Below are 54,038 nucleotides of genomic sequence, written 5' to 3'. Positions count from 1 at the left end.
GCGCCTGCGCGCGGCCGGGGCGGTCATCGTCGGCAAGACCAACACCTGCGAGCTGGGCCAGTGGCCATTCACCAGCGGGCCGGCGTTCGGGCACACGCGCAACCCGTGGTCGAGCGAACACACGCCGGGCGGGTCATCGGGCGGCAGTGCCGCGGCCGTGGCCGCCGGCCTGGTGGCGGCGGCGATCGGCTCCGACGGGGCGGGCAGCGTCCGCATTCCCGCGGCATGGACGCATCTGGTCGGCATCAAGCCGCAACGGGGCCGGATTTCCACCTGGCCCCTGGCCGAGGCGTTCAACGGAATCACGGTCAACGGCGTCCTGGCCCGAACGGTCACCGACGCGGCGCTGGTCCTGGATGCCGCGTCCGGCAACGTGGCCGGTGACCGCCACCGGCCACCGCCGGTGCGGATGTCCGACTTCGTCGCCCGGGGCCCCGGTCCGCTGCGGATCGCCATCACCACGAAGTTCCCCTATACGGTCTTCCGGGCCAAGCTGCATCCGGAGATCCGCGAGGCGATGGACGGTATGGCAGGCCAGCTGGAGGAGCTGGGCCACACATTGGTCAGGGCGGACCCCAACTACGACCTGCGGATGTCGTGGAGCTTCCTGTCCCGCTCGACGGCGGGGCTGCTGGACTGGGCGGACCGCCTCGGCCCCGACGTGAGGCTGGACAAGCGGACCAGGGCCAACACCCGGACCGGCCGCCTGCTCTCGGAGAATGTGCTGCGCAAGGCGCGCGCACACGAGGCCGCGTCACAACGGCGAATCGGCTGGATCTTCAACCTCGCCGACGTGGTGCTGGCCCCGACCACCGCGCAACCGCCACCGGCGGTCCACGATTTCGACCACCGGGGTGGGCTGTCGACGGACCGCGCGATGATCCGCGCATGCCCGGCGACCTGGCCGTGGAACCTGCTGGGCTGGCCGTCGATCAGCGTGCCCGCCGGGTTCACCTCGGACGGCCTGCCGATCGGCGTGCAGCTGATGGGGCCGGAAAACAGCGAGCCACTGCTGATTTCGCTGGCGGCCGAGCTGGAAGCGATCAACGGCTGGGCGATGCGGCAGCCGGAAATCTGGTGGGACCCCGCCGAGATCCAAACCCTGCCTGCGCCGGAGTCCACGGCCGACGAGCCGGATTCGATCGAGAATTTTGCCGCTGAGCAGCCAATATCCGACGAGGTCGCGTAATCTGCGGCACATGACCGTCAGCCGAACCACCCGCCGGTGTGCACGCGCACTGCCCGTCCTGGCCGTGGTGTCCGGGGCGATCGCGGGCGTGCCCGCCGCCAATGCCGACAACAAGCGGCTCAACGACGGGGTCGTCGCCAACGTCTACACCATCCAGCACCAGCGCGGCTGCACCAACAACGTCACGATCAGCCCGCAGCTGCAACTGGCCGCCGAGTGGCACGCCAACGACGTGCTGAACAACCGCGCCCTCGACGGTGACCTCGGCTCGGACGGGTCGATGCCGCAGGACCGCGCCAACGCCGCCGGATTCAGAGGGGTCGTCGCCGAGACCGTCGCGATCAACCCCGCGCTCGCGATCAACGGTGTCGAGATCATGAACCAGTGGTACTACCGCCCCGACTACATGGCGATCATGTCGAACTGCGCCAACGCGAAGATGGGCGTGTGGTCGGTGAACAGCCTGGACCGCTCGGTGGTGGTCGCGATGTACGGCCAGCCGGGCTGACGCCTAGAACCCAAGCCGGCCAAGTTGTTTGGGGTCACGCTGCCAGTTTTTGGCGATCTTGACGCGCAGGTCCAGATACACCTTCGTGCCGAATAGCTTCTCGATCTGCGTGCGCGCGGCGGTGCCGACCTCACGCAGCCGCTCACCGCGCTTACCGATCACGATGCCCTTCTGACTGTCGCGTTCGACGAACAGGATCGCGTGCACGTCAATCAGATCGTCGCGACCTTCGCGCGGACTGACCTCGTCGATGACGACGGCCAGCGAGTGCGGCAGCTCGTCGCGCACACCTTCCAGGGCGGCCTCGCGGATCAGCTCGGCCATCAGCACCTCTTCGGGCTCGTCGGAGAGCTCGCCGTCGGGGTAGAACGCCGGGCCGGGCGGCAGCTGAGCGGCGAGCACGCCGGTCAGCACGTCGAGCTGCTCACCGGAGGTCGCCGACACCGGCACGACCTCCGCGTCGGGCCCGACCAGTTCGCTCACGGCAACCAATTGCGCCGCCAGCCGGTCGCGGCCCACCTTGTCGATCTTGGTGACGACGGCGACGAGCGTGGTCCTGGGCGCGACCGTGCGGATCTGCTCGTGGATCCACCGGTCGCCGGGTCCGATCTTTTCGTCGGCCGGCAGACACAGGCCGATGATGTCGACCTCCGAATAGGTGTCCTTCACCAGATCGTTGAGCCGCTGCCCGAGCAGCGTGCGGGGACGGTGCAGACCGGGGGTGTCGACGAGGATGATCTGGAAGTTCTCCCGGTGCACGATGCCGCGGATGGTATGGCGGGTGGTCTGCGGCCGGTTCGACGTGATCGCCACCTTCGTGCCGACGAGCGCATTCGTCAGCGTCGACTTTCCGGTGTTCGGCCTGCCGACGAAACAGACGAAGCCCGAACGGAATTCGTCGGTCACAGCACGTTGCCCGCCCGGTCGGTGACGATGACGGCCGCGCCCTCGGACAACTCGCGAACGGCCGCGATGCCCACGTCCTCGGCCGCGCCGCCGACCAGCACGGCGGCCTCCAAACCCGTTGCGCCGCTGGACACCGCGGCGGCGACGGCGGCCTGCAGCGCGGTCAGCTCGAGCGAATTCAGCGCGACGGGGGCGCCTGCGTAGCTACGGCCGTCGGCGTCGCGCACCGCGGCCCCGCTGCCCGCCTCGGCGCGGGCCATCGCACCCCGGGCCAGCGTCACCAGCTTGGCATCCTCGGCGTCGAGTTCGCTCATGCGTCGGCCTCCTCGGGTTCCATCTCGGTCGGGCTGACCAGCACGGTGCCGATGCGGACCCGGCCGCGATGGTCCGGGCCGCCCTCGGCGCGCAGCCGCAGCTTGTCCCAGGTCACCTCGGCGCCCGGCAACGGGACGCGACCGAGTTCGAGGGCGACCAGCCCGCCGACCGTGTCGACGTCGAGATCTTCGTCGAACTCGATGTCGTACAGCTCGCCGAGATCCTCGATGGGCAGCCGGGCCGAGACGCGATACCGCTTGTCCCCCAGCTCTTCTACCGGGGCAACCTCATCGGTGTCGTACTCGTCGGCGATCTCGCCGACGATCTCCTCGAGCACGTCTTCGATGGTGACCAGGCCCGCGATCGCGCCATATTCGTCGACCAGCAGCACCATGTGGACCCGGTCGAGCTGCATCTCGCGCAGCAGCGCATCGAGCGGTTTGGAATCCGGCACGAACACCGCGGGTCGCATCACGGCCGACACCCTGGTGTCGCGGCCGCCGTTGGTCGAGTAGTACGTCTTCTGGACGAGATCCTTGAGGTACACCACGCCGATGACGTCGTCGACGTTCTCACCGATCACCGGTATCCGGGAATGACCGCTCCGCACCGCCAATGACGTGGCTTGACCCGCGGTTTTATCAGATTCGATCCAGACCATCTCGGTGCGCGGCACCATCACCTCGCGCGCCGGGGTGTCGCCGAGTTCGAACACCGACTGGATCATCCGGCGTTCGTCGTCGGCCACCACGCCGCTCTGCTGGGCCAGGTCGACGACTTCGCGCAGCTCGATCTCGGATGCGAACGGACCGTTGCGGAATCCCCGGCCCGGTGTCAGCGCGTTGCCGATCAAGACCAGCAACCGGCTGATCGGGGTCAGCAGCACCGAAATCGCCTGCAGCGGAAGCGCAGCCACCAGCGCGATGGTGTACGCATTCTGCCGGCCAATGGTTCGCGGGCCGACACCCATCGCCACGAAGCTGACCACCACCATGATGGCGGCCGCGGCCACCAGGCCCCACTTGACGCCGAGATGGCCATCCAGGTAGGCGGCCAGCAACACCGTCGCGCTGACTTCACACGTGATGCGTAGCAGGACGACGAGGTTGATGTAGCGCGGACGCTCGGACATCACCCTGGCGAGGCGCTGCGCACCGGGCCGATCGTCGCGGACGAGTTCCTCCACGCGGGCGACCGACACGGTGCTGATTGCGGCGTCGATGGCCGCGAAAAGTCCGCCGAAACCGATCAGGACGATCGCGACGATCAGCTGCCCGAAGCCTGTCACGGTTCGTCGAAATATCGGGACTTGTCCAACAGCCGCCGGTCTTTCTCAGACTGGCGGTCCTGGTGGTACGCCTCGACCTGGTCGGCCACCCACTCCTCGAGCAGTTGGCGCTGCAGGGCGAACATCTCTTTCTCCTCGTCCGGTTCGGCGTGGTCGTAGCCGAGTAGGTGCAGCACACCGTGCACGGTCAGCAGCGCGAGCTCTTGGCCCAGGGTGTGCCCCGCGGCGGTGGCCTGGGTAGCGGCGAACTCGGGGCACAACACGATGTCGCCGAGCATGGCCATCCCCGGTTCGGGCGCGTCCGGCCGGCCGCCGGGTTCGAGCTCGTCCATCGGAAAGCTCATCACGTCGGTCGGACCGGGCAGGTCCATCCAGCGCATGTGGAGATCGGCCATCGCCGCCGTGTCGAGCAGAACCATCGAAAGTTCAGCCGACGGATGCACTTTCATCTTGCGGATGACGAATCGGGCGACGCTGATCAGTTCCTCTTCGGAAACGTCGATGCCCGACTCGTTGGACACCTCGATGCTCATGGTTGTCCCGTTACCGCCTGGACCGGCCGGCGGTACTCGACGTCGCCGACCGTCCCGTTCCGGAGGAGCGCCGCTGCGCCCGGTTCATGAGTGCGGGCTCCTCCAACTTGGCATACGCGTCCACGATCTCGGCGACCAACCGGTGCCGCACCACGTCGGCGCTCGTCAACTCGGCGAAGTGAATATCGTCGATGCCGTCGAGGATCCGCATCGCGGCACGCAGGCCCGAATTCGACCCGCCGGGGAGGTCGACCTGCGTGATATCGCCGGTCACAACGATTTTGGAGTTGAACCCCAGGCGGGTCAGGAACATCTTCATCTGCTCGCCGGTGGTGTTCTGCGCCTCGTCGAGGATGATGAACGAGTCCGACAGGGTCCTGCCGCGCATGTACCCCAGCGGGGCCACCTCGATCACTCCGGCGCTCATCAACTTCGGGATCAATTCGGGATCCATCATGTCGTGCAGCGCGTCGTACAGCGGCCGCAGATAGGGATCGATCTTCTCGCTGAGCGTGCCGGGCAGGAAGCCCAGCCGCTCCCCGGCCTCCACGGCTGGGCGGGTCAGGATGATCCTGTTGACCTGTTTGGTCTGTAATGCATTGACCGCCTTGGCCATCGCCAGATAGGTCTTGCCGGTACCCGCCGGCCCGATCCCGAACACGACGGTGTGCGCGTCGATCGCGTCGACATAGCGCTTCTGGTTGAGGGTCTTGGGCCGGATCGTCTTGCCCCGCCTCGACAGGATGTCGAGGGTGAGCACCTCGGCGGGTGACTCGTTTCCGGTACCGGTGAGCATGGCGACGCTGTGCTGCACCGCCTGCGGCGTCAGGGTCTGACCGCCGGCGACGATCGCGACGAGTTCGGAGACCACTCGCTCGGCGAGCGCGACATCGGCCGGCTCACCCGAGAGGGTGACCGCATTTCCGCGCACGTGGATGTCGGCGGCCAGAATGCGCTCGAGGGCGCGCAGATTTTCGTCGGCGGAACCGAGCAGTCCCACGACGAGGTCGGGCGGAACATCGATGCCGCTGCGAACCGGTGCGTCCGAGTCGGCGTTTGTCTCGCGGGGCGTCACGTGGGGTTTTCTGCCTACTTTCGGTGTTTCTGGCCGGGTGGTGCTGTCGAGTGGCCAGTTTACCGCCGGGCGGCGTCACCTCCCAACCGTTAACCAACGACGACCCCGGTCAGGGCCGGAACCGGCCCCCGACGGGCCGGACGCGTGCGTACCCTGACCGGCCACCGGAACCAACGCCCGAGCAAATCGCTGATCACCACCGAGACCATGGTCAGCGCCAACACCAGGCAGGCCGCGGTGACCACTGCCGGATCCGCCCATCGCACGGATGATGCCGGTTTCAGGCCTCCCGGCATCTCGTCCTCGAACCGGGACACCAGCAGCAGGTGGTAATCCGATCCGATTGAGGGAGGTGGTCACCGCCGCCATCGCGGCGTCAGGGCGCCCAATGCGCCCAGCGCCACCGCGGCGGCCGTCGAGGTTCGCAACACCGTCGGCCCCAACCGAACCGGCGAAGCCCCGGCGGCCGAGAGGGCAGCGAGTTCGTCGTCGGCGATACCGCCTTCCGGCCCGACGATCAACACCAGCGAATCCGCCTGCGCCACCGGGAGTTCGGTGATCACCACGACCGCCGACTCGTGCAGGACAAGCACGGTCGTGAAGGTGACGTCCCGGATCCGTTCGGCGAGTTCGTTGGTCGACACCACGCCGCTGACCGACGGGATGTGCGCACGGCGGGACTGCCGCGCCGCCGAGCGGGCCACCGCCCGCCAGCGGCGCAGTCCCTTGTCGACCCGGGCCTGGTCGTCCCAGCGGGCCACGCAGCGCGCGGCCTGCCAGGCCACGAACGTGTCCGCACCCGCCTCGGTGGCCAGTTCGATGGCCAACTCCGAGCGATCGGACTTGGGCAGCGCCTGCACCACCGTGACGGTCGGTGCGGCGATGGGAACGGTCCGGCGGTCCAGTGCCCGTGCCGACAGCCGCCCCTTGCCCACGTCCTCGATCACGCACCGGGCCAGCGTGCCCGCACCATCGCCGAGGTCCAGGTGCTCGCCGGGGCGGATCCGCCGCACGTTGGCCGCGTGGAAGCCCTCATCGCCATCGACCACCGCGATCTCACCGACGTCGGGCACCTTGTCGACGTAGAACAACCCTTGGGTCACGGAACTCAGCGGCCGGTGAAGGTTTCGCGTAGCCGGCTGAACAGTCCACCGCCCTGAGGCGACGCGCTCTGCGTCGAGCGCACCTCGGCGGCGTCACGCGTGCGGTTCTCCTTGAGCTTGCGCAGCAGTTCGATGTCGTCGTGGTCCAGCCGGGACGGCACCACTACCTCGATGTGCGCGTGCAGATCGCCGCGCACGCCGGAGCGCAGGTGCGGCATACCGTGTCCGCGCAGCGTGGTGACCGAACCGGGTTGGGTGCCCGCGGGAATGGTGATCTCGGTCGGCCCGTCGAGGATCGCGTCGACCGTGACCGTCGTGCCCAGCGCGGCGTCGACCATCGGCACCGAAATGGTGAAGTGCAGATCGTCGCCGTCGCGGACGAACACGTCGTGCGCCTTCTCGTGGACCTCGACATACAGGTCGCCCGCCGGTCCCCCGCCGGGACCGACCTCGCCCTGTGCAGCAAGCCTTACCCGCATGCCGTCACCCACCCCGGCAGGGATCTTCACGCTGATCTCGCGGCGCGCCCGGATGCGCCCGTCGCCGCCGCACCGGTGACAGGGATCGGGGATGACCTCGCCCACACCCCCGCAGACCGGGCACGGCCGTGACGTCATCACCTGGCCGAGCAGCGACCGCTGGACGGTCTGGATCTCGCCGCGGCCCCCGCAGGTGTCGCAGGCGACGGGGGTGGTCTTGCCGTTGGTGCCCTTGCCCTGACACAGATCGCACAGCACGGCCGTGTCGACAGTGACCTGCTTGGTCACGCCGGTGGCGCATTCGGTGAGGTCGAGACGCATCCGGAGCAGGGAATCGGAGCCCGGTCGGACGCGTCCGATCGGGCCGCGGGACGCCGCCCCGCCGCCGAAGAATGCCTCGAAAACGTCACCGAGCCCACCAAAGCCGGCGCCGAAGCCGTTACCGGCCGCGGCGACCGACTCGAGAGGATCTCCGCCCAGGTCGACGATGCGCCGTTTCTCCGGGTCGTTCAGCACCTCGTAGGCGACGCTGATCTCCTTGAACCGGGCTTGGGCTTCTTCGTCGGGGTTGACGTCCGGATGCAGTTCACGGGCCAGCTTGCGATAGGCGCGCTTGATCTCGGAATCACTCGCACCCCTGCTCACCCCGAGCATGCCGTAGTAGTCGCGTGCCACGCTTGACCTTTCCCACGCCGAAGAGCCGCCGGCCGGCGGCTATCGGCTCCCTAAGACTTCACCGATATAAAGAGCAACCGCAGCGACGTTAGCGATAGTTCCCGGATAGTCCATCCGGGTGGGCCCCAGCACGCCCATACCGCCGTACACCTTGCCAGAACTGCCGTATGCGGTGCTCACGACGGAGGTGCCGAGCATCTGCTCGGCCTCTGTCTCGTGACCGATTCGCACGGTGACTTTACCGGCTTCCTGCTGCACCGCCAGCAGCCTCAGCACCACCACCTGCTCCTCGAGCGCTTCCAGCACCGAGCGCAGCGAACCGCCGAAGTCCGCGGTGTTGCGGGTCAGGTTGGCGGTTCCGCCCAGCAGCAGGCGCTCCTCGGTGTGGTCGACCAGCGTCTCGACCAGCACCGTCGCCGACCTGCCGACTGCGTCGGCCAGGCTGCCCTGGCCGTTCAGATGCGATGCCAGGTCGGACACCGCCACGGTCGCAGCCGCCAGCGGTTTGCCGTCCAGCGCCTGGCCGAGCAGATCACGCAGCTGACCGAGCTCGTGTTCGTCGATGGCGTCGCCGAGTTCGACGATGCGCTGGTCGACGCGGCCGGAATCGGTGATCACCACGAGCAGCAGGCGCGCGGGCGTGAGCGCGACCACCTCGAGATGGCGCACCGACGACGTGGACAGCGTCGGGTACTGGACCACGGCGACCTGCCGGGTCAACTGGGCCAACAGACGCACCGCGCGGCGCAGCACGTCGTCGAGGTCGACGCCCGACTCCAGGAATCGCAGGATCGCGCGCCGCTCGGACGAGGACAGGGGCTTGACGTCGTCGAGCCGGTCGACGAATTCCCGGTAGCCCTTTTCGGTGGGCACCCGGCCGGAGCTGGTGTGCGGCTGCGCGATGTAGCCCTCGGCTTCCAGCACCGCCATGTCATTGCGGACCGTTGCGCTGGAAACCCCGAGGTTGTGGCGCTCGACAAGGGTCTTCGACCCGATCGGCTCCTTGGTGGCCACGAAGTCGGCGACGATGGCGCGAAGCACCTCGAAGCGTCGATCGTCGGCACTACCCATGGTTCACCTGCTCCTCCGGCTGAGTTCGCCTCCATTTTACGGTCATCAACAGCGGCGATACCCGGCGAGCGCCTCTTTGCGTGGCGGACGCGCAAGTTGCGACTAGCCTTTGGGTCGTGAGGCCCACCCAAGTGAAGACAGCCGGGGTTGCCCCGCGATGATCTTCAAGGGCGTTCGCGAGGGCCGACCATACCCCGATCACGGGTTGTCCTACCGACAGTGGGCACAGATCCCGCCGCGCCAGATTCGTCTCGACGAACTGGTCACCACGACGACGGTGCTGGCACTGGACCGGCTGCTCTCCGAGGATTCGACGTTCTACGGCGACCTCTTCCCGCACGCCGTGAGGTGGAAGGGCATCGTCTACTTGGAGGACGGGCTGCACCGTGCCGTGCGGGCCGCGCTGCGGAACCGCACCGTGCTGCACGCCAGGGTGTTCGATATGGACATGCCTTCCCCTGCCGGCGCGTGAGCCCATGCGTAGCAACCCTAGGCGCGGGAGCGACTCGCGGGCGCCAGCAGCACGACGCCGCTCAGAATCTGCCAGGCGATGATCGAATAAACGGCCGATCGTTCGATGACGCCGACCGGTGCGATCGGGTATGCCCAATTGCTGTAGTTCATCAGCATCACGAGGCATCCGAACCCCACCGCGGCAATCAGTAGTGACGCGGCGCGATAGAACCGTCCACCGCCCAGGGCACGCGCGACGATCGCCGACCCGGCCACGATCGCCGCGTTGCCCCCGAGGATCGCCATGAGCGCACCGGCCCCGTGCAGATACGTGCCGTTCCCGGCGGCCAGCGGTGACCCACCGTGCACCGTCGCAACGAGGAAGTTGCCGACGGCGTTGGCCGCGGTGAGCACGAGGAACAGTGCACCGCCGCGCCCGACGGCGCGGACCAACACCACGGCGCCCGTCAGGAACAAGGCACCCTGCAGGTAGAACGCACCGTTCATCAGCCAGGCCAGCGGTGACCACGCGGGTACGCCGAGCGCGCTGATGTAGTTGCCGGCATAGCTGTACGTCGGCTTGATCGCGATGGCTGCCATCGCCTCGAACACGACGTAGGCGAACCCGGCGACCAGCCAGAGCACGGCGCATATCGCCAGGCCCGACCGCTTCTTCGACACCGCGGCGTCCACCACGGCAACCAACGGTAGGGCAACGGTCCCGGTCAGTTGGACAGGGCCGCCCCGTTTCGCACCCGTCACCGCTCCCCGGGCTGCCGAGGCTCGATTCCAGCAGGTCCAGCGCGCGCCGGAGAAGACGCCGCGGTCGGTGCGCGCCATCGCGTCACACCGCTCGGACGATGGCAGACCCGACCAGCCGGTGGATCCGCTCGGCGACAAGAGGGGCTACGTAACGGGCGCCCGTCGGCTCCGATCCGTGGCGCCCGTCACGGTGACGCCTGTTACCTCAGCGTGGTGATGGCCAGCGGTTCGTCGGTCCCGGTCTCGCGGATGTCGACGGTGCGGATCTGCGATGCCGGGATGCTCGTCGCGGCCGACAGCCCCGTCGCCTCGTCGCCGGACGGCTTCCAGGAACCCACCGCCGTCTGCACGCCGTCGTGGGTCGTCACCACGATGTCGTAGCTCTTGACGTTCCTCGACCAGTCCTTGGTGTACTGGCATGCCCAGTTCAGCTCGGTGCCCCACTTCTTCTGGGTGACGGCGAGCTCGGCGGTCAGTCCGTCGCGCGGGGTCGGCTGCATCGCCTGCATCGCGACCGTCTCCGTGGCGGGCTGCGAACGCGGGAACGTGGTCGCCCCGACGATTCCGCCGGCGATCAGCAGCGCGGCCGCCGAGGAAACCACCGTCGCGATCAGGATCCGTCGAGACCGTTGCTTGCGCCTGGCCGCCGCCTGCGCCAGCGTCGGAATCGGATCGGGCACCGCCACATCGGGTGCGGCCCCCGCGAGGTCGGTCAGTGCTACCGCCTCCTCACGGCTGAGTGCCTTCAAGATGCCGGGCATCCCCGCGAGATCAGCGAGATCAGACGCCTTGGCCGGGTTCTCCTCGAGATAGCTTTCATAGATCCGTCGCTCCTCGAGGCTCAGCGCCCCGAGAATGTAGGCGGCGTCCCATTCGGCGAGGTCGTCGTTGGGCATGAAGTTGGTCACCGAACAACCCCCCTTTCCTGCAATGCGATTCGCAATGCGCGTAGCGCGTAGTGAAGGCGGGACTTGACCGTGCCCTCGGGAATCTGTTCCTGTTGTGCGATGTCGGCGACGGTCTGGCCCAAATAGTAGGCGCGGACTATCGCACTGCGGTGTTCTGGACTGAGTGACAACAACGCATCAGACAGTATCCACTTGTCGAACGCCGGGCCGATCACATCGGGCGTCGCTCGCTCGGGAACCACATCCGTACGCAGTTCCCGGACATATCTGGCGCTGCGCCGGTCGTCGATCACGAGATTGCGAGCCACCGTGAACAACCACTTGCGCACGTTCTCGGTCGGCTGCTGCAGAATCTCGGGCTTGCGCCACAGCCGCAGCAGCGATTCTTGAACCACATCCTCGGCGAACGGCATATCACCACGCGTCAGTCGTAAGCAGTAGCGCAACAGCGGCTGACTGTGCTCGTCATGCACGGCCCGCAGCAGCGCCGCCTGCTCGGAATCGTCACTCATGTCTCATGCACCGCGCATCCTTCTTCAGTTCTCGGCCTGCCTTCGATGACCACAACGATGCGATATGCGCATTTCGTTCAAAGGACTTTGAACGGATTTTTCCGCGCTCGGCGCAGGTCGACGGCGGCGCGTCGGACGGCGGCATCCGCACAGACTGGCGACTCAGCGACCTAGTCGAGCAGCGTGCGGATCACGGCGTCGGCGAGAAGGCGGCCGCGGTCGGTGAGCACCAGTCGGTCGCCATCGACGGCGAGCAGGCCGTCATCGATGACGGCCGCGGCACGGTCGTGCTCGCCGTCGCTCAGCACCGATACCGGCAGTCCGCCTCGCAGCCGAAGCCGCAGCATCACGTCCTCGAAGTGTCGGGTGTCGGGATCGAGCCGCTCGAAATCGGCCACCGGCAGTGTGCCATTGTTCAGAGCTTCGGCATAGGCGTTGGGATGCTTGACATTCCACCATCGAGTCGCGCCGACGAAGCCATGCGCGCCCGGCCCGGCACCCCACCATTCGCCGCCGTTCCAATAGCCCAGATTGTGCAGGCACTCGCCACCGGGCCTGCTCCAGTTGGACACCTCGTACCACTCGAAACCACTGTCGGAAAGCCGCGCATCCAGCAGTTCGTAGCGCCGGGCGAGTGTGTCCTCGTCCGGGGCGTCGATCTCCCCGCGCCGCACCCGGCGCGCCAACGCGGTGCCGTCCTCGACGATCAGCGAGTAACCCGATACGTGGTCGACGCCCGCCTCGACGGCTGCGTCGACCGAGCGTCGGAGATCGTCGTCGGACTCCCCCGGCGTGCCGTAGATCAGGTCGATGTTGACGTGGCCGAACCCGGCCGTGCGGGCCTGCTGGGCGGCCAAGAGCGCACGGCCCGGCGAGTGCACCCGGTCCAGCACCGCCAGCACGTGCGGCGCCACCGACTGCATGCCCAGCGACACCCGGGTGTAGCCGGCCACAAGGAGTTGGTCGAACAGCTCCGCCGAGGTGGACTCCGGGTTGGCCTCCGTGGTGATCTCGGCGCCGGGCCCAAGGGTGAAGTGATCGCGGATCGCGTCGAGTACCGCAGTCAGGCCGGATCCGCCCAGCAGGGAGGGCGTTCCGCCGCCCACGAATACGGTGTCGACCGGCGGCGCCGAACCAAGGCGGCCGACGGCCAGCCCGAGCTCGGTGCGCAGGGCCGCCAACCAACCGTCGGGGTTTGCACCGCCCAGTTCGGTGGGCGTATAGGTGTTGAAGTCGCAATAGCCGCAGCGGGTCGCACAGAACGGCACATGGACATAGATGCCGAACGCCCGCCCGGGTGTGGGCACCAGGGCGGGCAGTTCCGCAGGTGCCGTCTGGACGGTCATGCAGCCAGTCTCCCAGAGGCGACTTTCGCTCATCCTGAGCGCAAATCTCGCCCGGTTAGGGCCATGGCGGGGATCCGTGGCAGAATTAAGAACGTGATCGCCGCCCATTTACTTCACCGCGTCTCGCTGGTGGCTCGGCGGCATGTCGATTTCAAGCGCGTTTGTACCTGTTGTTGTCTGCCCTAACGCGCTGACCTGCCCACCTGTACTTTCAGCTGGCCGCCGGATCTGCGCCGCCGGACAGCTCCCGGTGATACGCGCGATCCGGCTCCATGAAGGAGCCCAATCACATGACCACAGCCAAACCCGTCAAGCGTCCGCGTGGCGAGGGACAGTGGAAGCTCGGCTACCGCGAGCCCCTCAACCCCAACGAACAGTCCAAGAAGGACGACAACCCGCTCAACGTACGCGCCCGCATCGAAAACATCTATGCCCAGGGCGGCTTCGAGTCCATCGACAAGGGCGATCTGCGCGGTCGTTTCCGCTGGTGGGGCCTGTATACACAGCGCAAGCCCGGCTACGACGGCACGTGGACCGGTGACGAGAACACGGACATGCTCGAGGACTCTTACTTCATGTTGCGGGTCCGCTGCGACGGGGGCGCGCTGACGACGGCCGCGCTGCGCACACTCGGCGAAATCTCGACGGAGTTCGCCCGCGACACCGCCGACATCTCCGACCGCCAGAACGTGCAGTGCCACTGGATCCAGGTCGAGGACATGCCGGAGATCTGGAAGCGCCTCGACGCCGTCGGGCTGCAGACCACCGAGGCCTGCGGTGACTGCCCACGCGTGGTGCTGGGCTCGCCGCTGGCCGGCGAGTCGCTCGACGAGGTGCTCGACGCCACGCCGGCCATCGATGAAATCGTGCGCCGCTACATCGGCAAGCCGGAGTACTCGAACCTGCCGCGCAAGTTCAAGACCGCGATCTCGGGTCTGCAGGATGTGGTCCATGAGGTCAACGACGTCGCGTTCGTCGGAGTTAACCACCCCGAGTATGGCCCGGGGCTCGACCTCTGGGTGGGCGGCGGCCTGTCGACCAACCCGATGCTGGGGCAGCGCGTCGGCGCCTGGGTGCCCCTGGACGAAGTGCCGGACGTCTGGGAGGCCGTGGTGTCGGTGTTCCGCGACTACGGTTATCGGCGGTTGCGCGCGAAGGCTCGGCTGAAGTTCCTGATCAAGGACTGGGGCATCGAGAAATTCAGGGAGGTTCTCGAAAAGGAGTACCTGAAGCGGCCACTCATCGACGGCCCTGCGCCAGAACCGGTGGTGCGCCCGATCGATCACGTCGGCGTGCAGAAGCTCAAGAACGGCCTCAACGCCGTCGGCGCCGCGCCGATCGCGGGCCGGGTGTCGGGCACCATTCTGAGCAAGGTCGCCGACCTTGCCGAGGCGGCCGGCAGTGACCGCATCCGGTTCACGCCGTACCAGAAATTGATCATCCTCGATGTTCCCGACGACAAACTCGACGAGCTGCGCGAGGGCCTCGACGCGCTCGGGTTGCCATCGCAGCCGTCGCATTGGCGTCGCAATCTGATGGCCTGCACCGGCATCGAGTTCTGCAAGCTGTCTTTTGCCGAGACCCGCAAACGCTCTCAGGTTCTCGTCCCGGAGTTGGAGAAGCGGCTGGAGGACATCAACGCCCAGCTCGATGTCCCGGTGACGATCAACATCAACGGTTGCCCGAACTCGTGCGCCCGGATCCAGGTCGCTGACATCGGATTCAAGGGGCAGATGGTCGACGACGGCGATGGACCCGAAGAGGGTTTCCAGGTGCACCTGGGCGGCAGCCTAGGCCTGGACAGCGGTTTCGGCCGCAAATTACGCCAGCACAAGGTGTTGTCCAGCGAGCTGGGTGACTACATCGACCGAATCGTTCGTAATTTCGTGAAACAACGCGAGCATGGTGAGCGTTTCGCCACCTGGGCGCTGAGAGCAGACGAGGCGGACTTGCGATGAGCGCTTGCGCGAAGAGCGGACAACGGCGATGAGCGCTTGCGCGAAGAGCGGACAACGGCGATGAGTGGAGGACAGATGACGAGTTCGTTGACGGAGGCCGACCTACGCGAGCTAGCCGAGCGCGGTGCCGCCGAACTCGACGGTGCCGACGCGACGGACCTGCTGCGCTGGACCGACGAGAACTTCGGCGGAAACTACGTGGTCGCCTCCAACATGCAGGATGCGGTGCTCGTCGACCTGGCCACGAAGGTCCATCCCGGGGTGGACGTGCTGTTCCTCGACACCGGCTATCACTTCGTCGAGACCATCGGCACCCGTGACGCCGTCGAGGCGGTCTACGACATCAACATCGTCAACGTCACGCCCGAGAACTCGGTGGCCGAACAGGACGAGCTGCTCGGCAAGGACCTGTTCGCCCGCGAGCCGAACGAGTGCTGCCGCGTGCGCAAGGTCGAGCCGCTGGGCAAGGCGCTGCGCGGGTACACGGCATGGGTGACCGGCATCCGCCGTGTCGAGGCGCCAACGCGGGCCAATGCGCCGTTCATCAGCTGGGACAACGCTTTCGGCCTGGTGAAGATCAATCCGCTGGCGGCGTGGTCCGACGAAGACATGCAGGACTACATCGACAACAACGGAGTGCTGGTCAATCCCCTTGTCTTCGAGGGTTTTCCGTCGATCGGTTGCGCCCCCTGCACGGCCAAGCCGGCCGAGGGTGCCGATCCGCGCAGCGGCCGCTGGGCGGGCCTGTCGAAAACGGAATGCGGGCTTCACGCTTCGTGAAAACTCTCGTCCTGACCGCTCACGGCAGCGCCGATCCGCGCTCGGCGGCGTCGGCGCATGCGGTTGCGGACACCATCCGGAGAGTGCGGCGCGATATCGACGTCACGGTGGCGTTCTGCGAGCAGAACTCCCCGAATCTCCGTGACGTACTGTCCGCAACCGGCCGCGATGCCGTCGTGGTGCCGCTGCTGCTGGCCGACGCGTACCACGCCCGCGTCGACATCCCCGCGATGATCGGCGCATCCGGGGAGGCCGCCCGGCAGGCCGACGTTCTCGGCGAGGACGACCGGCTGGTCGCGGTGCTTCGGCAACGCCTGGCACACGCCGGCGTCTCCCAACTCGACCCCGACGTAGGAGTGCTTGTCACCGCGGTGGGCTCTTCGAGCCCCCAAGCCAATGCGCGCACCGCCCTGGTCGCCGACCATCTCGTGGCGCACACGAGGTGGACGGCCACCGTCGCGTTCGCCACCGGGCCGCACCCCACCCTCGCCGAGGCCGCCGATGTCCTGCGTGGCCGCGGCGCGACCCGATTGGTCATCGCGCCGTGGTTCCTGGCCCACGGCCGGATCACCGACCGGGTCGCCGGATACGCACGGACACAACAGCTTCTGATGGCCCAGCCATTAGGCCCGCACCGACTGGTGGCCGAGACGGTGCTGGATCGCTTCGACGAAGCGGTCGCCGGACGCGCCGCGGCTTAGCTGTCGTGACCTGAGGCCACGTCGGCTGACGTGGCAGACAGTCAAGCCTTCGTCAGCGCGTCGCTTTGGTCGGCTTTGTCGGCCCGTGGGATCTCGGTGCCGCCCGGCAGCGGTGGAACCCGGGTGGCACGCACGTAGACCGTGTCACCCTCCTTCAGTCCGAGCGCCTCAGCGTCGCCGCGGGTGATCTGCGCGGTGAACGGCGTGTGATCGGCCGCACTGGTGAGCTCGACGCGAACCTCGAAGCCCAGCATGACAATTCGATCGATCGTCGCCCGCAGCACGCCCGTGGACTGAACGGAATCGTCGGTGGACGCGATCGCCATCTCAGGGTTGCGCCCGACTCGAATATCGTGCGGGCGGACCAACGTGCCGTTGAGCGCGGACACCGCACCGAGAAACGACATCACAAATGCGTTGGCGGGCGCGTCGTAGACGTCGGTCGGTGAGCCGACCTGCTCGATGCGGCCCTTGTTGAGCACCGCGATCCGGTCGGCGACGTCGAGGGCCTCTGCCTGATCGTGGGTGACCAGCACCGTGGTGACATGGACCTCGTCGTGCAGTCGGCGCAGCCACGCCCGCAGGTCCTCACGGACCTTCGCATCCAACGCGCCGAACGGCTCGTCGAGCAGCAGCACCTGGGGATCGACCGCAAGTGCGCGGGCCAGCGCCATCCGCTGACGCTGGCCACCCGAGAGCTGATTGGGATAGCGGCCCTGAAACCCGGCGAGCCCCACCACTTCCAGGAGGTTGTCGACCTTCTCCTTGATCTCGGCCTTGGGCCGCCTGCGGATCTTGAGGCCGAAGGCCACATTGTCGCGAACGGTCAGGTGCTTGAAGGCCGCGTAGTGCTGGAACACGAAGCCGATGCCACGCCGCTGCGGCGGCACACCCGTCACGTCGCGGCCGTTGATCGTGACGGTGCCCGTGTCGGGCTGGTCCAATCCGGCGATCGCCCGCAAGAGGGTGGACTTTCCCGAACCGCTGGGTCCGAGCAGCGCGGTCAGCGAGCCGGACGGCACTTCGAAGTCGACGTTGTCCAGGGCCGCGAAGTCCCCGTAGTGCTTGTTCGCGCCCCGTACGACGATTGCGTCGGTCATTTCTGTCGTCTCCTCATACCTGCCTGCTCGCACGCGAGCGCCGGGCGTCGAGAACCACCTGAACGATCAGTACGATCACCGCCACCGTCATCAGCAGCGTGGACACCGCGTATGCCCCGTATTCATCGCCCCGGCTGTACCTGTCCTGCACCAACAGTGTGAGCGTTTGTGAAGTTCCCGGCAGGTTCGAGGAAACCATGATCACCGCGCCGAACTCGCCGAGTGTCCGTGCGATCGTCAGGACGATCCCGTACGTCAGACCCCACCGGATCGACGGGAGGGTGACCCGCCAGAACGTCTGCCACCATTGCGATCCCAGAGTGGCCGCCGCCTCCTCCTGGTCGGTGCCGATCTCGTGCAGCACCGGTTCGACCTCGCGGATGACGAACGGCACCGTGACGAAGATGCTGGCGAGCACAATGCCGGGGAAGCCGAAGATGATCTTGAAGCCGAGGTTGTTCTCAACGAAACCGAACAAACCGGCCGACCCCCACAGCAGGATCAGCGCCACGCCGACCACCACCGGCGAGACGGCGAACGGCAGGTCGATCACGGCCTGCAGCGCGCTCTTGCCGCGGAACCTGTTGCGCGCCAGCACCAATGCGGTCGGGACGCCGAACAGCACGTTGAGCGGCACCACGATCGCCACCACCAGCAGCGACAGCTGCAGCGCCGAGATTGCCGCCGGGGTGGTGATCGAGGCGATGAAGGCGCCGACGCCCGGTGCGAACGTGCGCCACAGGATCAGCCCGACGGGCACGATGACCAGGATGGTGATGTAGGCCAGCGCGAGGTAGCGGAGCAGATGCCGCACGGCCGGTGACAGTGTCATCGCGCAAGCTCCTTACGCTTGGCGGCGCGCGAGCCGACGGCGCGCAGGACGAACAGCACCACGAACGAGATCATCAGCAGCACAATGGAAATAGCTGCTGCGCCGGTGGGGTCGTCGTTCTCGATGAGGGTCCGGATCCACTGTGATGACACCTCGGTCTCGCCGGGCACCGCGCCACCGATCAGCACGACTGAACCGAATTCACCTATGGCGCGGGAAAACGCCAGTCCCGCACCCGACAGCAGCGACGGCAGCAGCGCGGGCACGATCACCGCGGTGAAGATCGTCGCGCTGTTGGCGCCGAGCGAGGCGGCGGCCTCCTCTGTTTCACGGTCGAGCTCGAGCAACACCGGCTGCACCGAACGCACCACGAACGGCAACGTGACGAAAAGCAGCGCGATGCCGACACCCCATTTGGTGTGTTGCAGATGCAGGTCGACCGGGCTGTTCGGCCCGTACAGGGCCAGCATCACCAGGCTCGCGACGATGGTCGGCAGCGCGAACGGGAGATCGATCACGGCGTCGACCAGCCTCTTACCGGGGAAGTCGTCGCGGGTGAGCACCCAGGCCACCAGCAGGCCGAAGACCAGGTTCACCACCGTGACCCCGAACGAGATGGTCAGCGTCACCCGGAAGGACTCGATGGCGGAATTCGACGTGACCGCTTGCCAGAACGCGTGCCACCCTCCGCCCGCCGCCTGCCACAGGATGGCCGCCAGTGGCAGCAGCACGATGACGCTCAGCCAGATGGAAGCCGCGCCGACCCGCAGCGACGTCGTCCCGTGCCGCCCGCGTAGCAACCTCGGCGCCCGGCCGTCCTCACTGTCGGTGAGTTCGGGCCGGGTGGTTTCGGGATCGGGGTCGACGCTAACCGTCATCCAGTGGCCTGCTTGTAGATCTTCGTGATGCTTCCGTTGTCCTTATCGAACAATGCCGGGTCCACAGAATTCCAGCCGCCGAGGTCATCGATGGTCCACAGCTTGGTCGGCGTCGGGAAATCGGTGGCGAAGTCCTGCGCGATGGAGGGATCGACGGGACGGAAGCCGGCCTGCGCCCAGATCTTCTGACCCTCCTTGGTGTACAGGAAGTTCTTCAGCGCGGTGGCCTGGTCCAGGCGTGTGCTGGAGGTCACGACGGCGACCGGGTTCTCGATCTTGAAGGTTTGCGGCGGGTTGATGTGCTCGACCGGCTTACCCTGCCGCTCGACGTTGATGGCCTCGTTCTCGTAGCTGATCAACACGTCGCCGGTGCCCTGGAGGAATACGTCGGTGGCCTCACGGCCGGAGCCGGGACGGGTCTTGATGTGCTCGGTGACCAGTTTGTTGACGAAGTCCAGGCCTGCCTGCTGGTCCTTGCCGCCGTTGCTCTTCGCGGCGTAGGGCGCCAGCAGATTCCACTTCGCCGAGCCGGAACTGAGCGGGCTTGGGCTGACCACTTCGAGCCCGGGTTGCAGCAGGTCATCCCAGTCCTTGATGCTCTTCGGGTTGCCCTTGCGCACCACCAGCGAAACCACGGAACCGAAGGGGACGCCCTTGGTGGCGTCGGCATTCCAGTCCTTGGCCACCTTGTCGGCCTTGACGAGGCGGCTGACATCCGGCTCGACCGAGAAGTTGACGATGTCGGCGGGCTTACCGTCCACGACGGCGCGCGACTGGTCGCCGGATGCGCCATAGGACGTCGTCACACCCACACCTTTGCCTTCCGGGGTGGCCGCGAACGCGGGGATGATCTTGCTCCAGCCCGGTTCGGGTACCGCATACGCGACGAGCGTCAACGTGGTCGCGGCGGCCGGCTGGTCGCCACCTCCGGCGACATCGCTCGCTCCTCCGCCGCACGCCGCGAGCAGTGCGGCGGTGGCGGTCAGCGCCGCGGCGGTGCGCCAGGACTTACCGGATTTCGACATTGAGGACCTTTCCTTGCAGTGGACTGGGGGTACGGCCCGTCACGTCAGCAAGGCGAGGAATCAGTCGGAGGTCGGCTCGACAGCCGTTACCGACACCAGACCGCGGACGGGCATGGAGTCAGCGACAACAACAGACATCAGCGACAGCGGTGAATCCCACGGCAATGAGGGCCAGGATGTGGCCGCTCTTGTTGCCGGACGCTGTCTGCATGGCGCGAAGGATAACAGAGTTCGAGGCCGCGCTCAGTACGGGCTTAGCTTGTTTAACGAGTTAACAGCCACGTGACGACGACCAGCACGATCAAGATCACGAATATCAGCGTCACCCGTGACCGCGGCATGCCGCTCATCGGTCGTCCTCGTCTTGGTGGCGCACCCGCCGCAGCAGGCGAATCCCGTTTCCCAGGGCTCCGTCGAGGAGGACGGCCACCCCATACGCGAGCGCGAGTACCACCGGCATCACCACCGCGGTCTGAGCGACGAACGGCAGACCCGAGAGCCACAGTTCGACGCCGTCCCACCAACTGAGGATGCCGCCCACCCAGCCAGCGTATTCGAACTGAGGATGGCCCGTTTCCGCCTGCCACCGCCGCCGACGGGCAAACCGCAGGACACGCACGTCGACGAGTGGACGGCGGGTAGGTCCGCAGTCGATGATGTCGGGATGGTTTTGCAACACACCGAGCCTTCCGACGGGGCGCCGGTCACCCAGGCCGAACCGGGCCGGGACACACCGTTCAGCGAGACGGCCCCGATGCCGTACACCTCCGCCGGATCGTTGCGGAATCCCTTTCCGCCCATCGCCGACTACGCCTTCCTGTCGGACTGCGAGAACACCTGCTTGATCTCGTCGGCCGGCTCGGTCGAATGGCTGTGCGTGCCCCGCCCGGACTCCCCCAGCGTGTTCGGCGCCATCTTGGACCGCGGTGCCGGCCACTTCCGGCTCGGCCCCTACGGGGTGTCGGTGCCCGCGGCGCGGCGCTATCTGCCGGGCAGCCTGATCCTCGAAACCACCTGGCAGACCCACACCGGCTGGCTGATCGTGCGCGACGCGCTGGTGATGGGACCCTGGCACGACATCGAGACCCGGTCGCACACCCATCGCCGTACCCCGATGGACTGGGACGCCGAGCACATCCTGCTGCGCACCGTGCGGTGCGTGAGCGGCACCGTCGAACTGGTGATGAACTGCGAACCGGCGTTCGACTACCACCGCGTCAGCGCCAACTGGGAGTACAGCGCCCAGGCCTACGGAGAGGCGATCGCCCGGGCCAGCAAGAACCCGGACTCGCACCCGACCATGCGGCTGACCACCAATCTGCGCATAGGGTTGGAGGGGCGCGAGGCCCGGGCGCGGACGCGTCTGACCGAGGGCGACAACGTGTTCGTCGCGTTGTCCTGGTCCAGGCATCCGGCGCCGCAGACGTACGAAGAAGCTGCCGACAAGATGTGGAAGACCAGCGAGTCCTGGCGGCAGTGGATCAACATCGGTGATTTCCCCGACCATCCGTGGCGCGCATACCTGCAGCGCAGCGCGCTCACCCTGAAGGGCCTGACGTATTCGCCCACCGGCGCCCTGCTGGCCGCTCCCACCACGTCGCTGCCGGAAACGCCGCAAGGCGCCCGCAACTGGGACTACCGCTACGCCTGGGTGCGCGATTCGACGTTCGCGCTGTGGGGCCTCTACACCCTGGGCCTCGACCGCGAGGCGGACGACTTCTTCGCGTTCATCGCCGACGTGTCCGGCGCCAACAACGGTGAACGCCATCCGCTTCAGGTGATGTATGCCGTCGGCGGCGAACGCAGCCTCGTCGAAGAGGAACTGAATCATCTGTCGGGCTACGACAACGCCCGGCCCGTGCGGATCGGCAACGGCGCGTACAACCAGATGCAGCACGATATCTGGGGCACCATGCTCGACTCAGTGTACCTGCATGCGAAGTCGCGCGAGCAGATCTCCGACTCGCTGTGGCCGGTGTTGAAGAACCAGGTCGAGGAGGCCATCAAACACTGGAAGGAACCAGACCGCGGCATCTGGGAAGTGCGTGGCGAGCCGCAGCATTTCACCTCGTCGAAAATCATGTGCTGGGTGGCGCTGGACCGGGGGTCCAAGCTCGCCGAGTTGGAGGGCGAGAAGAGCTACGCCCAGCAGTGGCGGGCCATCGCCGAGGAGATCAAGGCCGACATCCTCAAGAACGGCGTCGACTCCCGCGGGGTGCTGACCCAGCGCTACGGCGACGACGCACTGGACGCCTCACTTCTGTTGGCTGTGCTGACCCGCTTCCTGCCCGCCGACGATCCGCGGGTCCGGGCGACCGTGCTGGCGATCGCCGACGAGCTGACCGAGGACGGGCTGGTGCTGCGGTACCGCGTCGAGGAGACCGACGACGGTCTGTCCGGCGAGGAGGGCACCTTTACGATCTGCTCGTTCTGGCTGGTGTCCGCGCTGGTCGAGATCGGCGAGATCCACCGGGCCAAGCGACTCTGTGAGCGCCTGCTGTCGTTCGCCAGCCCGCTGCATCTGTACGCCGAGGAGATCGAGCCGCGCACCGGACGTCATCTGGGTAACTTCCCGCAGGCGTTCACCCATCTGGCATTGATCAACGCGGTCGTGCATGTGATCCGCGCCGAGGACGAGGCCGACAGCTCCGGCGTGTTCGTGCCCGCGAATGCGCCGATGTAGGTCACCGTTTTGCCTGCCAGTCACCCTGCGAGCAGTATCCCGCCGACGGCGATGACGACGGCAGCGAGCGCGAGCAGCGCCCACGGCCAGCTGCCGCCGGCGGGAAAAGTGACCACCACCTGGCCGTCCGGCGCGGCCAGATCCCGGTCTTCGAGCGCGAAGGACACCACGCGAGGGTAGGCGTCGACACGCTGGAGCCGCGGCGACGATGATCGACGGTGAGGCGCGCCGGAATGAAGATCGCAGCGCGCCGACAGCTGAACTGCCTTGTGCTCATGCGGTTTTGAAGAGTCCGGTCGGCGACGCAGGCCGGAGCGGACGTTTGGATCAGAATGGTTGCAATGTCGCCGGCTACTTCTTCGCGGCGTTGGTCACCATCTCGTCGGCGATCGTCGCCGCCTCGTCCTTGATGTCGTAGCCGCACGCCCACGCCTCGACGGTGACGTTCGAAACCGCCGAGAGCGCATGCTGACACGCCCATCCGCCGGCGTCTTCCTGCGTCGTCATCTGGGTGAGCATGGTGTCCGCGGCGGCAAGCTCGTCGATCTCCCACAGATACGACGCATCGACGTCACTAACCGAGACCGAATAGCCGGAGCACTTCTGCCAGATCGACTGCGCGTCGTCGAAGAACTTCTGCGCCTTGTCCGGCGACGGGTACAACACCACGGTCTGTTCCACCCAATGGTCGTTGTCCTCCCCCGGTTCGCGGGCCACCTGATCGCGGATCGCCGTCCACCCGCTGCCGTCGTACACCGGTTCCTCCGCGCCGTAGATCGCGCCGAGGCAGTCGGGATCGGAGACATCGGCGGAGTGGTCGGTCATCTGCTCGAGTTCGCTGGTGACCTTCATCTGGGTCGACCCCATGATTCCGTTGAGCTCACCGATGGACAGCAGCACCCTGTCGAGCTTGGATCCACTGAGTTCCGGCACGTCGACCGGTCCGGCGTTCTGCGCGCGTACCGCAGAGCCTGAAACGGTGCTCACGCAACCCGAGAGCAGGACAGCTGCCGCAACGACGACCCCCACGGCGAATGCTCGGCCGGCGATGCCGAATATGGTCACCGCGTTATTGTGACTGACCTTTGCCGAACACGGGGGTCACCGGCAAACTTCGCGGCGCGCCGCCAGCTCCTAGGAAACGCCGACCTTGCTCAGCATGAGATTTGCGACCTCCACCGCATCGTGGGCCCCACCCACATCGGCAGCGCCACCCACATCCGTAACTTCCACGTCCACAACGCAATCCGAGGCCAATCCGAGGGCGCGCTGGATCGGGGGTGACGCGGATCCTCCCGACTCCTGCATCACGACGGCCGACACCACGTGGGCGTCGACATCGACATCGGTGATCCGGCTTGCCCCGTCGGCGCCGTGCTGGGATTGATGGATCACCAGTGTCTGGCCGTTGCACCGCTGCCACTTCTGGGCGGAGGAGGCGAAGAAGGCCTGCGCGTCGTCAGAGGTCGCGAACTTCACCGCACCGAAGAATCCTGACGTGGTCGGGCCGTTGGCATCCCCGCCTGCCCACGACTCGCTGGCCACCGCACGCACCGGACTGGACTGGTAGACGACCTTCTGCAACCGGAACGTCGCGCTGACGCATTCGACCGGCGTCGCCTCGGACTCGCCGACGCCCGCCAGCAACATGTCGGGACCGCCCTCGACCCGCTGGCCCATGAACCCGGCGCCGCCCAATGTCGAGGTGAGCTCGTCGGCGGTCGGCAGCACTTGATTCAGGGGTCGCGACGGGGACGGCTGGGCGGCCTCGACGATGTGGACCACGGGCGCGCCGTCCACCGGAGCCGCGCAGCCCACCAAGGCAGCCACACATGCGCTCACCACAGCGACCCTCGATGCCGGTGAACGCATGGATACCTACTTCTTGGCCTTGTCGGCTGCCGCCGCGTCCGTCGACAGGGCAGCGACGAAGGCCTCCTGAGGCACCTCGACGCGCCCGATCGTCTTCATCCGCTTCTTGCCTTCCTTCTGCTTCTCCAGCAGCTTGCGCTTACGCGTGATGTCACCGCCGTAGCACTTCGATAGCACGTCTTTGCGCATCGCGCGGATGTTTTCGCGAGCAATGATCTTCGAACCGATGGCCGCCTGCACCGGCACCTCGAACTGCTGGCGCGGGATCAGCTCCTTGAGTTTGGTCGTCATCTTGTTGCCGTAGGCGTACGCCGAGTCCTTGTGCACGATCGCGCTGAACGCGTCGACGGGCTCCCCCTGCAGCAGGACGTCGACCTTCACCAGATCGGATTCCTGCTCGCCGGCCTCCTCATAGTCGAGGCTGGCATAACCACGGGTGCGCGACTTCAGCATGTCGAAGAAGTCGAAGATGATCTCGCCCAACGGCATCGTGTAGCGCAACTCGACGCGCTCCGGTGACAGGTAGTCCATGCCGCCGAGCTCGCCGCGCCGGGACTGGCACAGCTCCATGATCGTGCCGATGAACTCGCTCGGCGAGATGATGGTGGTCTTGACGACGGGCTCGTAGACGGTGCGGACCTTGCCGTCCGGCCAGTCCGCGGGATTGGTCACGACGAGCCCTGGATCACCGGGCGGTGTCTCTTCTTTCATGACCCGATAGACCACGTTCGGTGACGTCGAAATGAGATCGAGGTCGAACTCGCGCTCCAGGCGCTCGCGGGTGATCTCCATGTGTAGCAGCCCCAGGAAGCCGCAGCGGAAGCCGAAGCCCAGCGCCACCGAAGTCTCCGGCTCGTAGGTCAGCGCAGCGTCGTTGAGCTGCAGTTTGTCCAGCGCATCGCGCAGATCCGGATAGTCCGAGCCGTCGACCGGGTAGAGCCCCGAGTACACCATCGGTCTCGGCTCGCGATAACCGGTGAGCGCATCGGTGGCCCCGTGCCGCGCCGAGGTCACGGTGTCGCCGACCTTGGACTGGCGCACATCCTTGACACCGGTGATCAGGTAGCCGACCTCCCCCACGCCCAGGCCGACGGACGGCTTCGGGTCCGGGGAGACGATGCCGACCTCCAAAAGCTCATGGGTGGCGCCGGTGGACATCATCTTGATGCGCTCGCGCGGCACGATCTTGCCGTCGACCACGCGGACGTAGGTGACCACGCCCCGATAGGTGTCGTAGACCGAGTCGAAGATCATCGCCCGGGTCGGGGCGTCGGCGTCCCCCGTCGGCGCCGGGACCTGGCGGACCACCTCGTCGAGCAGCGCGGACACCCCTTCACCGGTCTTGCCGGACACCCGCAACACGTCGGTGGGTTCACAGCCGATGATGTGGGCGATCTCACCGGCGTAGCGGTCGGGGTCGGCGGCGGGCAGGTCGATCTTGTTGAGCACCGGGATGATCGCCAGATCGCGGTCGAGCGCCAGGTAGAGGTTGGCCAGCGTCTGCGCCTCGATGCCCTGGGCCGCGTCGACGAGCAGAACCGCCCCCTCGCAGGCTTCCAGCGCGCGGGACACCTCGTAGGTGAAGTCGACGTGGCCCGGGGTGTCGATCAGATGGAGCACAAACTTCTCGTCACCCACACTCCAAGGGAGCCGGACGTTTTGGGCCTTGATGGTAATGCCGCGTTCCCGCTCGATGTCCATCCGGTCGAGGTACTGGGCGCGCATGTCGCGGTCCGCGACGACACCGGTGAGTTGCAGCATCCGGTCGGCCAGCGTCGACTTGCCGTGGTCGATATGGGCGATGATGCAGAAGTTCCGGATCTGCGCCGGCGCCGTGAAGGTCTGGTCGGCGAAACTGCTGATGGGAATCTCCTGCTACCGGTGTGTGGATGGTGCTTCCAGCGTATCGAGGGACGGCCCTTCGGGCACAATCACGCTCGATCGGGCTTCACATATGCTCGGGAATATGGCTCCGCCGTGGAAGACGTTTCAACGGTTTCTGGGCGTCACCGAGAACCTGGTGTTCAACGAGGCGCCCAAGTTCATCCGTCAACTGCAGCAGTCCGACACCGTGGCGCGCGGCATCCAGCTGGGCATCAAGCTCGGCCTGGAGGCGATCTCGGGCAATGCCGGCGCCGAGACCCCGGCGCTGGCGGCGGGGCGGCCGGTCACCGACAACAGCGTCCCGACCGCACACCGGGCCCGCAAACTCGTCTACGCCCCCGACCTGGACGGACGCGCCGATCCGGGCGAGATCGTCTGGACCTGGGTGGTCTATGAGGACGACCCCACCCGAGGCAAGGACCGGCCGGTGCTGGTCGTCGGGCGTGACCGCAGCACATTGCTCGGTCTGATGCTGTCCAGCCAGGAATATCACCGAACCGACCGCGACTGGGTCAGCATCGGCAGCGGGAGCTGGGACTACGAGGGCAGGACGAGCTGGGTGCGGCTGGACCGCGTGCTCGACGTACCCGAGGAAGGCATCCGGCGCGAAGGCGCAATCCTCGACCGCGACGTCTTCGAGGTGGTCGCCGCCCGGTTACGGGCCGAATACGCCTGGAGCTAGTCCGCTATCGCGGCTGCCGCCACATCGGCCACAGGCTGGGTCCGCCGTCGGGCAGCTTCAGTTCCCCGGTGACCTCGAATCCGAACCGCTCGTAATACGGCACGTTTTCCGGGTTGCTGGACTCTAGGTACGCCGGCGCGTACTCGGCATCGCACCGGTCCAGCCGCGAGCGCATCAATGCCTGGCCAAAACCCTTGCCCCGCACCGCCGGATCGCTCCCGATCATCGCGAGATACCAGTGCGGCTCCTCGGGGTGCGTCTTCTGCATCAGCTCGGCGGCGCCGAGACCCCTCCGCAGAGCGCCGCCCAAGGCGAGCAACAAACCCGGCATCGCCCGTAACTCCTGGACCCGCGTGTGCCGCCACTTGCCCGGGGGATCCCACAGCGCCGCACCGACGACGTGCCCGCCGTCGGAGGCGACCTCGCACGCACCGTTGGCCAGATGGTGGTGGCGGATCACCGCATCGAACAGCCGAGGTAATCTCCGCCCGCGCAGGTCGTCGTCCGGCAACATCCAGCCCATCACCGGATCGTCGTAGAACGCACGGGCCAGCACCTGTGATCCCGCGCGTACATCTGTTCTCTGTGTGCGCCGCACAGAGATGTCCGACACCACGGTCAGCCCTGGGTGATGTAGGCCTGAAGCTGCTGCTGCTCGCGCTCGAGTTCTTCCATACGGATTTTAACGACATCACCGATGCTGACGATCCCAGCCAGCCGTCCGTCCTCCACCACCGGAACGTGCCGGACCCGGTTGGTGGTCATCAGCACGCTGAGGCTGTCGAGGGTGTCGCTGGGCGCGCACGTCGCGACCAGCGTCGTCATGATCTCCGACACCGGCCGGGTCAGCAGGTCGGCGCCCACTTCATGCAGCTTGCGCACGACGTCGCGCTCCGAGACGATTCCCGCGACACCGTCGGGCGACACGACGACCATGGCGCCGATGTTGTGCACCGAGAGTTCGGTCAGCAGGCCCGAGACCGAGGTCTCGGGCGTGATGGTGGCCACCGACGCGCCCTTGTTCCGCAATACGTCCGAGATCCGCATCGTGCCTCCGCTCGTGATGTACTTCACACCAGGCTAGGTGCGCCGCGTCTTCCGCGGAAGGGCACGTGAGATTGCAACCCAGTCACGGGCGGGCCGCCACGACTTACCTCTTGAGCAGGTTCGCTGTCTCGGGATAGAACCCTGGCCGCCGCACGACCGGCGTAGCGTTGCCCCCGGAAGAGGCCGCCACATCCAGGTCTGAGGCCGACGATATCCGCCGATTGAAAGAGGGATCCGCGATGACGAGTGCCGACTCTGTGCCCACAGTCCAACTGGGAGACGAATTGACCGTCAGCGCAATCGGGTTCGGAGCGATGGCGCTGACACCGGTCTACGGCGAGGTCGATGACAGCGAGTCGCTGGCCACCCTGCACCGGTGCCTGGACGTCGGCGTGACGTTCATCGACACCGCGAACGTCTACGGCGGGGGGAACAACGAGCGGCTGATCGCCAAGCTTCTCGACGACCGCCGCGACGAAGTCACGTTGGCCACCAAGTTCGGCATCGTCGGCAATCCCGCCGAGCGCGGATCCGGCGGCCAGCTCAACGCCCGAGGTGACGCCGCCTACGTTCGGCAGAGCATCGACGAGAGCCTGCAACGATTGCAGACCGACGTCGTAGACCTCTACTACATGCACCGACGGGACGTGAACGTGCCGATCGAGGAAACCGTCGGCGCGATGGCCGAGTTGGTGACCGCAGGCAAGGTCCGCCACCTCGGGCTGTCGGAGGTGACCGCGGAGGAGTTGCGGGCCGCCGTCGCGGTGCATCCGATTGCGGCGGTACAAAGCGAATGGTCGATTTGGAGCCGCGACGTCGAAGCCAGCGTCGTACCCGCCGCGGCCGAACTCCGCGTCGGCTTCGTGCCGTATTCGCCGCTGGGCCGCGGCTTCCTCACCGGCACCGTCCGTTCGGCCGCCGACCTGTCGTCGACCGACTTCCGCCGGACCATGCCGCGGTTCAGCGAAGGTGCGCTGGACGCCAACCTCGCCGTCGTCGAGGTGGTCAAGGCCGTCGCCGAACAGCAGGGGGCCACGCCGGCCCAGGTGGCGCTCGCCTGGCTGCGGCACCGGGCCGAACAGTTCGGCGTCGGGTCGGCACCTATCCCGGGCACCCGGCGCGCCTCGCGCGTCGAGGAGAACCTCGGGTCGCTGTCGGTGGAGCTGACGCCCGAGCAGCTCGACACGCTGGACGCCGCCGCGGCGGCCGTGACGGGCCAACGCTTCACCGATCTCACCTGGGTGTCGGCGGGACGCGAATAGCAGGGACTTCTCATGATCGAGGTGACCTTGCTCGGCACCGGCAGTCCGATTCCCGACGCCCGGCGTGCGGGGCCGTCCACGCTGACGCGCGCCGGCGGCCAGACGTTTCTGATCGACTGCGGACGGGGTGTGCAGCAGCGGATGACCGCCATCGGCGTCGGCGCCAACGGCCTGAGCGCGCTGCTACTCACCCACCTGCACAGCGATCACATCGCCGATCTGGGCGACTTGATCATCACGCGCTGGGTGACGACGTTCACCCCTGACCCGCCGCCGCTGCAGATCATCGGTCCCCCCGGTACGGCCGAGGTGGTCGACGCCACCCTCGGGGCGTTCCGCTTCGACATCGGCTATCGGATGGCACATCATGCCGATCTGACCGAACCGCCGCCCGTCGAGGTGCACGAGTACACCGACGGGGTGGGGTGGGACCGCGACGGCGTCCGGATCACGGTGGCGCCCACTGACCACCGGCCGGTCACCCCGACAATTGCCTTCCGGATCGAGCATGCCGGCGCTTCGGTGGTGCTGGCCGGGGATTCGGTTCCGTGTGACAGCCTCGACTCGCTTGCCTCGGGAGCGGGGGCGTTGGTGCACACGGTGATTCGCAAGGATCTGGTCGACGAGATGCCGATGCAACGCATCCGCGACATCTGCGACTACCACTCCTCCGTCGAGCAGGCCGCCGCCACCGCGACGCGGGCCGGCGTCGGCATTCTCATCCTCACGCACTATGTGCCGGCGATGGAGTCCGGCACGGAGGACGATTGGCGAGCGCTGGCTGCCTCGGCGTTCGACCGCCAGATCGAACTGGGCGATGACCTCCATCGAGTCGAAGTCCACCCCGGGGTGTGCACCAGACTCGACAGCTGACCGGTCCGGGCGATGCGCCTTCGTAACAACGATGGCGCGCGGGGCGACATAACAGTCGCAGCGGCCGCGCCATGCGGCGGTGCTCCCAACCGGCAGATGTGAAGCAGCGGCATCTACTCCGGCAGCCGCTCGCGAGCGGCGATCTATAGGTCAAATCGGACAGACCGCACGGGCTGCGGCCTGTCCTGAAAGATGTGCGAGAAACGTATGACATTCATCAAGTCCCTGACGCGCCGGCTGATGGCCGCCGTCTTGGTTGCCCTGGTGTTGCCGGGGCTGTTTTCGGTAGTGGGCGGCTCGGCAAGGGCCGCGGCGTATTCGCGGCCCGGTCTTCCGGTCGAAACTCTCATGGTGCCGTCCGCGGCGATGGGGCGTGACATTCCGGTCAAATTCCAGGGCGGCGGATCTCATGCGGTGTATCTGCTCGACGGGCTACGGGCTCGCGACGACAACAGCGGCTGGGACATCGAGACCGCGGCGTTCGAGAACTATTTCGAGTCAGGCCTGTCGGTGGTCATGCCGGTCGGCGGCATGTCGAGCTTCTACACCAACTGGCAGGGTCCGGCCGTCGGAAACGGCGGCACCTATAACTACCAATGGGAAACCTTCCTGACCTCCGAGCTGCCCGCGTACCTGTCCGCCAACAAGGGCGTGTCGCCGAGCGGCAACGCCGTGGTGGGGCTGTCGATGTCCGGCAGCGCCGCGCTGATCCTGGCCGCTTACCATCCCGGCCAGTTCCGTTACGCGGGGTCACTTTCCGGCTTCCTCAACCTGTCCGAAGGCATCTGGCCGACGCTCGTCGGGTTCGCGATGCGCGACGCCGGCGGCTTCGATGCCACCGCGATGTGGGGTCCCGGCGGTGGGGCGGCGTGGCGGCGCAATGATCCAACGGTCAACGTCGGCCAGCTGGTGAGCAACGGCACGCGGATCTGGGTCTATTGCGGCAACGGAACTCCCGGCGAATTGGGCGGCGCGGACGTTCCCGCTCAGCTGCTGGAGGGCATCACACTGGACAGCAACAAGAACTTCCAGGCGCGGTATCTGGCGGCGGGCGGCCGCAACGGCACGTTCAATTTCCCCACCAACGGCACACACGGTTGGGGGTACTGGGGCTCCCAACTGAACGCGATGAAGGGCGATATCCAGCGCACGCTCGGGGCGTGAGCCGGCGCCTCCACCGTCACGCCGCCACGACCGCGGCGCCCTGCCTGTTGCGCCTGCGCAGCGGCAACAGCGCGCCCGCCACGATCAGCCAGGTCAGACCGGTGAACCGGGCCACCGGCAACATCGGTGCCAGGCCGGGCCAGATCAACACCAGGGTGGTGAGTTGGGCGAGCAACGCGATCGCCAGACCGGTCCATCCCAGCGCCGCCCTGGGCAGCAGTCCGAGAATCAGGCCGGGTACGGCGATACCGGCGATCAGCAGACCCAGCGCGACGACGTGCCACGGCCCGCCCGTCAGAAAGGTCAGGTAGTACAGCGCGCGCAGCAGTGGCACATCGGAGGTGACCTCCGGTCGCGACAATATCCACGCCGACAAGCCCGACAACCCGAGGCTCGCCGAGGCCAGTAGGCCGCCGGCGAGGGCGATCGTCGCGCCGGGGGCGGTCACGCCGAGCTGTCGCAGCCGCGCGCTCGCGGTCGCAGCGTAGATGGCCAGCGGGATCGACGACGCGAACGCGCCGACACCGGCGGCCAGAGCTGCGGCCGGATGCTGCCAGACGTAATCCCGCACCACCGTCGCGGAGGCGTACGGAAGCGGCATGACCCCGCCGAGCGCGACGGCCACGGCCAGGCCGGCGGTCAGCAACAGCAGTGAGATCACGGCGAGGAGGACAAGCGGTGGTCCGCCCTGACCGCGCCGACCGGTGCCATGATTTCGATCAGCAGTTGAATCGTTCATAGTTTGAACGATATGCCGGATCGCGTCCGCGAGCAAGGGAATGCATAATTCAACAAAAAAACCGTTCACAAGTGATACGATTTCAAGCCGTGCCTTCCCCGTCGGACACCGGCGACCCCAGCGACAGCGCGGCATTCCTGCTCGCCCAGATCGGCCATCACGCCACCGCGATGTTCGCGCAGTTGATGGACGACGTCGATCTGACCCCGCCGCACGCCGGGATACTGCGGGCAATCGCGTCGGAGCCGGGGCGCAGCCAACAAGCGCTCAGCGCGCAACTGGGCCTGCTGCCGAGCAGGGTTGTCGCCTACGTCGACGAGTTGGAGGACCGCGGGTACGTCGAGCGGCGCCGCAACCCCGACGACCGCCGCCTGCATGCGCTGCACCTGACGGCGTCGGGTAAACGGCTGATCACCAAGATCTCTGAGTTCGGGCGGCTCCACGAGCGGCGCATCACAGCCGGGCTCGAGGCCGAGGAACGGGAGACGCTTCGCCGGCTGCTCACCACGATCGCCGAACACCAGGGGCTGACGCCGCACGTCCATCCGGGATTCGGCACGCTGGGTCGGACCTCGACCCGCACTAAGCCAGCCGGGTGATCTCCACGACGACGTCGAGGTCCGTCGAGCCCTCGCCAGAGTAAATCCCTTTCAGGGGTGTGACATCCGAGTAGTCACGGCCCACTCCCACGCTCACGTACTGCTCGTTGATGTCGGCGTGGTTTGTCGGGTCGTAGTTCCACCAGCCGCCGGTCCAGGCCTGCACCCAGGCGTGGCTCTGCCCGTCGATGGTGTCACCGATTGACGCCTGCCGATGGGGATGAAGATAGCCCGAGACGTATCGGGCCGGAACCCCCATGCTGCGCAACAGGATCAACGTCAGGTGCGCGAAGTCTTGGCAGACGCCCTTGCCCTCACGATGCGCATCCAGGCCCGACGAGTGCACACCCGTCGTGCCGGGTACATACTCCAGTTCGCTGTGCACCCAGTTCGCGGCGGCGATGACGGCCTCCTGCGGGTCATGCTCCTTGGCGATCTTCTGACCTACCCGGGCGATGCGTCGGCTGGCGGGCGTGTAGTGCGTGCCGGTCAGCATTTCGTCGAATCTGTCGATGACGGCCTCGGATTGAAGGTCCTCCCAGGAGACCGCCTGTTCCGGCATGTCTCCCTTGTCCGTCTCGACCACCGACGACGACGTCACCTCCAGTTCGGTGTGCGGGGCGTGCAGATCGAACGACGTCACTGCGGTACCCCAGTAGTCGACATAGCGGTAGGACCTGGTGGCCGGCACTGTTTCGACGCGGTTCAGGATGACGTTCTGCCGGGAATCCGAGCGCGGCGTCAGACGCGCTTCGTTGAATGACGCCGTCACAGGTGACTTGTAGGCGTATCCCGTGGCGTGGATGACTCGCATGCGCCACATGTCAGACCTCGCCCTCCTCGATCACCAGCGAGCCGTTTCTTCCCGCGTCCGTCCACGCCACCCACGGTGCGGAGTGGAAGTACTCCACCGCCAAGGCTTCTCCGATGTCGGCGCACGTCTTCTGCAGACCGGCCAGACGCTGTTCGAGCGATTCGAGGAGGACGCCGGGACGCAGGAACTCCAATTCGCTGCGGGCGCGGCCGAGCAGGCGTTGCGTCTCGGCGGTGGCACCGACCCGATTGAGCGCGCGGTGCCGCAGTTCGTCGAGACTGTGCTCGGCCAGCCTCAGCGAATACATGACCGACCGCGGAAACAGTCGGTCCAGCAACATGAACTCGACGACACGGCCGGCGTCCAGCACGCCTCGATAGGTGCGTAGATAGGTGTCGTGGGCGCCAGCCGAGCGCAGCACCGTCACCCACGCCGGCGAGGACGCGCTGTCCCCGACCCGGGACAGCAGCAGTCGCACGGTCATGTCGACGCGTTCGATGGCGCGGCCCAACACCATGAACCGGTAGCCGTCGTCACGGGACAACGTCGAGTCCGCCAAACCCGCGAACATCGCGGCACGACCCTCGACGAACGAGAGGAATTCGTACGGCCCAAGGCGTTTGGCCGCGCGTTCCCGTTCGGCCAGTGCGTTGTAGGTGGTGTTGAGGCACTCCCAGATCTCGGTGGAGGTGACTTCGCGTGCGCCGCGGGCGTTTTCGCGCGCCGCCGAGATCGCCTCCACGATCGAGCAGCCGCCCTCGGTATCGCGGCTGAAGGCGACGAGGTCGGTCAGCGACCACACGTCCAGCTGCTCCTTCGGCGGTTGGATACCCAGCACCCGCAGCAGCGTCCGCGATGCCTGATCGGGGTCGACGCTGGAATCCTCGAGAAGCTGGTGCACCGTGACGTCGAGGATGCGGGCCGTGTCGTCGGCCCTCTCGACGTAGCGCCCGATCCAGTAGAGCGATTCGGCGTTGCGCGCCAACATCAGTGCTTCACCGCCTGCTGTTGCTGCTGCTGTTGCTGCCTCGACGACGAGCCGTCGCCGTTCTTGTCGCTCCTCGACCCCTTGGCCGTCTTCGGCAGCGCGCGGACGAGCTCGGCCGCCGCGAGTTCGCGGTCGGCGACCGACGCCCGGGATGCGAGCACCCAGGTGTCCTTCGAGCCGCCTCCCTGGCTCGAGTTGACCACCAGCGACCCTTCCGGCAGCGCAACTCGGGTCAGCCCGCCCGGCAGCACCCAGACGTCATCGCCGTCGTTGACCGCGAACGGCCGCAGGTCGACATGCCGCGGTGCGAGCTCGTCGTCGATCTGGGTCGGCACGGTCGACAACTGGACGACGGGTTGGGCGATCCATCCGCGGGGATCGCTGCGGATCTTCTTGCTGATCGTCGCCAGCTCTTTCGCGGAGGCGTCGGGGCCGAAAACGATCCCGTATCCGCCGGAGCCTTCGACCGGTTTGATGACGAGCTCGTCGACCCGATCGAGCACTTCCTCGCGCTCGTCGTCGAGCCAGCACCGGTAGGTGTCGACATTGGCGACCAGCGGCTTCTCGCCGAGGTAGTACTCGATGATCGTCGGCACGTAGGTGTAGACCAGCTTGTCGTCGCCGACGCCGTTGCCGATCGCGCTGGAGATGACCACGTTGCCCGCGCGGGCGGCGTTGAGGATCCCCGCCACGCCGAGCACCGAGTCGGGCTTGAAATGCATCGGATCCAGGAACTCGTCATCGATGCGCCGGTAGATGACGTCGACCTGGCGCTCGCCTTCGGTGGTGCGCATATAGACGGTGTTGTCGCGGCAGAACAGGTCGCGACCCTCGACCAACTCCACCCCCATCTGGCGGGCCAGCAGCGAGTGCTCGAAGTAGGCGGAGTTGTAGACGCCGGGCGTGAGCACGACCACCGTCGGATCGGCCTCGTTGGAGGCGGCGGCGTTGCGCAGGGCGCGCAGCAGATGAGAGGAGTAGTCACCGACCGCCCGCACCCGGTGCGTGGCGAACAAATTCGGAAAGACCCGCGCCATCGTGCGGCGGTTTTCCATCACGTAGGAGACACCGGACGGCGAGCGCAGGTTGTCCTCGAGCACGCGGAACACGCCCTGTGCATCGCGAACGAGGTCGATGCCCGCGACGTGAATGCGCACACCGTTCGGCGGCATGATGCCTGCGGCTTCGCGGTGGAAGTGCTCGCACGACGTGATCAACCGGCGCGGAATGACCCCATCACGCAGAATCTCCTGCTCGCCGTAGATGTCGGTCAGGTACATCTCGAGGGCCTTGACCCGTTGCCGGATGCCGCGCTCCAGCCGCGTCCACTCCGCCGCCGAGATCACGCGCGGCACCAGATCCAGCGGAAACGGGCGTTCCTGGCCGGAGAGGGAGAACGTGATGCCCTGGTCGATGAAGGCTCGGCCGAGCGCGTCTGAGCGGGCTTCGAGCTCAGCGGCATCGGACGGGGCCAGCTCTGCGTAGATGCCCTTGTACGGCCCGCGGACGTTGCCCTGGCCGTCGAACATTTCGTCGAATGCCTTCGAGTACCTGCCCAGATTGTTGTACCCGCCGAAGATGGGATCGTGCCGTTTGGCGCGCTTGCCGTCGCTGCGGGACGTCCGAGCGGGCGTGGTCGGCAAAGTTCGAAGGCTCACCCATGCCATGCTGCATCACTTCCGGGGTTTCGGCAGGCCAGTAGGTCTCACTTTGGGAGATTTGTGCGCTCGCTGGTAGCCTGAACAGTCGCTGCCCGTCGACGGGCGCGCTGAAAAGACTTAAGCAACCCAGACGAGATTTGCGAAGGAATACACGCGTGGCCAACATCAAGTCGCAGCAGAAGCGGATCCTCACCAACGAGCGCCGCCGGCTGCGCAACAAGTCCGTGAAGTCATCGCTCCACACGGCCGTGCGCGGATTCCGTGCGGCCGTCGAGTCCGGTGACAAGGACAAGGCCACCGAGCTGCTGGTGGAGACCAGCCGCAAACTGGACAAAGCCGCCAGCAAGGGCGTGATCCACAAGAACCAGGCCGCCAACCGCAAGTCGGCGCTGTCCCGGGCCCTCAACAGCATCTGAGCGCGCGCCACCCCGGCGATCGACTGACCGCCGTCAGTCGTCGGCGGCCAGCTCAGCCACCTTTCGAACCGCCGCTTCCAGCGCGTAGTCGGCGTCGGCCGCGGCACCCTTCACGTCGGCGTTCAGCGCCGCAACCAGCCGCATCGCCTCGGCCACTGATGCGCGCGACCACCGACGCGCCTGCTTCTGCGCCTTCTGCACCCGCCACGGCGGCATGCCCACGTCGGAGGCCAGCCGATACGGATCGCCGGATAACGGACCCACCCTGGCGATGGTGTGGACGGCTTCGGCCAGCGCATCGGCCAGCACCACCTGCGGCTCGCCGCTCATCATCGCCCAACGCAGCGCTTCGGCGGCGCCCGCGACGTCGCCCGTGACGGCCTTGTCGGCGATGTCAAAGCCCTTCACCTCGGCCTTACCCGAGTGGTAGCGGCGCACCGCCGCGGCGTCGACCTTGCCATCGGTATCGGCGACGAGCTGCGAGCAAGCCGCCGCCAGTTCGCGGATGTCGGAACCGACCGCGTCGAGCACGGCGGTCACGGTGTCGTCGCTGACCTTGACCCGCAGTCCGCGGAATTCGCGTCGCACAAAGTCGGCACGCTCCGCGGCTTTGGTAATGCGGGCACACGGATGTTCTTCTGCGCCAACCTTTTTGAGCTGATCTGCGAGCGCCTTTGCCCGGCCGCCGCCCGAGTGCACCACGACCAGCGTGGTGCCCGCGGGCAGGTCGGCCGCCGCGGCGGCGATCAGGGCGACCGCATCCTTGCCCGCTTCGGCCGCCGCCTCCAGCACCACGACACGCTCGTCTGCGAACAACGACGGGCTGAGCAACTCGGCGAGCTCGCTGGTGCTGACCTCTCCGGCGCGAAGTCGATCCACCGGTACGTCGTCGGTGCCGGCCCGCTTGCGCACCTGACGCAGGACCGTCCCGACGGCGCGCTCGACCAACAGCTCCTCGTCCCCCAGCACCAGGTGCAGGTCGACACTCTCTTGGCTCACCCCACGATCGTGTCATGGCCGCCCGACAGTCCCGACATCGTCCACGCGAGTAAGCAGACCGCCGCACCACCCGCCGAGACCCGCACCCACCGCCAGCGCCATGCGAGGACAGCCGAGAGACCCGTGGCCGCGACGACGATGACACCGAGCAGCCCGGAGGGCACCGGCACCGACGCCGCGGGAACGGCCGCGGCCCAGCGCGCGACCCGCAGCAACCACCACAGCTCGGGGCCGGTGAACCGGATCAGCATCTCGGCACCGAAGGGCCAGAGCGGACCCAACGCCGCGGCGGCGGTGCCGAAGACCGTGATCGGCGGAATGACGACCGCAACGGCCAGATTGGCGACGACCGACACCACGCTGAACGTTCCCGAGATCCCCGCCACCAGCGGCGCGGTGACGAGTTGCGCCGCGACAGCAACACTGACGGCATCGGCGAGCGGCTTCGGCCAGCCACCCGCCACCAAGCGCCGCGACCAGGCCGGCGCGATCACCACCAGAGCGGCCGTCGCCGACACCGACAGCGCGAAACCGACATCGACAGCGAGTTCCGGCGCGCCGATCATCAGCACGATCACGCTGGCCGAGAGCACCGGAATGGCCTGCCGGCGACGATGCGAGAGCACCGCCAGCAGGGTGATGCCACCCATCACGGCGGCACGCAGAACGCTCGCCGAGGGCTGTACCACGATGACGAACGCCAGGAGCGCGGCCGCGGCGAGAGCCACCGCGATCCGCGGCCCCACCAGTGCGGCAGCGAGCAACACGGTGCCGCACACGATGGTGACGTTGGCGCCCGACACGGCGGTCAGATGGGTCAGGCCCGATGTCTTGAATTCCCGGGTGGTCTGCCCGGTGACTGCCGCAGTGTCACCGAGTACCAACGCGGGGAGCACGGCTGCCTGGTCAGCGGGCAGGGCAGCGCGCGCCGCGGCGCCGAATCCGCTGCGGACGTGCTGCGCCACTCGCTGGATCGGCGCCGACTCCCCGAAGGTCGGCTTGCCCGACGCCGACAACACCGCGATCGTCAGATCGCGTCGGGCGGGGCGGCCGATGCGCGCCTGAAACCTTACCGGGCGGCCGGCGGTCAGCTCGGCGAAGTCACCGGCCGAGGTGAAAGCCACCACCCGGCCCGATGTTTCGCTTCCGTCGAGAGACCGGAGGGAGCCTCGGAACATGATTCGGCCGCCACCCAGCGCGCGCGGACTCTCGGTCGGCGTCACCACGACTGAGGTGGTCGAACCATAGTGATGGGTGATCGGATGGTGCCGCACTTCGTCGACACGTAGCCCGACGGCGATCGTGAACCCGACCCCGGCGACCGCGACGGCGCCGACGCCGCGCAGGACCGCTCGGCCCTCGGCCGCGGACTCGTGCACGCGATTCGTCCACCACCCCGCGCCCGCGGTGATCGTCATCGCCACCGCAGTCACGGCGATGGAACCACCGACGTGCCAGAGGATCCCGGAGGCGGTGACCGCCCATCCGGTCAGGGCGGCCGGGACCAAGCGGATGTCGAGCGGGGTATCGCCGGCCATCGACGTCATACGTGGACGAGGTCGCGCAGCTTCTCCAGCCGTGCGGGACCGATTCCGTCCACGTCACCGAGTTGATCGACGCTGGTGAATCGCCCATTGGCGTCACGCCACGCGATGATCGCCGCCGCCGTGACCGGGCCGATGCCGGGGAGCCCGTCCAGTTGTTCCACGGTCGCGCCGTTCAGGTCGATCGGACCCTCGGGCGCCGCGGGGCTTCCGGGTGCCGCCGGGCCCGCCGGCCTCGCGGCCGGACTCGGCCCTGAGGCGACCGAACTGCCCATCGCGGTCGGCTGCCCCGGCGCCGCGCCGATACCCACGATGATCTGTTCACCGTCGGCGACCCGCCGGGCCATGTTCAGCCCGATCAGATCCGCGCCGTCCAGGGTGCCGCCCGCGGCGGTCAGGGCGTCCGCGATCCGCGCCCCCGGCTTCAACATGACCAGGCCCGGCTTGTGCACCAGCCCGACCACGCTCACCACGACATCCTGATCCTCCGCAGGAGGAGAAGCGGCCGGGGACGGACTGGCTGACGAAACCATCTGCACCGGTGGTAATTTGGCCGATGAGATGGCCGGCGGCTTGTCCCGAATCAAGGCAAAGACGGTCACCAGCACCGCGATGACCCCGACGACGCCGAGCGCGAAGACGCCGGCCCGTCCCGGATCGGCACGAACGGCCGCGGCCCAACCGGTCTCGGCCGACTTGGCTTCCGGTAACCAACGCGACAACGAGGTGTCCGGCTGATCGTCGTCGGCGGACTCCGAATCGTCTTCTGCGTCGAGTCGACGGTGCAGCCGATCGACGGGCAGTTCGGTTCGCATGCGTTGACGGTAGATGCGGCTTCGGACCCCACCACCTCAGCGCGATGACGCGCCGAGGAGCCTGTGGATGAAATCACGTCTGTGGATAGATGCTTGGACTACCTTGCTACCGTTCCCTCTGGGGGTGAAACGTGGATCACCGTCGTATCCCGATGGTCGCGGGCATCGGTTTCGCGATGCTGTACACCGCTGCGCTACTTGGAATTCCGACATTGCCCGGCATAGACAAGTCGGGTTCTGACATCGTCTCGTTCGTCAGCCGGCACGCGGGGGTCATACGTGTTCAGACGTTGCTCGTCGCGTTCGGCTCGCTGGCGCTTGTCGTGGTCCTCGGCTATGCCCGCGAGCGTCTGACCGGCCCGTCTGCCTACATCTTCACCATCGGCTCGGCGGTCTTGCTGGTTCAGACGGGGATCGCCATGTGGTTCAGCGCCGGGCTGGCCCTGCATCCTGAAGAACTGGGATCGGCAACCGCGCGCACCATCGCCGACATCGCGTCGATGTGGGGTCCCGTTCTGACCATCGCCGACATCATGATTGCCGCACCGATCCTCTTGGCGGCCAACGAAGATCGGTTTCCGAGATGGATGGGCGTCCTGGCGGCGGTGTTCGCTGTCGAGCAGCTCATCGAGACGATCACGATCATCGGACCGGCGGGTAGCTTCATCTCACCCGGCGGACCGATGAACCTCTATCTCGGGGGATCTCTCTTCATCATCTTTTTTCTTGCGCTCGGTGTCGCGTTGTCCATCGATCGGCCCGCGCCCGATCACCTGGTTGCGGCCGACGAACCCCGCGCCGAATGATCGACGGCGCGGGCAGATGGCTCCGTGCCGGTGCCGGCCTTCTTGTGTTCACCGTGTCCTTCTCCGGCGCCCGCCGAATCGGTGCGCTGCCGTCGATGTGTGGGTCCGGGGATCTTCTTGGCGACCGAGTCGTCGGAGGTAGCCCGCGAATCGCCGCGCTCCGAACGTTTTGCGCCGTCACTCGTCGCACCCTTCGACCCGTCACTGATCGAACTCGTGGAGGGACTCAGGTTTTCGGTCGTACGTGCGGCGGGATTCGCATCGCGTGGGCGGTCGCCTTGCGCCGCAAGCTCGGCCGACGGCGTGGGCGGCAACTGGGCCGGCGTCCGCGCTGACGGGAAGGGATCGGCAAGCGAAGCGCGAATGTTGGTCACCGCGGTGTCGACCGCCGAGGTGACGATCCCGGCGGCATCGTCGATCACCTTGCCCGCCTGCGCGCCACCTGCAGCCAGGGCCGCCACCGGGTTGCCGGATCGGGCAAGTTCCTGTGCGCCGGCATCCGCAGCCTGTACGACGCCGAGCAGAAGTAGCTCACCGGCCTGGAACGCCACCGCCGTCACGACATTGACCGTCTCCGCGGAAGCGACCTGCAGGATGTTTCTGGCGCCCGTCGGAGTCGTCGGCGGGCCCACCGGCTGATCGAGGGCGCCGAGAATGTTGGTACGCCCGTTCTGGACCGTCTGCAGGAACTGACCGGGCGTGAAGACCGCGGCACCGACGTTGAACGCCTCCACGATGGCGACGTCGAGCGCGTGAAACGCCTTCGGTACCACCAGGAAGACATCGTTGTTCAACAGCGGTGTGGCCGCGGCGTTCGCCGGCCCGGTGATCGATGCCAGCGCGTCGCCGACCGCCCTGAGCGGCGCACCCGTCGTCAGAACTGAACCCAGGAACGTCACCGGGGCCTGGGCCGTGGCGGCCGGCACGGTGATCGCGGCCTCCACGGCGAACGGGCAGATCAGGCTGCAGTACTGGAACTGGTTGCGAATGAAGGCCAGCGGAATGGCACCGAGTGCCGGTGCGACCGACTGGGCTGCGGGGCCGACGGCCTGAGTGGGAGGTGGTTCGGCCGCACCGGCCACCGGTGCGACGGCCAGTGCGCTGATCCCGGCGATGGCGATACCGGTCGTGACGGACGAACGGATACCCGCGCGCATGTCGGCCCCCAGGTGGTTGTGTTCGCTGATGCACCCACTCATTGACACGTTGCGCATGGCGCGGAAGTTCGATCACGGCGAACACGATCGTCGTAACATGCTGGAGGTGGACGGTGTGCACGATATGGGTGGTGTCGACGGCTTCGGGCCGGTCGTGCACGATGATTCCGCCGCCTTCTTCGCCGAGGACTGGGAGCGTCGCGTCTTCCGGATACTCATGGGCACCACGGATGTGCTGGGTAGCCCCGGCGGGAAGTTCCGCCACTCGATCGAGCGCATGGACCCGGTGCATTACCTGTCGTCTCCCTACTACGAACGCTGGTTGACGGGTCTGACCACGCAATTCGTCGAAGCGGGCATCACCACGGCGGATGAACTCGACCGCCGTGCGGGGGGACACTTTCCGCTGTCCCGGCCCGACCGGGGTGCGTTGCCCGACGACCTCACCCCGCGCACCGAACCGCGCTATTCCGTCGGAGAGGACGTCCGCGTCCGCCAGTGGCATCCCCACGGACACACCCGAGCTCCGCGCTACGTGCAGGGCAAAAGGGGCACGATCGTGCGCGTCGACGGCGCCGCCGACATCGACGATGTCCAGGCCCACGGCGGTGGTTCCGTCAGCGACCCGCTCTATTCCGTCCGCTTCACGTCCGGAGAGCTGTGGGGCGATGGTGGCACCGACGGCGAAATCATTCACGTCGACCTCTTCGAGCGCTACCTGCAGGACCCCGATGAGCGTTGACCATCACCACCCGACCGACCTGGCACCGGTCGAGGCGCGGGTCGCCGCGATCGAGGCGGTGCTCGTCGAAAAAGGCATCCTCGACGTCGATGCGGTCGACTCGATGGTCCGAACCTTCGAGGAAACCCTCGGCCCGATGAACGGCGCCAAGGTGGTCGCCCGCGCATGGACGGATCCCGCGTTCAAACAGCGACTCCTCACCGACGGCACCGCAACAATCAAGGCGCTCGGGTTCACCGGCCCCGAGGGCGACCACATGGTCGTGGTCGAAAACACCCCCGAGGTCCACAACCTCGTGGTGTGCACGCTCTGCTCCTGCTATCCGTGGCCGGTACTCGGGCTGCCGCCCAGTTGGTACAAGTCCCCGGCCTACCGGTCACGGGCAGTTCGCGAACCGCGCAAGCTCCTCGCGGAGATGGGCACGGTCATCGAAGACCACGTCGAGATCCGGGTATGGGACTCCAGCGCCGAGGCGCGATACCTGGTGCTCCCGATGCGTCCGACCGGCACCGGGGAGATGACCGAGGACCAGCTGGCGGCCGTCGTCACACGCGATTCGATGATCGGGGTCCGTCGGCTGTGACCGGATCGCCGCTCGACGACGAGTCGATCCCCCGCGACAACGGCGAGCTCGTCTTCGAAGCGCCGTGGCAGGCCCGCGCGCTGGCCGTCGCGGTCGCGCTCGTCGAGAAACTCGGCCTGCCCTGGGATGTCTTCCGGCATCGACTGATCGACGCGATCGCCGAGGACCCACAACGTCCCTACTACGAGAGCTGGGGCAGCGCACTGGAGTCGATGGTCGTCGAATTGGAATTGACCACGCCATCGGACCTGGATGCTGCGGCCCCGACCGAACGCACGCCGCTCTAAGCGATTGTCGGCCAATAGCTCTCGCCGCCATCGATCGCGCTAGGTGACCTGCCCGGAGTGCCCGCCCGTGACCGGTTCGTCGAGTGTGATGGCTCGGGCGTCATCGGGCACGGCGCCGGCCGCCCCCTCAGGCGTCGAGCGCTCCAGGAACCGCAGCAGCTCGACGGGAAAGGGCAGCACGAGGGTCGAATTCTTCTCCGCGGCGACCTCGACGACCGTCTGCAGCAGGCGCAGTTGCAGCGCCGCCGGCTGTTCTGCCATCACCTCCGCGGCCTGCGCGAGTTTCTCGGACGCCTGCAATTCCCCGTCTGCGGTGATGATCCGGGCGCGCCGCTCACGCTCGGCCTCGGCCTGGCGCGCGATCGACCGCTTCATGGAATCGGGCAGCACGACGTCCTTGATCTCGACGCGGTCGATGTGGATGCCCCAGCCCAAGGCGGGGTTGTCGATCAACAGCTCGAGGCCCTGGTTCAGCCGCTCCCGGTTGGACAGGAGGTCGTCGAGGTTGCTCTTGCCGATGATGGACCGCAGCGAGGTCTGCGCAACCTGGCCGATCGCCGACATGTAATCCTGCACGTCGACGGCAGCGCGCACCGGGTCGCAGACCTTGAAGTAGATCACCGCGTCGACCCGGACCGTCACGTTGTCGCGGGTTATCCCGTCCTGGGCGGGCACCGGCAAGGTGATGATCTGCATGTTCACCTTCTGCAGGCGGTCGGCGATCGGGATCAGCACGGCCAGCCCGGGCTGCCGGACGCGGGGTTGCACCCGGCCGAACCGGAAGACGACGCCCTTTTCGAACTGCTTGACGACCCGGATGTTGGCCAGACCCAGCCAGATCACCCCGATGCCTGCGGCGCCGACCGGTGCGAGCGTGTAGAGGATGCTCATGGTGTCCTCCTCGACGGAATGACCCGCGGAACACCGACTGCGCCCCGCGGGCGCGACCTCATGATCCGATTGTCGCTCCCCAGCCGTCGCTTCGCCAGCAGACCCAATCGATCTCGACCAGAGCACCGGCGGCCAGCCCGGTGACGCCGACGCACGTTCGTGACGGCTGGCGCTCGGGAAACCAGGTCTCGTAGGCCGCGTTGAACGCGCCGTAGTCGGTCCAGTCCATCAGGAACGCGCGGACGGACACGACGTCGGCCAGCTGTCCGCCACACAATTCGGTGACCCGTAGCAGGTTCCGCAGCACCTGATCGGTCTGGATCGCGACGTAGTCACCGACCACGGCGCCGGTGACATCGGTAGGCATCTGCCCCGTCACATACAGCGTTTGCCCGGCGGCGGTTGCGTGTGCGAACGGCGCTACCGCGGGCGGCACCCCCTCGGCAGGAGTGAATTTGAATGCGCGAATTGTGTTGTCGCTCACCCCGATACTGTAGACCAACATGTCTAGACCATTGGTGACGGGCGTCACCGAAGTCCCTTTGGTGCTGGTCGATGGCATCGGCGGCGGCTAACTCGGCGCCGGCGGTTGTGATGCGGACAACTACCACTGGCGATTGTGAAGAGATCTGTTGCCGCGCGCGGATGTTCGCTTTCCGCCGACGGAATCAAGCCTCGATCTTGATGGTTGAACATTGAGACGCGCGTCCGAAAATCGATCGAAAAATGAGAAGTCGAGAAGAAGGCATCAGCATGCACAAGTTCGGAATTGCCACTCTAGTTTCCGGCGGATTGGCCGCCGCCGTGATCGGACTGGCCGCACCCGCCGCCGCAGCCCCCAGCGGCCCGGGTAATGCCCAGCAGACCATCAGCCAGCTGCAGTCCGAGGGCTACAACGTGATCGTCAACCGCGTGGGCACCACGCCCCTGGATCAGGCCACCGTGGTGGCTGTGCGCCCCGGCCAGACATTCAGCCGCACCGACTCGGGAGCTCCTGGTGACACATTCGGCACCACGGTTACCGATAAGACGATCTACGTCGACGTGAAGTAAACGCAGGGCAGAAGACAAGGGGCCGTCTCATCGGGGCGGCCCCTTGTCGTGTGTAACGATGCAATTCCGAGCACATCGATGCGCTCAAGTGACGGGATCGCTAATGGCAGAAGAATTGACGCACGACGCTACCCTTCGCGAGGTCTCGACCTCCGCGGGAATGCTCCGCTATCACGAAGCGGGCCAGGGCGCTCCGCTCTTGATGCTGCACAGTTCGGGACCCGGTGTGACGGGCTGGCGAAATTTCCGCGGAATTCTCGGCACGTTTTCTCGACATTCCGTTGCCCCGCCCTGGTGACCGAGAAGTCATCGGGGAGCGCTGGGCGCTGGCGACGGACGCACCGACTTTGGCGAGCGCCCGCCGGATGTACAGCACGGCCGCGTTCCGTCAGATGTCGGAGGCGATGCACGCCTCCGACAGCTGATGCCGTGGGCGGTGATGCACAGGGTGACGGCCCCGACGTTGCTGACGTGGGGACGCGACGACCGGGTGAGTCCGCTCGACATGGCACTCATCCCGATGCGCATCATCCCCCATGCCGAACTTACGTGTTCCCCAACTGCGGGCACTGGGCGATGATCGAAGCGAAGCCGGCGTTCGAGGCCTCCGTGCTGGCGTTTCTGGGCCGTGACGACTGGCCCCGCGAGTCCGGTTCCGCTGATCGGGACGGCGGGACATGATGGCGTCCGGCGGAGTCCACCATCTCTTGGACAGACAGACAGACAGACAGACAGGACACACCAAGGCCGACCCGGTGATCGACAGGGTGATGGGGATCGCCGACCAGTTACGCGATGGGGCGGCCGAGGCCGAGCGGCTCGGGCAGCTGCCCGACCAGACGGTGAAGAGCCTCAAGTCGGTCGGGGCGATCAGACTGCTGCAGCCGAAGCGGTACAACGGGTTCGAGGGGCATCCCCGCGAGTTCGCCGAGACGGTGATGGCGGTCGCCGCCCTGGATCCCGCGTCCGGCTGGAGATGCGGTGTGGTGGGTGTGCACCCCTACCAACTCGCGTACGCCGATCCGAGAGTGGCCGACGAGATCTGGGGTGCCGATACCGACACCTGGGTCGCGTCGCCCTATGCACCGCAGGGCGTCGCGCAGCCGGTGGACGGCGGTTATCTCTTCAACGGCCGCTGGCAGTTCAGTTCTGGAACCGACGCCTGCGAGTGGATTTCCTGGGCGCCATGATCGGTGACGCCGACGGCAAGCCGCTGATGCCAGTAGATGCTACACATGATTCTGCCGCGCACGGATTACGAGATCGTCGAAGACTCCTGGAATGCGGTGGGCCTGCGGGGAACAGGTTCCAAGGACATCATCGTCTGTGACGCGTTCGTTCCCGAGTACCGGACGATGAACGCGACCGAAGTGATGGACGGCACCGCACAGCGCAGCGCCGGGATGACGGAGACGCTCTACCTGATGCCGTGGTCGACGATGTTCCCGCTGGGCATCACCGCGGCGGTCATCGGTATCGCCGAAGGTGCGTTGGCCGCATACCTGGACTATCAGCGTGACCGCGTCGGCGCCGCAGGCACGGCGATCAAGGACGACCCGTACGTGATGTTCGCGATCGGCGAGGCGGCCGCCGACATCAACGCGGCGCGCCAGGAACTGCTGGCGAACGCCGACCGGATCTACGACATCGTCGACGGGGGCGCGGAGGTGTCGTTCGCCGACCGGGCCGCAGGCCGCCGCACGCAGGTGCGGTCGGCCTGGCGCGCGGTGACGGCGGTCGACCAGATCTTCGCGCGCTCGGGAGGCAACGCGCTGCGGATGGACAAACCGCTGCAGCGGTACTGGCGCGATGCACACGCCGGACTCGCGCACGCAATTCATGTGCCCGGCACCACCTTCCACGCTTCAGCGCTCAGCTCGCTGGGCATCGACGCGCAGGGCCCGCTGGCGGCCATGATCTGAAACGGCGACGAGGACAACCACGTGACGGACATCAAGAGCCTCGGCTACATCCGGGTTCAGACCAACGACATCGACCGCTGGCGCACGTTCGCATTCGGCCTCGTTCGGCCTGTCCGATCTCGGCATCAAGGGTGGACTCGTCACTGATAGGCATGCGCGCGTGCTCGACGCCGTGGCAATTCCATCAATGGGCTGTACGCCGCGGGTAACACGATGGCGGCCGTCACCGGCCTGGCCTATCCGGGCGGTGGGAGGCCGATCGGGGCGTCGATGTTGTTCAGCCATCTCGCCGCCAAGAACATGGCCGCACGGGTGAATGGACACCGTCGGGGTTAGTGTCCACTCCACCCTGCAGGCTCATCGAGGAGACGCATGACTGACCGGCCGCTTCGTGTCATCCAGTGGACCACCGGCAACATCGGGCGGCGTTCGCTGCACGCGATCATCGGCCGCGACGACATGGAACTCGTCGGCGTGTACGCCCACGGCAAGGACAAGCTCGGCCTCGGCGCCGCCGAACTGGCGGGCCGCCCGAACCCACCGGCGTCACCGCAACGAACGTCATCGACGCGCTGATCGCGCTGAAGCCCGACGCGTGCTGCTACAACCCGCTGCGGCCGGACATCGACGAGTTGGCCCGGCATCTCGAGGCGGGCGTCAACGTCTGCTCGAGCGCGGCCTGGATCACCGGCCGCAAGCAGACGCCGGCAGATCTGGAGCGCATCCGAAAGGCATGAGAGAAGGGCAAATCGACGATCTTCGGCAGCGGCGCGCATCCGGGCATGACGCGCATGGTCGGCATGGTGCTCAGCGGTTCTTGTGAACGTGTGGACGAGATCCGCATCACGGAGTCGGTGGACTGCTCGACCTACGAATCGGCGGCAACCCAGACCGCGATGGGGTTCTCGCAGGACCCCGACGCCCCGGGCCCGGCCGAGAACGTCCGGCGTGAGAGTGAGGTGTTCGCCGAATCGGCGGCGATGATGGCTGATGCGATCGGCGCCAAGCTGGACAAGATGACGTTCGACGTGACATCCACGGCCGCGACCGGCGACAGCGACCTCGGATTCATGCAGATCCCGAAGGGCACCGTGGCCGGGGTCTACGGTTACCACCGCGGCTGGGTCGCTGAGAAGAACGTTGTCAGTGTGGGTTTCAACTGGATCATGGGCGAACACGTCAAACCGCGGAAGCCGCTGGAGCACCGCCATGTCATCCAGGTCTTCGGCATGCCCAACATGCGCACCGTCGTGCACTGTCTGCCGCCCAGGGACTGGACCGAGCCGGGCTTCATGGGCCTGGGCATGATTTACACGGCGCTGCCGGTGACCAACGCGGTGCCCGCCGTCGTGGCCGCCGGGCCGGGCATCGTGACGGCGGCCGACCTGCCGCCGGTCACCGGGCGCGCGGCGGTATAGCCGCGGTCGGCGGCATCGATCCTGTGACGCCTGCCGAGGGCTCCTTCTCGACCTCGGTGTGCAGGAAGCGGCCGTGGGTTTCGGGCAGAAACGCCAAGCCGATGAACGCGATGACCATCAGGGCCGAGATCACCGTGGCCGCCATCGCGATGTCGCCGTCGAACCATCCCGTCGCGATGGCGCCGGCCACGAGTGGGCCTGCGGCCGTGCACAACCGGCCGATGCTGTTGGTGACGGCCATCGCCGACGCCCGCACCGACGGGCCGAACAACTCGGGAAAGTACACCGCGGTCCCGGCGAGTACGCCGAAGACGCCGAACCCGACCACGGGAAGCAGCCACATGTACATGGCGTAGGTGTCGGCGAACGGATACAGGATGCACACCGCGCCGAGGCCGATCACCAGGCTCATCACGAACGTGTTCTTCCTGCCGATCCTGTCGGCGATGAAACCCCAACTCGCATAACCGACTGCGCCACCGATATTGAGCATCGCGGTACCCCAGGCGACGGCCGTCACCACGTCGCCGCCTGCCGTGTCATGGCCGACGACGGCGCGGATGCTCTGCGGGGTCCAGGTGGTGACGCCCCAGAACGCGAACAGCGCACCGACACAGATGACCGTGCACGCCATCGTGGTCCGCAGCATCGGCGGGGTGAACAACTGGGCCAGCACGAAGCGGTCGCTGCTCACTTTGGCCGACCCGGCGGCGCGTTCGGCCTTGCGCCTGGCCCTGGCCGCCTTGACGTCGGCCATGCTCTCGGGCTCGTGCACGTTGCGCCGGATGAACAGCACCAGCAGCGCCGGAATGAGACCGAAGGCCATGGTCCACCGCCAGCCGAGGTGCCCGACGAAGTTGTAGACCGCCGCGGCCACCAACGCGCCCAGCGCCAGCCCGGACATCATGACACCGCTCGCCTTGCCGCGGTGCTTGCTGCTGGCCCACGCCTCGGCGACCAGTGCCGCACCGATCGGCAGTTCCACACCAGAGCCGATGCCGGCGATGAAGCGGAACGTGACGAACTCGGCGTAGTTGACCACGATCACCGAGAGCGCGGTGAATACCGAGAAGAGCAGGACGCCGGTGATCAGCACCCGCACCCGGCCGACATAGTCGGCGACGACACCGAAAAAGATCGCCCCGACTGCCCAGCCCGTCAGGAACACCGTGACGGCAAGCCCACTGTGGAAAGTGGAGGGATGGCCCAGCAGTTCGGTGGTCGCGGGCCCGGCGACCTGGGTGAACAGGCTGTAGTCGAACCCGTCGAGCGCCCATCCGAGCGTGGTGGCGACCAGCACGGACCACTGATAGCGGCTGATCCCGCCGTGCCAGGTGGATGCGGCGCCGGGGTTGGCAGTGCTCATCGTTGGCTCCTTTGCCAAATGCTTTCTTGCTCAGAGAGTTTCAGTGCGCAGCGATACTTCAGTTTGTCGCTGCGGATTCGCCGCGGCGAAGCGCGCCGACCACGAGCCGGTCGACGCTCAGTTCCAGCGCCTGGTCCTCGTCGAGGTCGCGGCAGGCGCGCAGCATGTCCTTGATCTCGGCGTGAATCCGCGGATTGCGGGACCGCAGCGCGTCCACCCGGGTCCGCACCTCCTCGGCGAGCGCCTCGGCGGAGTCGACCACTTCGGTGACCAGACCCAACTCGAGGGCACGGGTCGCGCTGATCCGCTCACCGGTGGCGGTCAGCCAGAACGCCTGCCGCTCCCCCACCAGGCGCGGTAGCCACGCGAGCACGAGCGCGGGCGCGAGGTCGATGCCGACTTCCGGGAACCACAGCGATGCACCCGAAACCGCCACCGCTACATCGCAAGCCGCCAGCAGGCCGACACCGAAGCCCGCGGCGTCGCCGTGTACCTCGGCGATGGTGACCAGCGGCGTCGCGCGCAGCGCGCGGTGCAGGCGCACCAACGTCTGGGTTTCGGAACGCAGATCGCCCGGCGTGCTGCCCGCCCGTTCCCTGCCGAGGCAGAACACGTCGCCGGTGCTGCGCAGGCGCAGCACGTGCGTACCGGCCGGCGGGGACAACAGCAGCTCGGTCAGCTCGGCGCACAGTTCGACGGTCAGCAGATTGTCGGGTGGCCGGTTGACGAGCACCTCGAGGACGCCGTCGGTGGAGGTCGCGTCCAGTTCGCCCATGTCAGTTCAGCCGATCCGTCGCGACGCCGCCGTACCAGTCGACGTCGTCGGGTGCGGTGCGGATGGTCACTGCCCGGACATTGGTGAAGTCGTTGAACGACTCCCAGCCGCCTTCTCTGCCGACACCGCTGTCGCGAACGCCGCCCCACGGCGAGGACGGGTCGAGCCGGTGATGATCGTTGACCCACACCATGCCGGTCTCCAATTGAGCCGCGACGCGATGGGCCCGCGCCACGTCGCGGGTCCAGATGGACGAGCCGAGCCCGAAGGCCGAGTCGTTGGCCAGTTCGACGGCCTGCGCCTCGTCCTCGAACGGGATGGCGACGACCACGGGACCGAAGATCTCTTCGCGGGCGACGCGCATCTGGTTGGTGACGTCGGCAAGCACCGTCGGCTCGATGAAGAACCCCCCGGGCAGCCCGGGGACCTGCGCCGCGTGTCCGCCCGCCGCGATCCGCGCACCGTCACCGGTGGCGCTGTCGATGTAGCCGAGGATCCTGTCCTGGGCCCGCCTGGAGATGACCGGCCCGAGTTGCGTCGTCGGATCCGCCGGATCACCTATCCGGATGGTGGCCGCCACCTTGCAGAGTTCGTCGACCACGTCGTCGTAGATGGTGCGCTGAATCAGCAGCCTGCTGCCTGCGATGCAGGTTTGGCCGGCTCCGACGAATCCGCCGAACGCCGCGCCGCGCGCGGCGACGTCGATCGGGGTGTCGTCGAAGATCAGCACCGGTGACTTGCCGCCCAGTTCCAGGGTGGCCTTGGCGAACCGCTGCGCCGTGGCAATCGCGATGGCCCGACCAGGCTCGGTGCCGCCGGTGAAGACGGCCTTCTTGACCAACCGATGGCCGGTCAGCGCGGCGCCGGCGGTCGGCCCGAGTCCCGGGGTCACGTTCAGCACACCGGCCGGGATACCGGCCTCGAGCGCGATCTGGCCGAGCATCAGCGCGGTCAGCGGGGTTTGCTCAGAAGGCTTGAGCACCACGGTGTTTCCCGTCGCCAGGGCAGGCGCGAGGCTCTTCGAGGCGATCATCATGGGATGGTTGAACGACGACAGGATGCCGACGACGCCGAGCGGGAACCGGGTGGTGTAGGAGTGGTAGTCGCCGCGCATCGGCACCACCGACGTCCGGTCGGCGAGCAGCAACGCGGCGTTGTACCGGTACCACTCCGACAGGCGCGTGATCTGAGCCTTGGTCTCGGTGATCGGGCGGCCGTTGTTCATCGTCTCGAGGTGGTAGAGCTCGGCCATCCGCGAATCGATCCCGTCGGCGAACCGGTTGATCAAACGCGCGCGGTCGTGGATCGGCATCGTGCGCCACGTCCCGTTGCGGAATGCGTCGTGTGCATTGCGGACCGCATCGTCGATGTCCGCTTCGCTGGCGCCCGATACTTCGGTGAACACTTCACCCGTCGCGGGGTTGGTCACGGGGATCGGCGCCGCACGTCCCTGCACGATGCGCCCGCCGATGAGTAAACCGGTGGGCAGCGGTGCACGCTGGTCTTCGCCGCCGACGAACGACGCGGTCACAGTCATTAGTTAGATCCTCTATCTGTATACCAATTATCACTACCGTACACAGAAGACGCTAAACCGATGCAGTTCGGATCGCAAGGGATACGAAACGGCCGGGATAGACTTCGATGTGCCCGGGACAACCCGCCAATGTGGGCCAACCGGCGTCCGGACGCGGGCTGGCTAACGGCATGAAAGAGGACAGATGGTCAACGAATCGGCGGCCGCCCGGGTCGCGCGTGACCTGCGCCAGCGGATGCTGAGCGGGGAACTGCCGCCAGGCGCGCGACTGTCTCAGCAGAAGATCGCGGGGGAATACGGCGTGAGCCGGATGCCCGCCCGCGACGCGTTGCAGGCACTGGCCAGCGAGGGGCTGGTCGACACCCACGCGGCCACGGCGGTGGTGCGCAGGCTGTCCGTCACGGAGCTCCAGGAGCTCTACGAGTTGCGCGAAGCGGTCGAACCCCTGCTCACCCGCATCGCCGTGCCCAACGTGGGGAGGGCGGAACTGACCCGGATGTCGGCGTTACTCGACCGGATGGAGGCGGACCCGGCGCCCGCGGAGTGGATGGAATGCAACACCGCATTCCACGCGCTCGTATACCTGCAGGGCAATCGCCCCAGGATGATCCAGATCACCGAGCAACTGCGGCGGCTGACCGACCGCTATCTCTACCTGCACGTCGGGGTGTTCGGCGACAAGGCACACCTGCACGAGGAACACCGGCGCATCTACGACGCCGTGAGCCGGGGCGACGCCAATGCCGCCGCCGACCTGACCCGAGCGCACCTGGCCACCTCGCACGAATTCATTCTGCGATTCCTGCTCGACAGCGAACACGAAGGCGAATTCACCGCTCCCGAGTCCGAAAAGACCCGCGCCGAAACGTCTTTCGGCATCGTCGGCGGGGGTCTGACCGGTTAGAGAATGCGGCGCGTCAGTACCTGAGGCGGTCGCCCACCACACGCACCTCCGACAGCCGTCCGGGGTGATGTGCGGCATAGATCGGGTGCATCAGCACCGGATGGCGGCAATGGGCGCAGGAATGCCGGGCCTCCTTGGCCGACGAGAACGCCAGGTGG

General features: G+C 67.0%; 60 protein-coding genes and 4 pseudogenes (2 of these 64 only partly in view). 25 read left to right on the top strand and 39 right to left on the bottom strand.

All coding sequences use genetic code 11. The features are described from left to right. A protein-coding gene (locus ACVWWN_RS18215; protein WP_457145109.1) for an amidase crosses the window boundary here: on the top strand, positions 1–1,189 show its 3' portion. The gene continues 359 nt to the left of window position 1, outside the view; 1,189 of the gene's 1,548 nt are visible here — the last part of the coding sequence; the start codon falls outside the window, past its left edge; the stop codon is at positions 1,187–1,189. Positions 1,190–1,199: 10 nt separating this feature from the next. Then, positions 1,200–1,697 carry a CAP domain-containing protein gene (locus tag ACVWWN_RS18210; RefSeq protein ID WP_457145108.1) on the top strand — a complete coding sequence of 166 codons (498 nt, stop codon included), beginning with the start codon at positions 1,200–1,202 and terminating at the stop codon, positions 1,695–1,697. 3 nt (positions 1,698–1,700) lie between these two features. Here ACVWWN_RS18210 and era read toward each other — a convergent pair whose 3' ends face one another. The 9 genes from era to hrcA all read right to left on the bottom strand — a co-directional run bounded on the left by era (position 1,701) and on the right by hrcA (position 9,142). Further along, positions 1,701–2,603, bottom strand: a complete 903-nt coding sequence (era, locus tag ACVWWN_RS18205; protein WP_457145107.1) for a GTPase Era — start codon at positions 2,601–2,603, stop codon at positions 1,701–1,703. Next, positions 2,600–2,917 carry a cytidine deaminase gene (locus ACVWWN_RS18200; protein WP_457145106.1) on the bottom strand — a complete coding sequence of 106 codons (318 nt, stop codon included), beginning with the start codon at positions 2,915–2,917 and terminating at the stop codon, positions 2,600–2,602. Before ACVWWN_RS18200 ends, era begins: the two co-directional genes overlap by 4 nt. Further along, positions 2,914–4,206 carry a hemolysin family protein gene (locus ACVWWN_RS18195; protein ID WP_457145105.1) on the bottom strand — a complete coding sequence of 431 codons (1,293 nt, stop codon included), beginning with the start codon at positions 4,204–4,206 and terminating at the stop codon, positions 2,914–2,916. The genes ACVWWN_RS18200 and ACVWWN_RS18195 overlap by 4 nt, the downstream gene beginning before the upstream one ends. Continuing rightward, entirely contained in the window at positions 4,203–4,739 is a 537-nt protein-coding gene (gene ybeY / locus ACVWWN_RS18190; RefSeq protein WP_457145104.1) for an rRNA maturation RNase YbeY, read from the bottom strand. Before ybeY ends, ACVWWN_RS18195 begins: the two co-directional genes overlap by 4 nt. Before the next feature lie 10 nt (positions 4,740–4,749). After that, positions 4,750–5,814: a PhoH family protein gene (locus tag ACVWWN_RS18185; RefSeq protein ID WP_457145103.1), complete on the bottom strand. Its 1,065-nt coding sequence runs from the start codon at positions 5,812–5,814 to the stop codon at positions 4,750–4,752. Between the two features lie 89 nt (positions 5,815–5,903). After that, positions 5,904–6,158, bottom strand: coding sequence for an MMPL family transporter (locus tag ACVWWN_RS18180; RefSeq protein ID WP_457149177.1), 255 nt, complete (start codon positions 6,156–6,158; stop codon positions 5,904–5,906). Positions 6,159–6,170: 12 nt separating this feature from the next. Further along, positions 6,171–6,917 carry a 16S rRNA (uracil(1498)-N(3))-methyltransferase gene (locus tag ACVWWN_RS18175; protein WP_457145102.1) on the bottom strand — a complete coding sequence of 249 codons (747 nt, stop codon included), beginning with the start codon at positions 6,915–6,917 and terminating at the stop codon, positions 6,171–6,173. A 5-nt stretch (positions 6,918–6,922) separates the two neighbouring features. Then, positions 6,923–8,071 carry a molecular chaperone DnaJ gene (gene dnaJ, locus ACVWWN_RS18170; RefSeq protein ID WP_457145101.1) on the bottom strand — a complete coding sequence of 383 codons (1,149 nt, stop codon included), beginning with the start codon at positions 8,069–8,071 and terminating at the stop codon, positions 6,923–6,925. Between the two features lie 39 nt (positions 8,072–8,110). Beyond that, a complete protein-coding gene (gene hrcA, locus ACVWWN_RS18165) occupies positions 8,111–9,142 on the bottom strand; it encodes a heat-inducible transcriptional repressor HrcA (RefSeq protein ID WP_457145100.1) in 1,032 nt (343 codons plus the stop codon). Positions 9,143–9,299: 157 nt separating this feature from the next. On the opposite strand from hrcA, the gene ACVWWN_RS18160 reads away from it, so the two are divergent. After that, positions 9,300–9,614 (top strand): type II toxin-antitoxin system VapB family antitoxin, encoded by a 315-nt coding sequence (locus ACVWWN_RS18160; protein ID WP_457145099.1) that lies wholly within the window; start codon positions 9,300–9,302, stop codon positions 9,612–9,614. A 17-nt stretch (positions 9,615–9,631) separates the two neighbouring features. Here ACVWWN_RS18160 and ACVWWN_RS18155 read toward each other — a convergent pair whose 3' ends face one another. The 4 genes from ACVWWN_RS18155 to hemW form a co-directional block, all read right to left on the bottom strand. Continuing rightward, positions 9,632–10,435 (bottom strand): DUF998 domain-containing protein, encoded by an 804-nt coding sequence (locus ACVWWN_RS18155; RefSeq protein WP_457145098.1) that lies wholly within the window; start codon positions 10,433–10,435, stop codon positions 9,632–9,634. Positions 10,436–10,557: 122 nt separating this feature from the next. Further along, positions 10,558–11,265 carry an anti-sigma factor family protein gene (locus ACVWWN_RS18150; protein WP_457145097.1) on the bottom strand — a complete coding sequence of 236 codons (708 nt, stop codon included), beginning with the start codon at positions 11,263–11,265 and terminating at the stop codon, positions 10,558–10,560. After that, positions 11,262–11,777, bottom strand: coding sequence for a sigma-70 family RNA polymerase sigma factor (locus ACVWWN_RS18145; RefSeq protein ID WP_457145096.1), 516 nt, complete (start codon positions 11,775–11,777; stop codon positions 11,262–11,264). The genes ACVWWN_RS18150 and ACVWWN_RS18145 overlap by 4 nt, the downstream gene beginning before the upstream one ends. Before the next feature lie 170 nt (positions 11,778–11,947). Then, a complete protein-coding gene (gene hemW / locus ACVWWN_RS18140) occupies positions 11,948–13,123 on the bottom strand; it encodes a radical SAM family heme chaperone HemW (RefSeq protein WP_457145095.1) in 1,176 nt (391 codons plus the stop codon). On the opposite strand from hemW, the gene ACVWWN_RS18135 reads away from it, so the two are divergent. The 4 genes from ACVWWN_RS18135 to ACVWWN_RS18120 all read left to right on the top strand — a co-directional run bounded on the left by ACVWWN_RS18135 (position 13,046) and on the right by ACVWWN_RS18120 (position 16,562). Further along, positions 13,046–13,309 (top strand): Ms4527A family Cys-rich leader peptide, encoded by a 264-nt coding sequence (locus ACVWWN_RS18135; protein WP_457145094.1) that lies wholly within the window; start codon positions 13,046–13,048, stop codon positions 13,307–13,309. The two genes, hemW and ACVWWN_RS18135, sit on opposite strands and share 78 nt — an antisense overlap. 104 nt (positions 13,310–13,413) lie before the next feature. Continuing rightward, positions 13,414–15,081 carry a nitrite/sulfite reductase gene (locus ACVWWN_RS18130; RefSeq protein ID WP_457145093.1) on the top strand — a complete coding sequence of 556 codons (1,668 nt, stop codon included), beginning with the start codon at positions 13,414–13,416 and terminating at the stop codon, positions 15,079–15,081. A 75-nt stretch (positions 15,082–15,156) separates the two neighbouring features. Then, complete coding sequence (locus ACVWWN_RS18125; protein ID WP_457145092.1) at positions 15,157–15,861, top strand: phosphoadenylyl-sulfate reductase; 705 nt, start codon at positions 15,157–15,159, stop codon at positions 15,859–15,861. Then, positions 15,840–16,562: a sirohydrochlorin chelatase gene (locus ACVWWN_RS18120; protein WP_457145091.1), complete on the top strand. Its 723-nt coding sequence runs from the start codon at positions 15,840–15,842 to the stop codon at positions 16,560–16,562. The genes ACVWWN_RS18125 and ACVWWN_RS18120 overlap by 22 nt, the downstream gene beginning before the upstream one ends. A 41-nt stretch (positions 16,563–16,603) precedes the next feature. Here the strand turns inward: ACVWWN_RS18120 and ACVWWN_RS18115 are convergent, their stop codons facing one another. The 6 genes from ACVWWN_RS18115 to ACVWWN_RS18090 all read right to left on the bottom strand — a co-directional run bounded on the left by ACVWWN_RS18115 (position 16,604) and on the right by ACVWWN_RS18090 (position 20,938). Continuing rightward, the gene (locus tag ACVWWN_RS18115; protein ID WP_457145090.1) at positions 16,604–17,662 is read right to left on the bottom strand and encodes a sulfate/molybdate ABC transporter ATP-binding protein; all 1,059 of its coding nucleotides are present in this window, start codon (positions 17,660–17,662) and stop codon (positions 16,604–16,606) included. Between the two features lie 13 nt (positions 17,663–17,675). Further along, entirely contained in the window at positions 17,676–18,494 is an 819-nt protein-coding gene (gene cysW, locus ACVWWN_RS18110) for a sulfate ABC transporter permease subunit CysW (protein WP_457145089.1), read from the bottom strand. Then, on the bottom strand, positions 18,491–19,372 hold the full coding sequence (cysT, locus tag ACVWWN_RS18105; protein WP_457145088.1) for a sulfate ABC transporter permease subunit CysT: 882 nt from the start codon (positions 19,370–19,372) through the stop codon (positions 18,491–18,493). The genes cysW and cysT overlap by 4 nt, the downstream gene beginning before the upstream one ends. Then, complete coding sequence (locus ACVWWN_RS18100; protein ID WP_457145087.1) at positions 19,369–20,397, bottom strand: sulfate ABC transporter substrate-binding protein; 1,029 nt, start codon at positions 20,395–20,397, stop codon at positions 19,369–19,371. Before ACVWWN_RS18100 ends, cysT begins: the two co-directional genes overlap by 4 nt. A gap of 118 nt (positions 20,398–20,515) precedes the next feature. Continuing rightward, on the bottom strand, positions 20,516–20,608 hold the full coding sequence (locus ACVWWN_RS18095) for an Ms4533A family Cys-rich leader peptide (protein ID WP_457145086.1): 93 nt from the start codon (positions 20,606–20,608) through the stop codon (positions 20,516–20,518). A 135-nt stretch (positions 20,609–20,743) separates the two neighbouring features. Next, on the bottom strand, positions 20,744–20,938 hold the full coding sequence (locus ACVWWN_RS18090; RefSeq protein ID WP_457145085.1) for a hypothetical protein: 195 nt from the start codon (positions 20,936–20,938) through the stop codon (positions 20,744–20,746). A 123-nt stretch (positions 20,939–21,061) separates the two neighbouring features. Between ACVWWN_RS18090 and ACVWWN_RS18085 the strand changes: the two genes are divergently transcribed. Continuing rightward, entirely contained in the window at positions 21,062–23,080 is a 2,019-nt protein-coding gene (locus tag ACVWWN_RS18085) for a glycoside hydrolase family 15 protein (RefSeq protein ID WP_457145084.1), read from the top strand. A gap of 20 nt (positions 23,081–23,100) precedes the next feature. On the opposite strand, the gene ACVWWN_RS18080 is transcribed toward ACVWWN_RS18085, so the two are convergent. The 4 genes from ACVWWN_RS18080 to lepA form a co-directional block, all read right to left on the bottom strand. Continuing rightward, positions 23,101–23,247: a hypothetical protein gene (locus tag ACVWWN_RS18080; protein WP_457145083.1), complete on the bottom strand. Its 147-nt coding sequence runs from the start codon at positions 23,245–23,247 to the stop codon at positions 23,101–23,103. A gap of 184 nt (positions 23,248–23,431) precedes the next feature. Then, the gene (locus ACVWWN_RS18075) at positions 23,432–24,145 is read right to left on the bottom strand and encodes a sensor domain-containing protein (RefSeq protein ID WP_457145082.1); all 714 of its coding nucleotides are present in this window, start codon (positions 24,143–24,145) and stop codon (positions 23,432–23,434) included. A gap of 69 nt (positions 24,146–24,214) precedes the next feature. Continuing rightward, positions 24,215–24,910: a sensor domain-containing protein gene (locus ACVWWN_RS18070; protein ID WP_457145081.1), complete on the bottom strand. Its 696-nt coding sequence runs from the start codon at positions 24,908–24,910 to the stop codon at positions 24,215–24,217. 48 nt (positions 24,911–24,958) lie between these two features. After that, on the bottom strand, positions 24,959–26,821 hold the full coding sequence (gene lepA / locus ACVWWN_RS18065) for a translation elongation factor 4 (protein ID WP_457149176.1): 1,863 nt from the start codon (positions 26,819–26,821) through the stop codon (positions 24,959–24,961). Positions 26,822–26,918: 97 nt separating this feature from the next. Here lepA and ACVWWN_RS18060 point away from each other — a divergent pair, with 97 nt between their 5' ends. Next, positions 26,919–27,518, top strand: a complete 600-nt coding sequence (locus ACVWWN_RS18060; RefSeq protein ID WP_457145080.1) for a type II toxin-antitoxin system PemK/MazF family toxin — start codon at positions 26,919–26,921, stop codon at positions 27,516–27,518. Positions 27,519–27,522: 4 nt separating this feature from the next. Here ACVWWN_RS18060 and ACVWWN_RS18055 read toward each other — a convergent pair whose 3' ends face one another. Both ACVWWN_RS18055 and ACVWWN_RS18050 read right to left on the bottom strand, forming a co-directional pair. Next, on the bottom strand, positions 27,523–28,131 hold the full coding sequence (locus tag ACVWWN_RS18055; RefSeq protein ID WP_457145079.1) for a GNAT family N-acetyltransferase: 609 nt from the start codon (positions 28,129–28,131) through the stop codon (positions 27,523–27,525). Positions 28,132–28,136: 5 nt separating this feature from the next. Next, positions 28,137–28,565: a CBS domain-containing protein gene (locus ACVWWN_RS18050; RefSeq protein ID WP_457145078.1), complete on the bottom strand. Its 429-nt coding sequence runs from the start codon at positions 28,563–28,565 to the stop codon at positions 28,137–28,139. Between the two features lie 239 nt (positions 28,566–28,804). Between ACVWWN_RS18050 and ACVWWN_RS18045 the strand changes: the two genes are divergently transcribed. From ACVWWN_RS18045 to ACVWWN_RS18035, 3 genes are all read left to right on the top strand, one after another. Continuing rightward, positions 28,805–29,827 carry an aldo/keto reductase gene (locus ACVWWN_RS18045; protein ID WP_457145077.1) on the top strand — a complete coding sequence of 341 codons (1,023 nt, stop codon included), beginning with the start codon at positions 28,805–28,807 and terminating at the stop codon, positions 29,825–29,827. 12 nt (positions 29,828–29,839) lie between these two features. Then, a complete protein-coding gene (locus tag ACVWWN_RS18040; protein ID WP_457145076.1) occupies positions 29,840–30,700 on the top strand; it encodes a ribonuclease Z in 861 nt (286 codons plus the stop codon). A gap of 207 nt (positions 30,701–30,907) precedes the next feature. Beyond that, positions 30,908–31,864 carry an esterase family protein gene (locus tag ACVWWN_RS18035; RefSeq protein WP_457145075.1) on the top strand — a complete coding sequence of 319 codons (957 nt, stop codon included), beginning with the start codon at positions 30,908–30,910 and terminating at the stop codon, positions 31,862–31,864. 16 nt (positions 31,865–31,880) lie between these two features. On the opposite strand, the gene ACVWWN_RS18030 is transcribed toward ACVWWN_RS18035, so the two are convergent. After that, entirely contained in the window at positions 31,881–32,603 is a 723-nt protein-coding gene (locus tag ACVWWN_RS18030; protein WP_457145074.1) for a hypothetical protein, read from the bottom strand. Between the two features lie 89 nt (positions 32,604–32,692). On the opposite strand from ACVWWN_RS18030, the gene ACVWWN_RS18025 reads away from it, so the two are divergent. Then, on the top strand, positions 32,693–33,202 hold the full coding sequence (locus ACVWWN_RS18025) for a MarR family winged helix-turn-helix transcriptional regulator (RefSeq protein WP_457145073.1): 510 nt from the start codon (positions 32,693–32,695) through the stop codon (positions 33,200–33,202). On the opposite strand, the gene ACVWWN_RS18020 is transcribed toward ACVWWN_RS18025, so the two are convergent. The 3 genes from ACVWWN_RS18020 to ACVWWN_RS18010 are packed head-to-tail and all read right to left on the bottom strand — an operon-like array spanning position 33,186 to position 36,533. Further along, complete coding sequence (locus tag ACVWWN_RS18020; RefSeq protein ID WP_457145072.1) at positions 33,186–34,025, bottom strand: transglutaminase family protein; 840 nt, start codon at positions 34,023–34,025, stop codon at positions 33,186–33,188. The two genes, ACVWWN_RS18025 and ACVWWN_RS18020, sit on opposite strands and share 17 nt — an antisense overlap. A 1-nt stretch (position 34,026) precedes the next feature. Next, positions 34,027–35,004 (bottom strand): alpha-E domain-containing protein, encoded by a 978-nt coding sequence (locus tag ACVWWN_RS18015; protein WP_457145071.1) that lies wholly within the window; start codon positions 35,002–35,004, stop codon positions 34,027–34,029. Further along, positions 35,004–36,533, bottom strand: a complete 1,530-nt coding sequence (locus ACVWWN_RS18010; RefSeq protein WP_457149175.1) for a circularly permuted type 2 ATP-grasp protein — start codon at positions 36,531–36,533, stop codon at positions 35,004–35,006. The genes ACVWWN_RS18015 and ACVWWN_RS18010 overlap by 1 nt, the downstream gene beginning before the upstream one ends. A gap of 287 nt (positions 36,534–36,820) precedes the next feature. Here ACVWWN_RS18010 and rpsT point away from each other — a divergent pair, with 287 nt between their 5' ends. Further along, a complete protein-coding gene (rpsT, locus tag ACVWWN_RS18005; protein WP_457145070.1) occupies positions 36,821–37,081 on the top strand; it encodes a 30S ribosomal protein S20 in 261 nt (86 codons plus the stop codon). Between the two features lie 33 nt (positions 37,082–37,114). On the opposite strand, the gene holA is transcribed toward rpsT, so the two are convergent. Genes holA through ACVWWN_RS17990 form a run of 3 tightly spaced genes read right to left on the bottom strand, consistent with a single transcriptional unit; the run spans position 37,115 to position 40,439 of the window. Continuing rightward, positions 37,115–38,080, bottom strand: coding sequence for a DNA polymerase III subunit delta (gene holA / locus ACVWWN_RS18000; protein WP_457145069.1), 966 nt, complete (start codon positions 38,078–38,080; stop codon positions 37,115–37,117). Further along, entirely contained in the window at positions 38,077–39,618 is a 1,542-nt protein-coding gene (locus tag ACVWWN_RS17995; RefSeq protein WP_457149174.1) for a ComEC/Rec2 family competence protein, read from the bottom strand. Before ACVWWN_RS17995 ends, holA begins: the two co-directional genes overlap by 4 nt. Before the next feature lie 5 nt (positions 39,619–39,623). Further along, positions 39,624–40,439 (bottom strand): ComEA family DNA-binding protein, encoded by an 816-nt coding sequence (locus ACVWWN_RS17990; RefSeq protein ID WP_457145068.1) that lies wholly within the window; start codon positions 40,437–40,439, stop codon positions 39,624–39,626. Positions 40,440–40,591: 152 nt separating this feature from the next. Here ACVWWN_RS17990 and ACVWWN_RS17985 point away from each other — a divergent pair, with 152 nt between their 5' ends. Beyond that, positions 40,592–41,245, top strand: a complete 654-nt coding sequence (locus ACVWWN_RS17985; protein WP_457149173.1) for a hypothetical protein — start codon at positions 40,592–40,594, stop codon at positions 41,243–41,245. Here the strand turns inward: ACVWWN_RS17985 and ACVWWN_RS17980 are convergent. After that, on the bottom strand, positions 41,209–42,459 hold the full coding sequence (locus ACVWWN_RS17980; RefSeq protein WP_457145067.1) for a hypothetical protein: 1,251 nt from the start codon (positions 42,457–42,459) through the stop codon (positions 41,209–41,211). The two genes, ACVWWN_RS17985 and ACVWWN_RS17980, sit on opposite strands and share 37 nt — an antisense overlap. A gap of 40 nt (positions 42,460–42,499) precedes the next feature. On the opposite strand from ACVWWN_RS17980, the gene nthB reads away from it, so the two are divergent. Genes nthB through ACVWWN_RS17965 form a run of 3 tightly spaced genes read left to right on the top strand, consistent with a single transcriptional unit; the run spans position 42,500 to position 44,014 of the window. Continuing rightward, the gene (gene nthB / locus ACVWWN_RS17975) at positions 42,500–43,144 is read left to right on the top strand and encodes a nitrile hydratase subunit beta (RefSeq protein ID WP_457145066.1); all 645 of its coding nucleotides are present in this window, start codon (positions 42,500–42,502) and stop codon (positions 43,142–43,144) included. Beyond that, positions 43,134–43,727, top strand: a complete 594-nt coding sequence (nthA, locus tag ACVWWN_RS17970) for a nitrile hydratase subunit alpha (RefSeq protein ID WP_457145065.1) — start codon at positions 43,134–43,136, stop codon at positions 43,725–43,727. Before nthB ends, nthA begins: the two co-directional genes overlap by 11 nt. Continuing rightward, positions 43,724–44,014, top strand: coding sequence for a nitrile hydratase accessory protein (locus ACVWWN_RS17965; RefSeq protein ID WP_457145064.1), 291 nt, complete (start codon positions 43,724–43,726; stop codon positions 44,012–44,014). The genes nthA and ACVWWN_RS17965 overlap by 4 nt, the downstream gene beginning before the upstream one ends. Before the next feature lie 39 nt (positions 44,015–44,053). On the opposite strand, the gene ACVWWN_RS17960 is transcribed toward ACVWWN_RS17965, so the two are convergent. Beyond that, a complete protein-coding gene (locus ACVWWN_RS17960; RefSeq protein WP_457145063.1) occupies positions 44,054–44,905 on the bottom strand; it encodes an SPFH domain-containing protein in 852 nt (283 codons plus the stop codon). Positions 44,906–44,963: 58 nt separating this feature from the next. Further along, positions 44,964–45,410 carry a RidA family protein gene (locus ACVWWN_RS17955; RefSeq protein WP_457145062.1) on the bottom strand — a complete coding sequence of 149 codons (447 nt, stop codon included), beginning with the start codon at positions 45,408–45,410 and terminating at the stop codon, positions 44,964–44,966. Positions 45,411–45,658: 248 nt separating this feature from the next. Here ACVWWN_RS17955 and ACVWWN_RS17950 point away from each other — a divergent pair, with 248 nt between their 5' ends. From ACVWWN_RS17950 to ACVWWN_RS17925, 6 genes and pseudogenes are all read left to right on the top strand, one after another. Continuing rightward, positions 45,659–45,958 carry a hypothetical protein gene (locus tag ACVWWN_RS17950; RefSeq protein WP_457145061.1) on the top strand — a complete coding sequence of 100 codons (300 nt, stop codon included), beginning with the start codon at positions 45,659–45,661 and terminating at the stop codon, positions 45,956–45,958. A gap of 103 nt (positions 45,959–46,061) precedes the next feature. Beyond that, positions 46,062–46,639: pseudogene (locus tag ACVWWN_RS17945) on the top strand (alpha/beta fold hydrolase). An 89-nt stretch (positions 46,640–46,728) separates the two neighbouring features. After that, positions 46,729–47,880, top strand: a pseudogene (locus ACVWWN_RS17940) (acyl-CoA dehydrogenase family protein). Positions 47,881–47,901: 21 nt separating this feature from the next. Then, a complete protein-coding gene (locus tag ACVWWN_RS17935) occupies positions 47,902–48,027 on the top strand; it encodes a hypothetical protein (protein ID WP_457145060.1) in 126 nt (41 codons plus the stop codon). Beyond that, positions 47,972–48,216 (top strand): annotated as a pseudogene (locus ACVWWN_RS17930) (FAD-binding protein); the annotation flags it as partial. The gene ACVWWN_RS17935 and the pseudogene ACVWWN_RS17930, both read left to right, overlap by 56 nt. Positions 48,217–48,252: 36 nt before the next feature. After that, a pseudogene (locus tag ACVWWN_RS17925) lies at positions 48,253–49,298 on the top strand (NAD(P)H-dependent amine dehydrogenase family protein). Here the strand turns inward: ACVWWN_RS17925 and ACVWWN_RS17920 are convergent. From ACVWWN_RS17920 to ACVWWN_RS17910, 3 genes are read right to left on the bottom strand one after another with little or no spacing between them, the layout of a single operon-like run. Further along, a complete protein-coding gene (locus tag ACVWWN_RS17920) occupies positions 49,276–50,664 on the bottom strand; it encodes an MFS transporter (protein ID WP_457145059.1) in 1,389 nt (462 codons plus the stop codon). The pseudogene ACVWWN_RS17925 and the gene ACVWWN_RS17920 overlap by 23 nt on opposite strands. A 58-nt stretch (positions 50,665–50,722) precedes the next feature. After that, on the bottom strand, positions 50,723–51,439 hold the full coding sequence (locus ACVWWN_RS17915) for an enoyl-CoA hydratase/isomerase family protein (RefSeq protein WP_457145058.1): 717 nt from the start codon (positions 51,437–51,439) through the stop codon (positions 50,723–50,725). Position 51,440: 1 nt separating this feature from the next. Next, positions 51,441–52,976 (bottom strand): aldehyde dehydrogenase, encoded by a 1,536-nt coding sequence (locus tag ACVWWN_RS17910; protein WP_457145057.1) that lies wholly within the window; start codon positions 52,974–52,976, stop codon positions 51,441–51,443. A 184-nt stretch (positions 52,977–53,160) separates the two neighbouring features. On the opposite strand from ACVWWN_RS17910, the gene ACVWWN_RS17905 reads away from it, so the two are divergent. Continuing rightward, positions 53,161–53,880, top strand: coding sequence for a GntR family transcriptional regulator (locus ACVWWN_RS17905; RefSeq protein ID WP_457145056.1), 720 nt, complete (start codon positions 53,161–53,163; stop codon positions 53,878–53,880). A gap of 13 nt (positions 53,881–53,893) precedes the next feature. On the opposite strand, the gene ACVWWN_RS17900 is transcribed toward ACVWWN_RS17905, so the two are convergent. After that, a protein-coding gene (locus ACVWWN_RS17900; protein ID WP_457145055.1) for a hypothetical protein crosses the window boundary here: on the bottom strand, positions 53,894–54,038 show its 3' portion. The gene runs 128 nt beyond the window's last position; the window shows 145 of its 273 coding nt (coding positions 129–273); its start codon lies off the right edge, out of view — the gene reads right to left on this strand; it ends in the stop codon at positions 53,894–53,896.

The organism is Mycobacterium sp. URHB0021 (genome assembly GCF_054057895.1).
The sequence above is the reverse complement of the archived record's forward strand: the minus strand, read 5'-3'. Positions and strand labels throughout refer to the sequence as shown.

What these genes read in the sequence shown, in the direction of transcription:
- cysT (WP_457145088.1), bottom strand. Translation starts at nt 19,372, where the DNA reads ATGACGGTTAGCGTCGACCCCGATCCCGAAACCACCCGGCCCGAACTC.
- ACVWWN_RS18135 (WP_457145094.1), top strand. Translation starts at nt 13,046, where the DNA reads ATGGACATAGATGCCGAACGCCCGCCCGGGTGTGGGCACCAGGGCGGG.
- ACVWWN_RS18130 (WP_457145093.1), top strand. Translation starts at nt 13,414, where the DNA reads ATGACCACAGCCAAACCCGTCAAGCGTCCGCGTGGCGAGGGACAGTGG.
- ACVWWN_RS18160 (WP_457145099.1), top strand. Translation starts at nt 9,300, where the DNA reads ATGATCTTCAAGGGCGTTCGCGAGGGCCGACCATACCCCGATCACGGG.
- ACVWWN_RS17910 (WP_457145057.1), bottom strand. Translation starts at nt 52,976, where the DNA reads ATGACTGTGACCGCGTCGTTCGTCGGCGGCGAAGACCAGCGTGCACCG.
- ACVWWN_RS17995 (WP_457149174.1), bottom strand. Translation starts at nt 39,618, where the DNA reads ATGGCCGGCGATACCCCGCTCGACATCCGCTTGGTCCCGGCCGCCCTG.
- ACVWWN_RS18095 (WP_457145086.1), bottom strand. Translation starts at nt 20,608, where the DNA reads ATGCAGACAGCGTCCGGCAACAAGAGCGGCCACATCCTGGCCCTCATT.
- ACVWWN_RS17960 (WP_457145063.1), bottom strand. Translation starts at nt 44,905, where the DNA reads ATGAGCATCCTCTACACGCTCGCACCGGTCGGCGCCGCAGGCATCGGG.
- ACVWWN_RS18060 (WP_457145080.1), top strand. Translation starts at nt 26,919, where the DNA reads ATGGCTCCGCCGTGGAAGACGTTTCAACGGTTTCTGGGCGTCACCGAG.
- ACVWWN_RS18010 (WP_457149175.1), bottom strand. Translation starts at nt 36,533, where the DNA reads ATGTTCGACGGCCAGGGCAACGTCCGCGGGCCGTACAAGGGCATCTAC.
- ACVWWN_RS17980 (WP_457145067.1), bottom strand. Translation starts at nt 42,459, where the DNA reads ATGCGCAACGTGTCAATGAGTGGGTGCATCAGCGAACACAACCACCTG.
- ACVWWN_RS18040 (WP_457145076.1), top strand. Translation starts at nt 29,840, where the DNA reads ATGATCGAGGTGACCTTGCTCGGCACCGGCAGTCCGATTCCCGACGCC.
- ACVWWN_RS17985 (WP_457149173.1), top strand. Translation starts at nt 40,592, where the DNA reads ATGGTCGCGGGCATCGGTTTCGCGATGCTGTACACCGCTGCGCTACTT.
- ACVWWN_RS17920 (WP_457145059.1), bottom strand. Translation starts at nt 50,664, where the DNA reads ATGAGCACTGCCAACCCCGGCGCCGCATCCACCTGGCACGGCGGGATC.
- ACVWWN_RS18155 (WP_457145098.1), bottom strand. Translation starts at nt 10,435, where the DNA reads ATGGCGCGCACCGACCGCGGCGTCTTCTCCGGCGCGCGCTGGACCTGC.
- ACVWWN_RS18035 (WP_457145075.1), top strand. Translation starts at nt 30,908, where the DNA reads ATGACATTCATCAAGTCCCTGACGCGCCGGCTGATGGCCGCCGTCTTG.
- ACVWWN_RS17905 (WP_457145056.1), top strand. Translation starts at nt 53,161, where the DNA reads ATGGTCAACGAATCGGCGGCCGCCCGGGTCGCGCGTGACCTGCGCCAG.
- ACVWWN_RS18085 (WP_457145084.1), top strand. Translation starts at nt 21,062, where the DNA reads ATGGTTTTGCAACACACCGAGCCTTCCGACGGGGCGCCGGTCACCCAG.
- nthB (WP_457145066.1), top strand. Translation starts at nt 42,500, where the DNA reads ATGCTGGAGGTGGACGGTGTGCACGATATGGGTGGTGTCGACGGCTTC.
- ACVWWN_RS18125 (WP_457145092.1), top strand. Translation starts at nt 15,157, where the DNA reads ATGACGAGTTCGTTGACGGAGGCCGACCTACGCGAGCTAGCCGAGCGC.
- nthA (WP_457145065.1), top strand. Translation starts at nt 43,134, where the DNA reads ATGAGCGTTGACCATCACCACCCGACCGACCTGGCACCGGTCGAGGCG.
- ACVWWN_RS18030 (WP_457145074.1), bottom strand. Translation starts at nt 32,603, where the DNA reads ATGAACGATTCAACTGCTGATCGAAATCATGGCACCGGTCGGCGCGGT.
- hemW (WP_457145095.1), bottom strand. Translation starts at nt 13,123, where the DNA reads ATGACCGTCCAGACGGCACCTGCGGAACTGCCCGCCCTGGTGCCCACA.
- ACVWWN_RS18145 (WP_457145096.1), bottom strand. Translation starts at nt 11,777, where the DNA reads ATGAGTGACGATTCCGAGCAGGCGGCGCTGCTGCGGGCCGTGCATGAC.
- ACVWWN_RS18200 (WP_457145106.1), bottom strand. Translation starts at nt 2,917, where the DNA reads ATGAGCGAACTCGACGCCGAGGATGCCAAGCTGGTGACGCTGGCCCGG.
- cysW (WP_457145089.1), bottom strand. Translation starts at nt 18,494, where the DNA reads ATGACACTGTCACCGGCCGTGCGGCATCTGCTCCGCTACCTCGCGCTG.
- ACVWWN_RS17915 (WP_457145058.1), bottom strand. Translation starts at nt 51,439, where the DNA reads ATGGGCGAACTGGACGCGACCTCCACCGACGGCGTCCTCGAGGTGCTC.
- hrcA (WP_457145100.1), bottom strand. Translation starts at nt 9,142, where the DNA reads ATGGGTAGTGCCGACGATCGACGCTTCGAGGTGCTTCGCGCCATCGTC.
- ACVWWN_RS18020 (WP_457145072.1), bottom strand. Translation starts at nt 34,025, where the DNA reads ATGTGGCGCATGCGAGTCATCCACGCCACGGGATACGCCTACAAGTCA.
- ACVWWN_RS17950 (WP_457145061.1), top strand. Translation starts at nt 45,659, where the DNA reads ATGCACAAGTTCGGAATTGCCACTCTAGTTTCCGGCGGATTGGCCGCC.
- ACVWWN_RS18045 (WP_457145077.1), top strand. Translation starts at nt 28,805, where the DNA reads ATGACGAGTGCCGACTCTGTGCCCACAGTCCAACTGGGAGACGAATTG.
- ACVWWN_RS18210 (WP_457145108.1), top strand. Translation starts at nt 1,200, where the DNA reads ATGACCGTCAGCCGAACCACCCGCCGGTGTGCACGCGCACTGCCCGTC.
- ACVWWN_RS18050 (WP_457145078.1), bottom strand. Translation starts at nt 28,565, where the DNA reads ATGCGGATCTCGGACGTATTGCGGAACAAGGGCGCGTCGGTGGCCACC.
- ACVWWN_RS18015 (WP_457145071.1), bottom strand. Translation starts at nt 35,004, where the DNA reads ATGTTGGCGCGCAACGCCGAATCGCTCTACTGGATCGGGCGCTACGTC.
- ACVWWN_RS17955 (WP_457145062.1), bottom strand. Translation starts at nt 45,410, where the DNA reads ATGTTGGTCTACAGTATCGGGGTGAGCGACAACACAATTCGCGCATTC.
- ACVWWN_RS17990 (WP_457145068.1), bottom strand. Translation starts at nt 40,439, where the DNA reads ATGCGAACCGAACTGCCCGTCGATCGGCTGCACCGTCGACTCGACGCA.
- ACVWWN_RS18115 (WP_457145090.1), bottom strand. Translation starts at nt 17,662, where the DNA reads ATGACCGACGCAATCGTCGTACGGGGCGCGAACAAGCACTACGGGGAC.
- ybeY (WP_457145104.1), bottom strand. Translation starts at nt 4,739, where the DNA reads ATGAGCATCGAGGTGTCCAACGAGTCGGGCATCGACGTTTCCGAAGAG.
- ACVWWN_RS18120 (WP_457145091.1), top strand. Translation starts at nt 15,840, where the DNA reads ATGCGGGCTTCACGCTTCGTGAAAACTCTCGTCCTGACCGCTCACGGC.
- ACVWWN_RS18100 (WP_457145087.1), bottom strand. Translation starts at nt 20,397, where the DNA reads ATGTCGAAATCCGGTAAGTCCTGGCGCACCGCCGCGGCGCTGACCGCC.